Origin of the sequence: Nocardioides sp. Soil774, from assembly GCF_001428125.1 — a bacterium.
GTDB lineage: Bacteria > Actinomycetota > Actinomycetes > Propionibacteriales > Nocardioidaceae > Nocardioides.
Genome location: NZ_LMSM01000005.1, coordinates 340294 through 397964, shown reverse-complemented (window position 1 = coordinate 397964; position 57671 = coordinate 340294). Strand labels below are relative to the sequence as shown.

Genomic DNA, 57671 nt, shown 5'->3' with positions numbered 1-57671 from the left:
GCGGCGCGGGACGCGGGCTGCGAGGCCGTCGCCGTCGAGCTCGACCTCGAGATGGCTGCGCTCGCGGGCGAGCGCCTCGGGACGGAGGTGACGGTGGCCAGCCTGCCCGACCTGCCGTTCGCCGACGACGGCTTCGACACCGTCGTCGCCAGCTTCGTCCTCAACCACGTCGAGGACCCTCGGGCCGGCGCCCGCGAGCTCGTCCGGCTCGCCGCGCCGGGCGGGTCGGTCCGGGCGACGATCTGGACGTCGGCTCCCACCGTGCAGGGGGCGCTGTTCCGCGAGGTGATGGAGGCCAGCGAGGCTGTCGAGCCGGTCTACCCCCGCCTCGACGAGTCTCTCGACTTCGAGCGCAGCCTCGACGGCCTCGGGCAGCTGTTCGCTGCAGCAGGGGCCTCGGTGACCGACTCCCGCATGGTCGACTGGGTGTGGCGGGTCTCACCGGAGGACTTCTGGGCCGGCGTCACCGGCGGGGTCGGTGGCGTGGGCGTCGCCTGGGCCGCGCAGACGCCTGACGTGCAGGACCGGATGCGGGTGGAGCTGGACCGCCTCGCCGAGCCGCTGATGGACCACGGCGAGATGGTCTTCCCAGCCACGGCGGCGTACGTCGAGGCGCGGGTGCCCAGGTCCTAGGTTCGTCGTAGAGTCGCCTCGTGCGCGCCTACCTCGACCTGCTCCAGCGGATCCTCGACGAGGGAGTGGAGAAGACCGACCGCACCGGCACCGGGACGCTCAGCGTCTTCGGCCACCAGATGCGCTTCGACCTGTCCGAGGGCTTCCCGCTCGTGACCACCAAGAAGGTGCACACGCGCTCGGTCTTCGGCGAGCTGCTGTGGTTCCTGCGCGGTGACACCAACGTGAAGTGGCTGCAGGACCGCGGGATCTCGATCTGGGACGAGTGGGCCGACGCCGACGGCGACCTCGGCCCGGTCTACGGCTACCAGTGGCGCTCGTGGCCCACCCCCGACGGTCGCCACGTCGACCAGATCAGCCGGCTGGTCGAGGGGATCCGCACCAACCCCGACTCGCGTCGCCACATCGTCTCGGCGTGGAACGTCGCCGACGTGGACGACATGGCGCTGCCGCCGTGCCACACGCTGTTCCAGTTCTACGTCGCCGATGGCCGGCTGAGCTGCCAGCTCTACCAGCGCTCGGCCGACACCTTCCTCGGCGTGCCCTTCAACATCGCGTCCTACGCGTTGCTGACCCACATGGTCGCCCAGGTGACCGGCCTCGAGGTCGGCCACTTCGTGCACACGCTCGGTGACGCGCACCTCTACCTCAACCACGTCGAGCAGGCGCGGCTGCAGCTCTCCCGCGAGCCGCGCGCGCTGCCGCGGCTCGTGCTCAACCCCGAGGTGAGCGAGATCGACGGCTTCGACCTCGAGGACATCGCGGTCGAGGGCTACGACCCCCACCCGGGCATCAAGGCGCCCATCGCCGTCTGAGCCGCCGCCTAACGGCGTTCGAGGGCCTGGTTGACCGCCTTGGCCACGTCGGCCACCAGCCGGGTGTGCCACTTCTCGTGCGCGGCGAGGTCGCCCACGCGCGCGTGGCAGTCGGGGCACGTCATGTCGTCGGTGGTGCTCATCGCAGCCTCCAGAGGTCGGTCCTGACGCCCACCGTGGCACCTGACCGGCACCGGCGGCAGGGCCGAAGGCCCGGTCATCAGTAGGGTCGGTCCCGTGACCCGTCCCGACCAGCGTGTCGTCCTCGTCGCCGCCCATGCCCGCAACCGGGTGATCGGCAACGGGCCTGACATCCCATGGACGCTCCCGGGGGAGCAGGCGCAGTTCAAGGAGCTGACCTGGGGCCACACGCTGCTCATGGGACGCACGACCTTCGAGTCGATCGGCCGCCCCCTGCCCGGGCGTACGACGATCGTGCTGACGCGTCACCTCGGCTGGTCCCACGAGGGCGTCCTGGTCGCGCACACGGTGGAGCAGGCGCTCGAGCTCGCCACCGAGCAGCCCGGTGACCTGATGGTGGCAGGGGGCGGCGAGGTCTACGCCGCCCTGCTGCCCCACGCGACGCACCAGGTGCTCACCGAGGTCGACCTCGAGCCCGAGGGCGACGTGCACTACCCGCAGTTCCCCGCGACCGAGTGGGTCGAGACCGCCCGTGAGCGCTTCGACGGCTACGAGCGGGTGTGGCTCGAGCGGATGGACCCCGCGGCGTGAACATCACCGTCGACGCCGCCTCCGGCGTGCCTCCCTTCGAGCAGGTGCGCGAGTCGATCCGCTCGCAGGTCGAGTCCGGCGTGCTCGACCCGGGCTTCCGGCTGCCGCCGGTGCGCTCGCTCGCTGCGGACCTCGACCTCGCCCCCAACACCGTCGCCCGCGCCTACAAGGAGCTGGAGGCGCTCGGCGTCGTGGAGACGCGGGGCAGGGCCGGCACCTTCGTCGCAGGCACCGGGGTGGAGTCGTCGCTGCGCGCTGCCGCGTCGAGCTACGTCGCGACCGCGCGCTCGCTGGGGCGCTCCGACGCCGAGGCGCTCGACGCCGTACGCCGCGCGCTCGGGCGCTGACGCGCGTCCGCGGAGTCGCGGCCGGGCGTGAGGCAGGACACGGAATGCTCGCGCCACCGGCCTCGTTGGACCGGACAGTTGGCTCCGCATCATGCCCCCGGGCCTCACCCCTTGCCGCTGCGAGCGGCCTTTCGCCGAGAGGCGGCTGACGGACCAGCGAGCAGCACCACGCAGCCACCCGCCGGGTAAGCCCCGGTCAGGGTGGCTGCGTGCTGTCCGGGCACCCGTGGCAGGCTCCGGGCATGGACCCGGTCGCCGGCAAGCACATCGTCGTCGCGGCGGTCGCCCTGGTGCGCGACGGCCACGTGCTCACCGTGCGCAAGCGCGGCACCGAGCGCTTCATGCTGGTCGGCGGCAAGCTCGAGCCGGGGGAGTCGGCGCGCGACGCCGCGCTGCGCGAGACCTTCGAGGAGGTCGGGCTGCGGATCGAGTCGGCCACGCTGCTGGGGGAGTTCCACTCCGAGGCTGCCAACGAGCCCGGGCACTCGCTGCACTCCACGGTCTTCTGGGTGGAGTCAGACGCCGAGCCCGTCGCCTCCGCCGAGATTGCTGAGGTCCGTTGGACCCCGCTGCGCGAGCACCCCGACGACCTCGCGCCGATGCTCGAGCACCACGTGCTCCCCGTGATCCGGGAACGGGTCGGCGCCGGCTGAGCGACGCTCAGCCGAAGACGGCGAGCTCGTCGCCCCAGCCGGCGATCATGTCGCTCGTGCGGGTGTGCCCGCGCTCCTCGTCGTACGCCGCACACGCTGCCCGCACGCGGGGGAAGGTCTCGCGCACCGCGCCGGGGTCTCCGTCGAGCGAGCGCTGCACGAGGTCGAGCAGCTCCTCGGCCGGCCACCCCGCGACCGGGTGCGTGCGCAGCTCCCAGGGGAGGTACTTGTTGTAGGGGCGCACCCGTCCGGCGAGGGCGAAGACCACGTCGAGCAGCCACGGCACGGACTCGCCCGCGTCGAGGCGGGCTTCGAGGTCGCGGCCGTCACGGTCGTTCTTGAGCGCGCGGTAGCCGAAGTTGACCCAGCCGTCGAGGCGGTCGTGGTCGAGGAGCACGGCGTCGGCCTCCTCGGGGTCGAGCGAGGCCTGGCGCTCCACGGCCCGGGCGAGCTCGCCACCGGTGCGGTCGAGCAGCACGGGTGCCCACGCGTAGGACCAGCGGTACCACCAGTGCTCGCTGCCGAAGGGCGGCAGCGTCGTCAGCTCGGACCAGGAGTCGACGATCTCGTCGACCTCGGGCGACTTCGCGGTGGTGCGGGAGGCGGCGGCCTCGTCGGTGAGGACGACGATGACGTCGAGGTCGGAGTGCTCAGTGGCGTACGCCCGTCCGGCCGACCCGCTCAGCACCATCCCGAGCAGCCCGTCCCCGTGGGCGGCATCGTTGCGCTCGGCCAGCGCGTGGATCGTCTGCCGCTGGGCGGGCGTGAGCCAGCCGGGGGCATCGAGGTGCGGCATCGGGGTCCTGACTCTGCTGGTCGGTTGCCCGGGCGGGCTGCTCGGCCTACTTCGGCGGCAGCGTCCGGACGTGGGCCACGCCGCGCCCGACCCACAGGTCGAGCTGCTCGTCGTCGGCCACCGCCTCGGGCGCCACCAGCAGCCACCCTGCCATCGAGCGGCCGCGCATCTCCATCGGATTGACCGTCTCACCGTCGACCCAGCGGGCCCCGTCCGCCGGGTCGACGTGCACCATGAGCGCCCCGGAGCTCGCGGCGGCCACCGCCATGTGCCCGTCGACCATGAAGCCGAGCCCGCCGAACATGGCGCGCGACGTCACCCCGGCCTCGGCGTCGAGCTGGTCGTGGATCCGTCGCGCCAGCGCCTCGTCGTAGCCCATGGCACGGAGTATGCGGCTCGCCGCCGACACCCGGAAGGAGCAGGAGCGATAACCTTCACCGCATGAGCGACAACGTCCCGTTCGGCCGACTGCTGACCGCGATGGCCACCGCGTTCCACGAGGACGGCAGCGTCGACCTCGACGGGACGGCCCGGATCGCCGCGCACCTCGTCGACCACGGCAGCGACGGCGTCGTCGTCAGCGGCACGACGGGGGAGAGCCCGACCACCTCGGTCGCCGAGGACGGCGAGATCCTCCGCGCCGTCCAGGACGCCGTGGGGGGCCGCGCCACGGTCGTCGCCGGCGTCGGCACCAACTCCACCGCCCACTCGGTCGAGCTCGCCGAGCAGGCCGCGAAGGTCGGGGTCGACGGCGTGCTGCTGGTCAGCCCCTACTACAACAAGCCGGGCCAGGTCGGCCTGCGCCACCACTTCACCTCGGTCGCGCAGGCCACCGACCTCCCGGTCATGCTCTACGACGTGCCGGGCCGCACGGCCACGCTCATCGAGCTCGACACCTACGAGGCGATGCGCTCCTACGACCACGTCGTGTCGGTCAAGGAGGCATCGGGCCTGCTGGCCCGCACCGCGCAGCTCGTCGACATGGGCTACTCGGTCTACTCCGGCGACGACGCCAACACCCTGGGCTACCTCGCCTACGGCGGCGTCGGCCTGGTCTCGGTGGTCGCCCACGCGGCCGGCGACCAGCTGGCGTCGATGATCGACGCCTGGGTGCGCGGCGACCACGCCGAGGCGCTGCGGATCCACACCTCGCTGGTCCCGGCGTTCGACGCCGTCATGGGCGTCCCCAACTACGGAGCCACCACCGCCAAGGCAGCCCTCGAGCTGTTCGGCGTGCTCGACAACCGCCGCGTCCGCGGCCCGCTGGTCGCCCTGGACGACGACGAGGTCGCGGCGCTGCGCGCCGGGCTCGTCGCCGCCGGCCTCCTGTGAGACACACCCTCTCCACGAACGAAGGAAACCCTTGAGCCACCCGCATCCCGACCTGAGCGCGCCCGCCCCCCTCCCGGCCGGAGGCCTCCGGGTCATCCCGCTCGGCGGGCTCGGCGAGGTGGGCCGCAACATGACCGCGTTCGAGTACGACGGACGCCTGCTGCTCGTCGACTGCGGCGTGCTGTTCCCCGAGGACCACCACCCGGGCGTCGACCTGATCCTGCCCGACTTCGAGCCCATCCGTGACCGGCTCGACGCCGTCGAGGCGCTGGTGCTGACCCACGGCCACGAGGACCACATCGGCGCCACGCCGTACCTCCTGCGCGAGCGCGGCGACATCCCGCTCGTGGGCTCCAAGCTCACCCTCGCGCTCCTCGGCTCCAAGCTGCGTGAGCACCGGCTCAAGGAGACGGTGCACTACGAGGTCGCCGAGGGCCAGACGATCACCTTCGGTCCCTTCGTGCTCGAGTTCGTCGCGGTCAACCACTCGATCCCCGACGCGCTGGCGGTCGTGATCCGCACGGGTGCCGGCGTCGTGCTGCACACGGGTGACTTCAAGATGGACCAGCTCCCGCTCGACGGGCGCATCACCGACCTCAACGAGTTCGCCCGCCTCGGCGACGAGGGCGTCGACCTCTTCCTCACCGACTCCACCAACGCCGAGGTCCCGGGCTTCACCACGTCGGAGAAGGAGATCGGCCCCGTCCTCGACCGGGTCTTCGCCAAGAGCGAGCAGCGCATCATCGTGGCCTGCTTCGCCTCCCACATGCACCGCGTCCAGCAGGTGCTCGACGCCGCGGTCGCCCACGGCCGCAAGGTCGCCTACGTCGGGCGCTCGATGGTGCGCAACATGGCCGTCGCCCAGGACCTGGGCTACCTCACCGTGCCGCCCGGCGTGATGGTGGAGGCCAAGGAGCTCGCGGACCTCCCGCCCCACAAGCAGGTGCTGATCTCCACCGGCTCGCAGGGTGAGCCGATGTCGGCGCTCAGTCGCATCGCGCAGCGCAGCCACCACTTCGTGCACCTCGAGGAGGGTGACACCGTCGTCCTCGCGAGCTCGCTCATCCCCGGCAACGAGAACGCCGTCTACCGCGTGATCAACGGGCTCTCGCGCCTGGGCGCCAACGTGGTCCACAAGGGCAACGCGCTGGTGCACGTCTCCGGCCACGCCAGCGCCGGCGAGCTGCTCTACTGCTACAACATCGTCAAGCCGCGCAACGTGATGCCGGTCCACGGCGAGATCCGCCACATGCGCGCCAACGCCGACCTGGCCCGCGCCACCGGCGTCGAGAACGTCGTGCTGGCCGAGGACGGCGTCGTCGTCGACCTGGTCGACGGCGTGGCCAAGGTCGTGGGCAAGGTCGATGTCGGCTACGTCTTCGTCGACGGCACCACCATCGGCGACATCTCCGAGTCCTCGATGAAGGACCGTCGCATCCTCGGCGAGGAGGGCTTCCTGTCGGTGATCGTGGTGGTCGACTCGGTGACCGGCAAGGTCGTGTCGGGTCCGGAGATCCACGCGCGCGGCTTCGCCGAGGACGAGACGACCTTCGACGAGATCCGTCAGCCCCTCATCGACGCCATCAACGCCGCCGTCGCCGACGGGGCCAACGACTCCTACCAGCTGCAGCAGACGGTGCGCCGCGTCGTCGGTCGCTGGGTCAACCGGGCCCACCGCCGCCGTCCGATGATCATTCCTGTGGTGATCGAGGCCTGACGGCCCTAGAGTCCTGTCCGGGGCTGGAGGGCTGCAGCCGGTGGACCTCGTGGGGAGGTGGGCATGCCGCGCAACCAGGGGGCGTTGAGTCGTCTCGCTGAGCTGATGCGACGCGTCAACTCCTCGACCGACACCGAGGTCATCCTGGAGGAGATCGCGCACGGGGTGGTCGACGTCCTCGGCTACGGCGTGGCCGCCATCGCCCGGCTCGAGGGCGACGTCCTGGTGATGACCAACGTCGCCGGCCCGCCCGAGGTGGTCGCGCAGATCCTGCACCGGCGCACCCCGGCCGAGCAGATCCTCGACGAGTTCCGCGAGGCCGACCGGTGGGGCATCCTGCGCTTCGTACCGGCCGGCCGGATGTCGGAGGAGCGGCTGCGCGCGGCCTGGATCCCCGAGGTCGAGCCCAGCGACGACCCGGGTGCCTGGCACCCCCAGCACGCCCTCTACGCCCCGCTCTACTCCGCGGGCGGCGAGCTGCTCGGCAACATGGCCGTCGACCTCCCGGCCGACGGCCGGGTGCCCGCCGAGGCCGACCGCGAGCTCCTCGAGATGTTCGCGGTGCAGGCCGGTGTCGCACTGTCCAACGCCCGCGAGCGCGAGCGGCTCACCGACCGGGCCCGGCTCGACCGGATGCTCACCTCGGTCGCCGCTGCCGGCGCCGGGGTCCAGGGCGGCCTCACCCCGGCGCTGACCACCGCCCTCGGCGCGGTGGCGGAGTCGCTCGGCACCACCCAGGCGGTGGTGCGCACGTTCCCCAGCGACGTCCAGGGCAGCCAGATCGGGGTCGGCACGCCGCACACGTTCACTCCCGACTACGACGTCCCTGAGATCCGTCAGGACCTGGCGGCGCTCGACGAACTCCCGGTGCTCGTCGAGCTCGGGGTGGGAGACCTCGGGTCGGCGCAGCTGCCACGCAGCGCCGAGCGCATGCAGGAGCTCATGCGGGCGATGCGCGTCGAGCGGGCGCTCGTCTGCCCGCTGGTGTCGCAGGACGACCTCGTCGGCTACCTCGTGCTCGGCTTCGCGCGAAACGCCCGGCCGCTGACCGCCTCCGAGGCCGACGCCGTGCTCGAGGTGGGCCGCCTGCTCGCCCAGACCGTACGCGCCTCACGCGTGCTGGAGACCGAGCAGCGCCTGGTGCAGGAGCTGCGCGAGCTCGCGCGCTACCGCAGCGAGCTGATCGCGACGATCTCCCACGAGCTGAAGACGCCGCTGACCGCGATCCTCGGCCACGCCGAGCTCATCTCCGACCGGCACCCCGACCTCACCTCGCTCGACGCGATCATCCGCAACGCCCAGCGGCTCAACAACCTGGTCGCCAACCTGCTGCACTACTCCCGCATCCAGGGCCGGCGCGAGACCGTGCGCCGGGCGGTCGACCTCGCCGAGCTGTGCGAGGCCAGCGTCGACCTGCTGAGCATCCGCGCCAAGCAGGCCGGGGTGGGGCTGCGCTTCCTCCGCACGGGGCCCGGCCCGGTCGTGGTCTTCGGTGACCCCGAGGAGCTGGCCCGGGTGATCGACAACATGGTCGACAACGCCGTGAAGTACACCCCCGAGGACGGCTCGGTCGAGGTGTCGATGGAGGTCGACGACGACGAGGTGAGCATCGAGGTCAGTGACACCGGCATCGGCATCTCGCAGACCGACCAGGCACACGTCTTCTCCGCGTTCCACCGCTCGACCAACCCCAACGCGCTGTCGGTGCCGGGCACCGGCCTCGGGCTGCCCATCGCCCAGCGCATCGCGGAGTCGCACGGCGGCACCCTGACGGTGACGTCGGAGCTGGGTCAGGGCAGCACGTTCCGCTTCACCCTGCCGCTGCGCTCACCGCGAGACCCGGGCTGAGCTCCAGGCCCTCGGGCGCGTCGAGCCGGAGCACCCGGTCCATCGCGTCGAGCCCGACGGTGCCGTGGGTGATCCACACGATCGAGCGGCCCGCCTGCGCGGCGGAGCCGAGCATCTCCGCGGTGACCTCGCGCGCGGTCGCCGTGTCGAGGTGAGCAGTCGGCTCGTCGAGCACCAGCACCGGCGGGTCGGCCAGCAGCGACCGGGCCAGGGCGAGCCGGGCCCGCTCGCCGCCCGACACCTCGCGCGACCCCGCACCGACGTGGGTGTCGATGCCGTGGGGGAGGCCGGAGATCCACGACCCGAGCCGCGCCCGCTCGAGCGCCGCGCTGACCTCGTCGTCCGTCGCGCCGGGCCGGGCGAGGCGGACGTTCTCGGCGAGGCTCGAGGCGAACACGTGGGGGTCGTCGTCGACGAGCCCCACGGTGCGGCGTACGTCGCCCAGCGCGAGGTGGCGCAGGTCGGTGCCGCCGAGCAGGACCTCGCCGGCGAGCGGGTCGATGAAGCGCACCAGGGTCGCGGCGAGCGTGGACTTGCCCGACCCCGACGGCCCGGTGACGCCGAGGTGCTCGCCCGCCCGGATGTCGAGGTGCTCCAGGGTCAGCGCCAGCCGCTCGTCCCAGCCGAGCGTCGCCCGCCGCAGGGCGACGTCGTGGGTGCTGGGCAGGGGCTCGGGTGTCCGGGGGTCGGTGACGGCGGGCGCCGTCGTGGCCAGCCGGTCGAGGCGGCCGCGGGCCGCGCGGGCGCGCACCGCCAGCGCACCGGCGTCGGCCAGCGCGCCGGTGGCGTCGCCCAGGGCGAGGGGCACGAGCAGGAGGAGCGCGAGCACCGCCGGACTCACCAAGCCCGGTGCGACGAGGCCCGCGACGGCCACGACGCCCAGCCCGGCGGCTGTGCTGGCGAGTGCGGTGGCGGCCGCGACGGCGCCCGCGGAGCGGCGTACGGCCCGGGTGAGGGCAGCGCCGTCCGCACGCAGTGACGCCAGCGCGCGGTCGGTGGCGCCCCACTGCTCGAGCTCGCGCAGGCCGGCAGCGACCTCCTCCACGTGGGTCGCGAGGGCGGCGCGGCGCGCCACCACCATCGGCTCGGCCGCCGCGACGCCACGTCGCGCCAGCACGAACGCGGCCGCACCGGTGGCCACGACCATGAGCACCACGGCGCCGGCGACGGGGGAGACCAGCCCGGTCAGGAGGACGGCGCCCGCGCCGACGAGCCCCGCCGTCGCGACGGGCTGCCGCACGCGCAGCCGCTCGTCGAGCAGTGCGTCGACGTCGTCCACCACCTGGGTCAGCAGGTCGCCGCGACGGGGGCCCAGACGACCCGGCACGAGCGGGACGAGGTCGGCGAAGACCTGCGCGCGGCGTTCGGCCAGCTCGCGCAGGACCACGTCGTGGCTCAGGACGCGCTCGGCGTGCCGCAGCACCGGCCGCGCCAGGCCGAAGAGCCGCACACCGACGATCGCGACCATGAGGTGCAGCACCGGCGGCTGCTCGCTCGCGCGGGTGATGAGCCAGCCTGCGGTCGCGGTCAGTGCGACGCCGGATGCGGTGGACAGGGCGCCGAGCAGGGTGGCGGTGCCTAAGCCCCAGCGCGGGCGTACGTCGTCCTGCACGTCCGTCGCCGCCGGCGCGTCGCGGCGGGACATCGCAGGCTCGCCCGCCAGGTGCGGGCGATCTGCCGCCACCTCCGGACGACGAGTGGGGTCGGGCTCGAGCGCGACGATCCAGTCGGCCGCGTCGAGGACGGCCGGACGGTGGGCCACGACGACGACCAGGCTGGTGCGGGCCAGCCTCGTGACGGTCTCGAGGAGGATCCGCTCGGTCTCCGCGTCGAGGTGCGCGCTGGGCTCGTCGAGCAGCACGACCGGGCGCGCGGCGAGCACGACCCGGGCCAGGGCGACGCGGGCCCGCTGGCCGGCCGAGAGCCCGGCGCCGTCCTCGCCGAGCACGGTGTCGCAGCCGTCGGGCAGGGCGCGCAACGCGTCGTCGAGGCCGACGCTCCGCAGTGCCGCCCACACCTCGTCGTCCTCCGCGCCGGGGCGCCCGACCCTGACGTTGGCGGCGATGGTGTCGGCGAGCAGCCAGGGGCGCTGCGGCGCCCACGCGACCTGGTCGCGCCACCAGCGCGGGTCCACCCACGCCAGGGGAGCATCGTCGACGAGCACCTCGCCGCCGTGCGCCTCGAGCTCGCCGCGCAGGGTCGCGAGCAGGGTGGACTTCCCGCAGCCGGACCGCCCGGAGACAGCGACGAGACCACGCGCGGGCAGGTCGACGTCGAGGGGCGCGGTCAGCGCGACGTCGTGACCGACGACGAGGCGGCGGAGCGCGAGCCCGGTGCCGGACGGGCGCAGGTCGCCGGTCTCCCTCGTCGCCGCCCGGGTGATGAGGGCGTCGGCGTCGGCCAGCGCCGCCGTCCCCTCAGCCGCGGCGTGGAACTCCGCGCCGACCCGTCGCAGCGGCCAGTAGGCCTCGGGCGCCAGCAGCAGCACGGTGAGCGCCACCCGGAAGTCGACCGAGCCCGAGGCCAGCCTGAGGCCGACCGTCACCGCGACCAGCGCGACCGAGAGCGTCGCGACCAGCTCGAGGACCGAGGAGGAGGCGAAGGCGAGCTTGAGGGTGTCGACGGTGGCGCGGCGGTAGCGCTGCGTGACGGACCGGATCGTGCCCACCTGTGCCTCGGCCCGACCGTGCGCGACGAGCGTCGGCAGGCCGCGCACCACGTCGAGGAAGTGCCCCGAGAGGGCCTCGAGCGCGCGCCACTGGGTGCGCGCCCGGTCGCGGGTGGTCATGCCGACCAGCACCGCGAAGACCGGCACGAGCGGCAGGGTCAGGGCCACGGCCAGTCCCGACAGCGGGTCCAGCCAGGTGATCGCCGCCAGCGTGACGAGCGGCAGAACGGCGGCGGGGACCAGGGCGGGGAGGTAGCGCGTGATGTAGGGCTCGACCCCGGCCACGCCGCGCGTCGCCAGCACGGCGAGCCGGGCAGGAGGCACGTCGTCGGTGCGGCGGGCGGCGTCGACCAGCCGCTCGCGCAGCGCGCCCGACACCTCGCCCGCGGCACGCGCCGCCGCCAGCTGGGCAACGTACGCCGCAGCGGTCCGCAGCAGGACGAGGGCGGCGAACGCCCAGGCGTACGCCTGCCAGCCACCGGGAGCGCGGGTCACGGCGGCGACCACGAGCGCCCCGAGGGCGAAGGCCTGGGCGACGGTCGCGAGGCCGCCGACCACACCTCCGGCGACGACCACCGACAGCGAGCCGCGCGCGGGCCGGAGGTGGGTCAGGACCGCCGGGTCGAGGGGCTTCACCGGGCGTCGGCGAGCTCGGGCGTCGGGATGTGGTGCACGGCGATCCGCTTGCGGAACACCCAGTAGGTCCAGGCCTGGTAGCCCAGCACGATCGGGGTGAACACGACCGCGACCCACGTCATCACCTTCAGCGTGTACGCCGTCGCGGCGGCGTTGGTGGTCGTGAGCGAGAACGCCGTGTCGGTCGTCGAGGGCATCACGTCGGGGAACAGCGCGAGGAACAGCCCGACGACGGCCAGCGCGATGGTGACGAAGGTGCCGATGAACGCCCAGCCCTCGCGGCCCGCGCGTGCCGAGACGAGGCCCGCGACCAGGGCCGCGGCTGCCGCGGCGAAGACGACCGCGGTGAGGGCCGTGCCCGTCCTGAGCTGCGTCCAGAGCAGGAACACCACGGCCAGGACCGCGGCGACGACGCCGATCCGCACCGCCAGGTCGCGGGCGCGGTGCCGGATCTCGCCGTCGGTCTTGAGCGCCACGAACATCGCACCGTGCGTGGCGAACAGCGACAGGGTGACGAGACCGCCGAGGAGACCGAAGGGGTTGAGCAGGGTGAGGAGCGAGCCGGTGAACTCCTTGTCGGCGCCGATCGGCACGCCCGCGACGATGTTGGCGAACGCGACGCCCCACAGCAGCGAGGGCACCACGGAACCGATGATGAGGGCGAGGTCCCAGCGGCCCTGCCAGGTCGCGTCGGGGCGCTTGTGGCGGTACTCGAAGGCCAGGCCGCGCACGATCAGCGCGACGAGGATCAGCAGCAGCGGGAGGTAGAACCCGCTGAACAGGGTGGCGTACCACTCGGGGAAGGCGGCGAAGGTGGCGCCACCGGCGACCAGCACCCACACCTCGTTGCCGTCCCAGACGGGGCCGACCGTGTTGATCATGACGCGGCGCTCGGTGTCGTCGCGGGCCAGGACGGGGAGCAGCATGCCGACGCCGAAGTCGAAGCCCTCCAGGCAGAAGTAGCCGACCCAGAGCACGGCGATCAGCGCGAACCAGACGGTGGTCAGTTCCATGGGGTGTCTTTCTCCAGTCCGGGGGAGGTCAGGGGAGGTCAGCGGCGGTCAGTAGGCGAAGGTGAGCGGGCGGTCGTCGTCGGAGCCGCCGACCTTGACGAGCGGGGGCTCCTCAAAGGGTTCGGCGCCCTTCTTGACGTAGGTCACGAGGAGCTTCACCTCGATCACCGCCAGCACGGCGTAGAGCAGGGTCAGCACGATCAGCGACGTCGCGGCCTCGAAGGTCGAGACGCCGGGGGAGACCCCGGACTCGGTGGTCATCAGCCCGAACACCACCCATGGCTGACGGCCCATCTCGGTGAAGATCCAGCCCCACGAGCTGGCGAGGGTGATGGCGATGGGCAGCGACAGCCCCAGGGTGCCGAGCCAGCGCACGCCGGGCGTGCGGCCCCTGCGGGTCAGCCACAGGATGAGCGCGGCACCGCCGGCACCGAAGAAGCCGAGGCCCATCATGAAGCGGAACGACCAGTAGGTGACCGGGATGACTGGGGTGTAGTCGCCGTCGGTGAAGGCCTTGGTGGTGGGGTCGTCGCCGTACTGGGCGACGTACTGCTCGCGCAGCGGGTTGATGCCCTGCACCTCCCCGTCGACCGAGCCGGTGCCGAGGAAGGACAGCAGGCACGGGACGGTGACGGCGAACTTCTCCTCCTTGCCGTCGGGCGTGCCGACGGTGAAGACCGAGAACGGCGCACAGCTCGAGCTGGTCTCGTAGAGGCCCTCCGCGGCCGCCATCTTCATCGGCTGCACCTCGGTCATCACCTTGCCCTGGAGGTCGCCGGTGATGGCGACGCCGAGGCCGGCCAGGAGGGTGACCGCGGCGCCGATGCGGATCGCGCGGTGGTAGAGCGGACGGTCGGCCTCGTGCTTCTTCTTCATGTACAGGTAGGCGCTCACGCCGAGCAGGAACGCGCCCGCGGTCATGTACGCCGCCATGACCACGTGGGGGAAGGTGACCAGCTGGACCCTGTTGAACATCACCGCCCAGAAGTCCGTGAGCTCCGCGCGGCCGGTGTCGGGGTTGTAGCGGTAGCCCACCGGGTGCTGCATCCAGGAGTTGGCGGCCAGGATGAACCAGGACGAGGCCAGGGTGCCGAGGTGCACCAGCCACATCGTCGCTGCGTGCAGGCCGCGGGGGAGCTTGTCCCAGCCGAAGATCCACAGGCCGAGGAAGGTGCTCTCGAGGAAGAAGGCCAGCAGGCCCTCGACCGCGAGCGGTGCGCCGAAGATGTCGCCGACGAAGCGCGAGTAGTCCGACCAGTTCATCCCGAACTGGAACTCCTGCACGATCCCGGTCACCACGCCGATGGCGAAGTTGATGAGGAACAGCTTGCCGAAGAACTTCGTCAGCCGGAGGTAGTCCTCCTTGCCCGTGCGCACCCACGCCGTCTCCAGCCCGGCGATGACGGCCGTGAGCCCGATCGTCAGCGGCACGAACAGGAAGTGGTAGACGGTGATGATCCCGAACTGCCACCGCGCGATGTCGAGCACGTCCATGGGCACACCCCTTGCAGGTCAGGCGCCGAGGCGCGCAGCATTACGACAGATTGTAGTAGATACTACGGCGTGTCGTAGTTCTGCGCACAGGGACCCTAGACTCCTGTTCCATGAGTCCAAGGTCCCGCATGGGCGAGCTGGAGCAGGCCGTCCTGGAGTGCCTCTGGGACCTCGACGCGACCGGTGGCGCGGAGTCGCGGGGCGCCAGCGGCCGCGAGGTCCACGCCCGCCTGGTCGGTCGCGACCTGGCCTACACGACCGTGATGACCGTGCTCGACCGCCTGGTGGCCAAGGACGTGGTGGTGCGCGAGCGCGAGGGGCGTGCCTTCCGCTACGCCCCACGCCTGGGCCGGGCGGCGATGACGGCCGAGCTCATGCGCGAGGCGCTCGACGCCACCGGCGCGGAGAGGGGCCAGGCGCTGGTGTCGTTCGTGGGGGAGGCCAGCGCGGAGGACCTCGCGGCCCTGCGCCGCGCGCTCGCCGAGCTCGCCTGAGGCGGCTCGGCTCGTGCTGACCCCGGTGGTGCTGGGGGTGCTGGCCGTCGTGCTCGCGGGCCCCCTCCCGGCGCTGCTGGCGCGCTGGACGCGCCTGAGGCGTACGCCGGCCGCGGCCATGCTGCTGTGGCAGAGCACCGCGCTCGCAGCCGTCCTCGCCGCGCTGGGTGCCGGCGTGGCGCTGGCGACCGACCGTCTGTGGCAGCCACCCGTGGCGCCGGTCGACATCGCTGTCGCGGCGCTGGCGGGCTGGGTGACCCTCGTCGTCGCCGCCCGGCTGCTGCTGAGCGGTCACCTGACCGGCACGACCCTGCGGCGCACCCGGCGCGCGCACCGCGAGCGGGTGGACCTGCTCGCCCGCACCGACGGGGGAGTCTCGGTGCTGGAGCACGAGCTGCCGGTCGCCTACTGCGTGCCCGGCATGAGCGGCTCGCGCATCGTGGTGTCCAGCCCGACGCTGGTCGCCCTCACGTCGCTGGAGCTGGCAGCGGTGGTCGAGCACGAGCGCTCGCACCTCCGTGCACGCCACGACCTGGTGCTGGAGGCCTTCACCGTGCTGCACCGCGCCTTCCCTCGCTTCGTCGCCAGCGCGGCCGCGCGGGACGAGGTCGAGGTGCTGGTGGAGGTGCTGGCCGACCGCGCCGCCGTACGTCGTGCCGACCGCCGCGCGCTCCTCTCGGCGCTGCTCGCCCTTGCCGGTGCGCCGGCGCCCGCGGGCTCCCTCGGCGCCGCGGCATCTGCGCTGGCCGCGCGGATCGAGGTGCTGCGCGACACCGGGTCCCACCGGCTGCAGGCCGCGATGGTGGCGGCACTGGCCGCGGCGATCCTGGCGCTGCCCACGGCGCTCGTCGTCGTGCCGTGGCTCGCGGGACTCGAGCCACGCTGACCGACCGTCACCCAGGACGCGGGAAGGGCCCCGGCGGATCACTCCGCCGGGGCCCTCCCGTGTGGTGCGTCAGCTCCAGGTCAGCGAGTGATCCTGAAGGTGAACTTGTCCTTGCTCCTCGCCACCGTGTCGGTGCCGCGGTAGATGACGGTGAGCGTGTGCTTGCCGACACCGTAGTTCTTCCGCACGGTCATCACCGCGCGGCCCTCCCGGATCTTCCGCGAGCCGATGCGCTTGCCGTCGATCTTGAAGACGACCCTGCTGCGCAGGGCCACGCCCTCGGCCTTGACCTTGCCGATCACGGTGAAGTCGTTGCCGAAGGTCGGGTGCTTCGGCGAGACCTTGCCCGTGGTCGTCGACTCCAGCTTCGGCGCCGGGGTGGGCGTCGGGGTCGGGGTCGGCGAGGTGGTCGGCGGCGTGGTGGGCGTGGTGCCCGGCGCGCAGACCTGGACCTTGACGTTGTCGACGTACCAGCCGTCGACACCGCCACAACCGTCACGACCCATGTCGAAGCGGAACTGCACGGTGTCGCCGGCCTTGGCCACCTTGGCCAGGTCGACGATCGAGGTGCCCCACGAGCCGCCCAGCTGGCCACCGTCGGTGCCGGTGAACGCAGCCTCGTTCTTCATCGGCAGGGTGCCGGCGTCGATCGTGCCGCCCGGTGCGTTGAAGAGGTAGGCGTCGGTCGGGACGAGCGCGAACGGCGCACCGTTGACGCTCACCTTGACGTTGCCACCGTCGTACTTGGACTCGGAGGCCATGTAGTGGTCCCACTGCATGCGCGGCGTGGTGCCGGCCGGCACCGTGATCGCCGGGCTGATGAGGCCGTTGCGGCTGGTGATGTCGCCGGCGCCGCCGGAGCAGTTGCCGCCCAGCGGGTCGGGGCCGTAGGCCACGCCACCGGTGTGCTCGGGCGCCGAGGTCGACGCCTCCCACGCGTAACCGTTGCCACCCGGGAAGGCGACCTTCTCGTCCTGCGTCCACCCGGCGAGGCCGTCCTCGAAGTCCTCCGAGAAGGTCGTCGAGGTGGTGGTGCCGGTGCCGCAGCTCAGCGCCGGGGCGCCGGGCTTGAGCAGGGGCTGCCAGTTGCACTCCGCGCTGGGGTCCAGGCGCAGCTCGGTCTCGGCGATGGCCGCGGCGAGTGCGTCGCAGTCGTCCTCGGTCATGCCGCCGGTGATGACCTCCGGGTTGGCGACGCCACCGTCGGAGCCGTCAGCCTCGGTCGGGTTGCCCAGGGTCGCCTTCTCCAGGGCCACGCCCTGCAGGTCCTGGCACGACGCCTCGAGGCCGTCGGCGAGGTCGGGGAAGTACGACGTGGGGGTGAGGTAGTTGGTCTGGGTGTGCCAGAACAACCACGCCGCCTTGTCGAGACCGATCGCGGCGACCGGAGCACCGGCGCCGTCGTCGTAGCCGTCCACCAGGATCGCGAAGGTGCGGTTGACCACGCCGGAGTTGGTGTGGACACCACCCGAGTCCTCGGAGCCGCAGACGTACTCCTCGTCCGAGACCTTGCCCGGGTCGCCGTAGCAGTTCGGGTTCCACATGTCGCGGATCGCGCCACCGAAGGCCGGGTCCGACTCGCCGGAGAGCCAACGGTGGGTCGCGTCGGCGTCGGAGTCGACGGCCTTGACGGTGATGTTGGTCGTGCCGGCGGCCTTGAACTTCGCACCGTCGGTGTTGGACACCATCAGGCCGTAGATGTCGGCGTCACCGGCGATCGAGCCCAGGGCGCCGGTCGGCGTGTTGCCGACGACGATGCCCGTGGCACCAGCGGCGACCGCGTTGTCGATCTTCGTGGCGAAGCTGCAGGTGCCGCGGTCGACGTAGGCGAACTTGCCGGCGATGTCGCCCGCGTTGGTGAATGCGGTGCAGCCGTCGTTGACGGTCGGGCCGGCCGGGTTGGCCGCGTCGAGCGCGACCACGACGTCGGTGGTGACCGGCGTCTCGGTGAAGACCGGGCCGAATGACGCGGGGACGCCGACGCACGGACCTGCCTGGGCCGCCGGGGCGTTGATCGTGACGGTGATGTCGGAGCGCGTGTACTGCGAGCAGTTGCCCGGGGTGCGCTCGACCAGGCCGCCGGCCGAGTTGGGCTCGCCCACCTCGTTCATGCGGCTGTTGAGCATGTCGACGGTCTCGCCCCAGATGTCGGAGTAGGCCTCGTTCATCGCGCCGGCCTGCCACTGGTAGATCAGGCCGGACGTCGACTCGGTGTAGGCGTGACCCCACTCGTGGGCGACGGTGTCGTCACCGGTGACGCCCGAGCAGTAGTTGGTGGTGACGCCGTTCCAGTTGGCGTTGGGGCAGTCGATGGTCGGGTCGTTGTTGACCGTGATCATCTTGCCGCCCTCGCCGTCCCAGGCGTTGTAGCCGAACGTGTTGCGGAACAGCCAGTAGGCCTCACCGGTGCCGAGGACCTCGTTCTGCTGGTCCTGGTCGAGCGTGCCGGGGAATGCCTGGCCCTCCTGGTAGACCTTGTCGGCGTCGACGTAGTCGTCGTCCGGGTTGGTCGGGGTGCCGTTGTCGTTGACGAAGGCCTCGTAGAGCTCGCGGTCGAGGGCGTCGGCCATCATCGACCAGCGGTTGAGGGGCTTGCCGGTGGAGGCGTCGAGGATCAGCGTCTCGCGGACCGTGGACTTGTTCCACACCTCGACGGCCCAGGCCAGCGTGGCGGTGCCGTCGATGCCGCGCGGGGTGCCGGTGCGGTAGACGACCAGCTCGGCCTTGCGGACCTGGAGGTTCTTGGCGAAGCCCGACGGGCCTCCGTCCTCGTAGCCGGCGGGCTTGGTCTTGACTGCCTGGAGCGCGCGGGCCGAGGCCTCCTCCTTGCTCAGGCCGGGGGTCGTGTCGAGCGCGATGCTCGGCGCGACGAAGCCGTTGACCGAGGTGAGGTCACCCTCGCGGTCGACGTGCGCCTTGAGCTCGCCCCCGAAGACAGGGACGCCCTTGTAGGACTGGGCGAAGGTCACCGACCAGCCGCCCTTGCCGGCGTAGACCTCGGTCTGCTTCAGCTCCGCGGCGCGGGCGCCGAAGGCCGGGGCGAACTCGTCGAGGTAGGCCGAGGCCTTGTCGATCGCGCCCTGACGTCCCTCGGCGGCGACGCCGGGGAACAGGTCGGGGTCGTTGCCCTCGGCGCGGGCGAAACCGACGCGTCCGGTGGCGGGGTTGGCCCGCAGGTCCACCGACCCGGAGGCGGCGTCCTTGAGCCGGCTGACGACGGACTGGTCAGCCTGGTTGGCCGGTGCGGCCTGCGCACTGACCATCGGCTGGGCGGCGAGCCCAGCGGCGATGAGTGCAAGGCCGAGGGACATTCCCTGGCCTCGATTGAGCTGCTTCAAAGGTGTGACCTCTCGCTCGCACTCGGGATCCCTTTCCCGAGTGATCTGGGCCACCCTAAGTACACAAGTGTGTTTCGGGAAGGGATTCGCCGACGCTTTCGCCGTCGGATCGCGGCCCGCACAGGAAAAGTCGTCGTCGGGTGCACGCAGGAGGCCCCGGCGGATCTCTCCGCCGGGGCCTCCCGGTGTGGTGCTAGGCGATGCTCATCCGGTCGTCAGGCGCGACGGACCCGGAACTTGAGCGTGTCCTTGCTCCGCTTGACCATCGCCGAGCCCTTGTAGATGACGACGAGCTTGTGCATGCCGGCCCCGTAGTTCCTGCGGACCGTCATCACCGCCCGCCCGTCGTCGAGCTTGCGGGTGCCCACCTTCTTGCCGTCGATGCGGAAGACGACCCGGCTCCTCGGGACGAGGTCGCCCCTGGTCCGGACCTTCCCGATGACGGTGAAGTCGTGGTTGAACCGCGGAAGCTTCGGCGACACCTTGGCGATGGTGCGCGAGGCGAGCACCTTGCCCACCGTGGCGGTGAAGGTCGTGCTGACCGGCGCCAGGGTGTCCGTGCCGAGGTAGGCGGCGGTGAGGGTGTTCACACCCGCCGGCAGGGTCGCCGGGAGGGTGATCGTCGCACTGCCGGCGGTCACGGTGCCCCGACCGAGCTCGGTGCCGTCGGCCTTCTTGATGACGACGGTGCCGGTCGGCGCCGCGCCGGTGGACCCGTCACGGGTGACGGTGACCTTGGCCGAGGAGGGCTTGCCCGCCTTGGACGGCTCAGGGACGTGCACCGCAGTGATGGCCGTGGCGACCTTGCAGATGGTGACCTTCATGTTGTCGACCCACCAGCCGGTGACGCCACCGCACCCGTCACGACCGATGTCGAGACGCAGCTGCAGCTTGTCGCCGCTCTTGACGTTGAGGCGGCCCAGGTCGATGACCGAGGTGCCCCACTTGGTCGTGAGCTTGCCGCCGTCGGTGCCGGTGAAGGCCGGCTCGCCCGCCATCGGGTTGGTGTTGCCCGCCGAGGCGGGGAGCAGCGTGCGCGGTGCGTTGAAGGCGTACGCCGCTGCCGGCACCACCTCGAACCCGCCGCCGTTGATGCTCATCTTGACGTTGCCGCCGTCCACGTCGAGCTCGGTCGCGACCGAGTGCTCGAACGAGAGCCGCTCGCCGGTCAGTGCGCCGGCAGGCATCGTGATGGTCGGGCTGATGATCGAGTCACGGCTCGAGAAGTCGCCGGGCCCGTTGACGCACTGGCCGATGCGGCCGTCGGCGTTGCCGAACGCCACCTGGCTGGTGTGTCCGGTCGGGTTGGTCACCGTGGTCCACGGCCGGTTGAGGCCACCGGGGTAGACGACCTGCGAGTCGGTGCCCCAGCCGGCGAGGCCGTCCTCGAAGTCCTCGCTCCAGATGACCGACTCGGCGAAGCCGGTGCCGCAGGACACCTTGCCCTCGTTGAACAGGGGCTGGAAGTTGCACTGCGTGGGCTCCCTGCGGAGCTCGACCGCCGCGGCCATGTTGTCGACCTGCGTGCAGTCGGCAGCGGTGATCGGCGTGGCAGCCACCGGGGTGGCGTTGGGCGCGACGGTCAGCTTGTTGATCGCCTTGCCCGTCAGGTCACGGCACGAGGCCGCGAGGGCGTCCGCGTGGTCGGTGAAGTCCGACGTCGGCGTCTGGTAGGCGGTCATCGCGCGGTAGTAGATCGCCGCGGCCTTGTCGAGGCCGATGCCGGTGATGGTCACTCCGTTGGACGTGCCGCCGTCGACCAGCAGCGCGTAGCCGTGGTTGGGCACACCGGAGTTGGTGTGCACGCCACCGGCGTCGCTGGTGTCGCACTGGTACTCCGCGTCCGAGACCTTGCCGGGGTCACCGGCGCAGGTCGGCATCCACATGTCGCGGATCGCGCCACCGAAGGCCGTGGACTTCTCACCCATCAGCCAGCGGTAGGAGTTGTCGGTCTGGGCGGTGCCGGACAGACGGATCGTGGTGTTGACCGCACCCTTGGTGAGGCCGGCGACGATGCGCTGGCCGTCGGCCTGCGAGATGCCCACCACGGGGATGTCCAGCGGCGGGTTGATGCCGCCACCGGGGGCGAAGGGGCCGCCACCGTTGTTGTTGTAGAGGATGACGCCGATCGCACCGGCGGCCTTGAGGTTCTGCGCCTTCACGGTGAACGCGCAGGTGCCGCGCTGGACCATGCCGATCTTGCCGTTGACCGCAGCCGCGTTGGTGAGGGGCGAGCAGCCGTCGTTGGTGGCCGGACCGGCAGCGTCGGCCGGGTCGAGGCCCAGCACGACGTCGCTGGTGACGCCCGTGGTGCTCGGCTGGGCGGCCCAGCTCGCGCTGCCCGCGACGCAGACCTTGGCGATGCTGGCGGGAGAGTTGATCAGGACCTGGACCGCGCGCGGGCCGGCGGTGGCGCAGAGGCCGTCCGTGCGCTTCTGGGTGAGGTCGCCCTCACCCTCGTCGAGCTTGCCGTTGATCAGGTCGATCGTCTCGCCCCAGATGTCGGAGTACGACTCGTTGAGGGCGCCGGCCTGCCACTGGTAGATCAGGCCGTGGGTGTACTCGGTGTAGGCGTGGCCCCACTCGTGCGCGACCACGTCGTCGGAGGTGACTCCGTTGCAGTAGTTGGTGGTGGTGCCGTTCCAGTTCGCGTTGGGGCAGCTGATGCGGCCGTCGTTGTTGACGGTCGTCATCGAGTGGCCCGCGGCGTCGTAGGAGTCGCGGTTGAAGACGTCCTTGAAGAACCAGTAGGCGTCGCCGGTGAAGTTGACCTCGTTCTGCTGGTCCGGGTTGAGGGTGCCCGGGAAGGGGTCCCCCTCCTGCCAGACCTGGGTGAACGTGGCCGGGTTGCTGGATCCCGCGGCCTCGATCAGGCGACGGCTGAGGGCGTTGTCCACGAGCGAGTAGCGGTTGACCGGCTTGCCGGTGCTCGCGTCGAGGAGCACGACGTCACGCACGGTGTCGCCGTTGCCGACCTCGGTGTACCAGGCCAGGACCGACTCGCCGGCCTCACCCTTGGTGGAGCCCTTGCGGTAGATCGTCAGGCGAGGCGCGCTGGCCTCGAGCCCGGCGGTGTGGCTCGCGCCGTCCTGGCTCTCCGGCGGCTGCGCCTTGACCAGGCCGACGGCGTTCTTCGCCGCGGTGGCGGCCGAGACGCGCGGGTCGACCGACATCGAGAGGTCGGGCGCTGCGAAGCCGTTGACCGAGGTCAGGTCTCCCTGCTCGTCGACCTGGGCGCGCAGCATGGAGCCGAAGACGTCGACGCCCTTGTACTTCTGCGTGTAGGTCACCGTCCAGCCCTGGGCGCTGTGGTCCACGCCGGTGCTGCTCAGCTCGCCGGCGCGCGCGCCGAAGCTGGCGGCGTAGCGCTCGAGGTAGGCGTCGGCCTTGGCCCGGGCCGCGGCGTCCGAGTCGCCCTCGACGCCGGGAAGCAGGTCCCCGTCCCCCTTGACGCGGATGAACCCGACCTTCTGGGTCGCGCCCTCGCGCGTGACGGCGACCTTGCCGCTGGCCTGGTCGACCATGGCTGCGACGCCGTTCGTGTCGGCCGGTGCGGCCGATGCTTGCATCCCGCTCACGGGGATCGCGGCAAGGCCGGCCCCCACGACTGCGAGCGCAAGTCCCCTGTTGAGGAGCTTCACTCTTTTCCTCCGATTCGAGACGCACCCGGAGCTGTGGACGCCCGGGTGATCTTGGTCACCATAAGAACTCGGTGGGCCCCCTGGGAAGGTGGGACGTCCAATCACCTGTCGATCTCAGCCCCAGGGGTGGACCGCGCCACGGTGCCGGGCGGGGACGGCGACACGCACCCGTGTGGTCCCTGTGACTGGTGTGACGTGGCCGTAGGGTCGGGGCATGGCGACCCGTACGTCTTCCCCGCCGGGGTCGCGGAGCTCGAGCACGTCTTCGTCCAAGCGCACCACCAAGGGTTCGAGCACCCGATCACGGAGTACCACCACCAAGCGACCCACCCCTCGCTCGTCTGCAGCGAAGGGCCGGGGACGCTCGAGCGCGTCCTCGCGACCTGCGCCGCGCGCCGTGCGCAGCGGCCCGGGGCCGGTCTCCCTGGCCTTCGGGGCCGTCGGGCGCGGGGTGGCCGCAGTCTGGCTGGGCCTGGCGCACGGCATCGGTGCCGTCGCCCGCTCGATCGGGCAGTCGGCGCGCGACCTCGACCCCGAGCACCGTCGTGACGGGGTCGGGCTGTTCCTCTTCGGCCTCGCGACCATCGCCGCGGCCGCCGTGTGGTGGCAGCTGCCCGGCGGCGTCATGGACTTCGCGCGGTCGGTGACCGCCGGCGCCGTGGGCAAGGTGGGCTGGTTCGTACCGCTGTTCCTGGTGTGGGCGGGCTGGCGCACGCTGCGCGACCCCGAGCGCAACGGTCCCGCGGGCCGTCAGGTCATCGGCTGGACCGCCTTCGCCCTGGGCCTGCTCGGCATCGTCCACATCGCCAACGGCAACCCGCAGCCCGTGCTGGGCGACGCCTCCAACCTGCAGGAGGCCGGGGGCGCGGTCGGCTACGTGACCTCGAGCCTGCTGCTCGACCTGATGCAGACGCCGTACGTCGTGGTGCCGCTGCTGGCGCTGCTGGCGACCTTCGGCATCCTCATCATCACCGCCACCCCGGTCTACCAGGTGCCGGCCCGGCTGGCCGCGCTGCGCGACCAGGCCCTGGGCCGCTCGCACGCCGAGCCGGAGCAGCCTGCTGTCGACGACACCACCAAGCCGGCGCGCACTCGTCGCCGCTCGATGCTCGACGACGAGGTCGACCCCGAGATGGGCGACCCGGCCTACGACAGCCCGGTGCTGGCGGACCGCGAGCTGAGGAAGCGGCGCAAGAAGAAGGCCGACGCGGAGCCGGCCGAGGACTACGGCATCGACCTGTTCGCCGACGCCCCGACCGAGGTCACGCCCGCGGTGCCCGCCCCGGCCGCCTCGGCCGAGGCCGTCGAGCCGCCGCCGCACACGCCGTTGCCCGCACGCGTCGAGCAGCTCGCCCTCTCCGGCGACATCACCTACTCCCTGCCCGGCAACGACGTGCTCAAGCCGGGATCGGTCCACAAGGCCAGGTCCAAGGCGAGCGACGCGGTCGTCGAGCGGCTCATGCAGGTCATGGACGAGTTCGGCATCGACGCCACCGTCACCGGCTACACCCGAGGCCCGACGGTCACCCGCTACGAGGTCGAGCTCGGCCCTGCGGTGAAGGTGGAGAAGGTCACCGCGCTGTCGAAGAACATCGCCTACGCCGTCGCGTCGGCCGACGTGCGGATCCTCTCGCCCATCCCCGGCAAGTCGGCTATCGGCATCGAGATCCCCAACGTCGACAAGGAGATCGTGTCCCTGGGCGACGTGCTGCGCTCCAACACCGCGCGCGCCGATCACCACCCGATGGTCGCCGGGCTCGGCAAGGACGTCGAGGGCGGCTTCGTGGTCGCCAACATGGCGAAGATGCCGCACCTCCTCGTCGCCGGCGCCACCGGCTCGGGCAAGTCGTCGTTCATCAACTCGCTCATCACCTCGATCCTGATGCGCTCCACGCCCGACGAGGTGCGGATGATCATGGTCGACCCCAAGCGGGTGGAGCTCAACGCCTACGAGGGCGTGCCGCACCTGATCACCCCGATCATCACCAACCCCAAGAAGGCCGCCGAGGCGCTGGCGTGGGTCGTGCGCGAGATGGACATGCGCTACGACGACCTGGCCAACTTCGGCTTCCGTCACATCGACGACTTCAACAAGGCGGTGCGGGCCGGCAAGGTCGAGGTGCCCGCGGGCAGCGAGCGCACGCTGGCGCCGTACCCCTACCTGCTCGTCATCGTCGACGAGCTCGCCGACCTGATGATGGTCTCGCCGCGCGACGTCGAGGACTCGGTCGTGCGCATCACCCAGCTGGCGCGCGCCGCCGGCATCCACCTGGTGCTCGCCACGCAGCGTCCGTCGGTGGACGTCGTCACCGGCCTGATCAAGGCCAACGTGCCCTCGCGGCTGGCGTTCGCCACCAGCTCGCTCGGTGACAGCCGCGTCATCCTCGACCAGCCGGGCGCCGAGAAGCTGGTCGGCCAGGGTGACGGGCTCTTCCTGCCGATGGGTGCCTCGAAGCCCGTGCGCGTGCAGGGAGCCTGGGTCACCGAGGCCGAGATCCACCAGGTCGTCAAGCACTGCAAGGACCAGCTCGAGCCGACCTACATCGAGGACGTCACCGCGCCGAAGGAGTCCAAGCGCGAGCTCGACGACGACATCGGCGACGACATGGAGCTGGTCGTGCAGGCCATCGAGCTCGTGGTGTCGACCCAGTTCGGCTCGACGTCGATGCTCCAGCGCAAGCTGCGCGTCGGCTTCGCCAAGGCGGGTCGCCTGATGGACATCATGGAGAGCCGCGGCGTGGTCGGCCCCAGCGAGGGATCGAAGGCCCGCGACGTGCTGGTCAAGCCGGACGAGATCGACGCAGTGATCGCCACCTTGGAGGGGGGAGCCTGATGGGCGCCGCAGCAGTGCAGGAGTCGCAGTTCCACGGAGACGGGGACGGAGACCGGGACGGGGACGAGCAGGGATCGGGCAGGGGAGAGACCCTCAGCGTGACCCCCGACGTGGTGGAGGTACGCCGTCACGCCGGGGTCGCCGCCGCCGTGGGCATCACCGCCTCGGCGGTCGCCATTGCCTACCTCGCCCGCGCGACCAGCTCGGGCTCGGCGCTCGACTGGGCGTTCGTCGTCGCGATGGGGCTGCTGGGCGTCTACTGGCTGGTCGGACTGGTCGACTCGCGCACCCCGTTGCTCGTGGCCGACGCCCAGGGCATCCGGATCAGGCTCGGCCGCACCTGGCGCGGGCTGCCGTGGACCGCGGTGCACCACGTCGAGCACACCCCGCGGCGCGGCCTGCTGCACGACGGCCGGCTGGTCGTCGTGCCGCACAACATCGAGCTCATCGAGGCCGAGCTCACCGGCGCGGGCAAGCGCCACACCAGCCTGTCCCGTCTGCTCCACGGCGCCCCCTTCGCCGTCCCGCTGGGACTGTCGACCCGCGTCGTCGGGGCCGGGGGAGACCTCTCCGAGGCCTTGGCCCGGGTCGCGCGCGACGCCGACCAGATCGTGGTGATCGAGCCCGCAGCCGATGACGACGCGACTGAGTCTGCGGTCGACGACGTCGCGGACGCCGAGGTGGCGGTCGAGGAGCCCGTCGTCTCGGCCGTCGTCGCCAGCCCGACCCCGGCCGCGCTGCGCGAGGCCGGAGCGGCGCGACGCTCGGAGGTGCACCGCGAGGTCGTGGACGCCGACGACGACGAGCCGGAGGGCCGCGAGCTGCGTCGCCCGGGCCGGGTCAGCCTGGTCGAGGAGACCCAGTCGTGGGGCGACCGCGTGCGTGCGATCGCGCGCCCCGGCGAGCCGGTGGAGCCGCTGGTGCTCGACGACTTCGAGGTCGAGCCCGCCGAGGACCCGGTCATCGGGCCCGAGCTCGCCGCCGCCCGCACCCGCCTGGGCCTGAGCGTCGACCAGCTCGCCGACCGCACCCGCATCCGTCCCCACGTCATCGAGGCCGTCGAGGTCGACGACTTCGAGCCGTGCGGCGGCGACTTCTACGCCCGCGGTCACCTGCGCACGCTGGCACGGGTGCTCGGCGTCGACGTGGCGCCCCTGCTCGCGTCGTACGACGAGCGCTACGCGCACGCCCCGATCAACCCGCGCCGCGTCTTCGAGGCGGAGCTGGCCACCGGCGCCCACGGGTCCATCCGCGGCACCCGGGGCGGCCCGAACTGGTCGGTGCTCGTGGCGGTCGTGATGGCGCTCGTGCTGGCCTGGTCGATCGCGCGCCTGGTCATGGACACCCCGCCCGAGCTGCGGGGCACCGCACCGGTGCTCAACGGCTCCGGCGGCCCGCAGGGGGCCGGCAGCGCCCCGCTCGCCGAGCCGGTGACCGTCGTGCTCAACGCCCCGACGGGCGGCGCCCGCGTGGTCGTGCGCGACGGCGCCGGCGAGGAGGTCTTCGAGGGTGCCCTGGCCGCGGGCCAGACCCGCGAGCTCAAGGCGTCGCCGCCGGTGCGCGTGATGTCGACCGACGGGGCCGTCACGGCCGCGCTCGGGGGCGGCGAGCCGCGAGCGGTGGGCGAGTCGGGCGTGGCCGGTCAGGGCACGTTCGTCGTCGACTGAGGTCGGTGAGAGCGGCCTCACCGCCTCGGCAGTGCGGGTCCGTGCCCTCTGAACCGGCATACTCACGGGTGCGATGACCACCACCGAACCTGAGACCCCCACCGCCCAGGCCGTCACGCCTCTGCAGGTCGCCGTCGTGACCCTGGGGTGTGCGCGCAACGAGGTCGACTCCGAGGAGCTCGCCGGCCGGCTCGAGGCCGGCGGCTTCGTGCTCGTCGACGATCCCGAGGACGCCGACACCGTCGTGGTCAACACGTGCGGCTTCGTCGAGGCGGCCAAGAAGGACTCCGTCGACACGCTGCTCGAGGCCTCCGACCTGAAGGCGTCGGCCGGCAACGGCGGCCGGGCCCAGGCCGTGGTCGCGGTCGGCTGCCTGGCCGAGCGGTACGGCAAGGACCTGGCCGACTCGCTGCCCGAGGCCGACGCGGTGCTGGGCTTCGACGACTACCCCGACATCGCCGCCAAGCTGCGCGCGATCGTCGGCGGGGAGACCCACCACCCGCACACTCCGTCCGACCGTCGTCGCCTGCTGCCGATCTCGCCGGTGGACCGTGACGCCTCGACCATCTCGGTGCCCGGGCACGACGTCCGGGCCGACACCGCCGACATCGGCGCCGGCGCTCCCGCGACGGGACCCCGGGCCGTACGCCGTCGCCTCGACGCCGGCCCGATGGCGCCGCTCAAGCTGGCGAGCGGCTGCGACCGGCGTTGCTCCTTCTGCGCCATCCCGAGCTTCCGCGGCTCCTTCGTCAGCCGCCGGCCGAGCGACGTGCTCCAGGAGGCGCAGTGGCTGGCGACCCAGGGCGTCAAGGAGCTCTTCCTCGTCAGCGAGAACTCCACGTCCTACGGCAAGGACCTCGGCGACCTGCGGCTGCTCGAGACCCTGCTGCCCGAGCTGTCCGGCATCGACGGCGTCGAGCGCGTGCGCGTCTCCTACCTCCAGCCTGCGGAGACCCGCCCCGGCCTGATCGAGGCCATCGCCTCGACCCCGGGCGTGGTGCCCTACTTCGACCTCTCCTTCCAGCACGCCAGCGCCTCGGTGCTGCGCCGGATGCGTCGCTTCGGCGACCCGGAGAGCTTCCTCGGCCTGCTCGACCAGGTCCGGGCGCTGGCCCCGCAGGCCGGCGTACGGGCCAACGTGATCGTCGGCTTCCCCGGTGAGACCGAGGACGACCTGCAGACCCTGTGCGACTTCCTGGTCGCGGCCCGCATGGACGTCACCGGCGTCTTCGGCTACTCCGACGAGGACGGCACGGAGGCTGCGGGCTTCGCCGACGACCTCAAGCTCGACGACGACGAGATCCGCGCCCGCACCGAGCACGTCACCGCGCTCGTCGAGGAGCTCAACGCCCAGCGCGCCGAGGAGCGCATCGGCGAGGAGGTCGTGGTGCTCGTCGAGGGCATCGACGAGGAGGACGGCACCGTCGAGGGCCGCGCCGCGCACCAGGGGCCGGAGGTCGACGGCACGACGCTGCTCACCGACGCCGACGACGCCCGGGTCGGTGACCTGCTGACGGCGACCGTGGTCGCCACCGACGGCGTCGACCTGATCGCCCGAGTGGACGGAGCCACCCGATGACCGAGCCCGCGAGCACCGAGGCCCCGCAGGTCTCCAACCTCAACATCGCCAACGTGCTGACGGTCCTGCGGATCGTGCTGGTGCCGTTCTTCGCCTGGGCGCTCCTGCAGGACGGTGGCGACTCCGCGACCTGGCGGTGGGTGGCGTTCGCGATCTTCGCGGTCGCCATGGTCACCGACAAGATCGACGGCGACCTGGCGCGCAAGCACAACCTGGTCACCGACTTCGGCAAGATCGCCGACCCCATCGCCGACAAGGCGATCACCGGGATGGCCTTCATCGGTCTCTCGCTCGTCGGGGACATCTGGTGGTGGGTGACGGTCGTCGTGCTGCTCCGCGAGTGGAGCGTGACGCTGCTGCGCCTGTCGGTGCTCAAGCAGGTGGTCATCCCGGCCGCGTGGAGCGGGAAGGTCAAGACCGTCCTCCAGGCCTTCGCCCTGGCCGGCCTGACCTGGCCGCTCCCGCACGGCTGGACCGACGAGCAGGCGCACGGCGGCGCCTTCGACTTCTGGCCCGGACCGCTGGGCGAGGTGCTCTTCTACGCCAGCCAGGTCATGCTCGCCGGTGCGGTCGTGATGACCATGTGGTCGGGGTGGGAGTTCGTGCGTGAGGTGCGCAAGCAGCGCCACCCGCGCCCTGCGTGAGACGCAGGTCACACCTCGACAAATCCAGCAGTGAACTTTTGGCAACACTCGCAGGAAATGGTTCGCCACAAGGGAACGTTTTCCGGGACTTCGTGGGTGAGGATGCGGTGCACCATCACTCGCATCATCACGAATCCCGGAGAAAATATGCGCACACCCGCGCTCCCATCGCCGCGTCGTATCGCGGCTGGAGCAGGTCTGGCCCTCTTGGCGGCCGGACTGACCCCCCTCGCAGCCGCACCCGCGAATGCCGACGTAACGACCAAGATCGCTGCCTTCCCCTACACGCAGGCGTGGTCCAACGCCGCTGCCATCACCGCCAACGACAGCTGGTCGGGCGTGACGGGTGTGCAGGGTTACCTCGGTCAGGACATCACCACCCTGAGCACGGGGGTCGACCCGCAGACCTTGCTCACCGAGAGCGCCGTTGCGAACGACACCGACGTCATCGCCAACCAGGCGACACCCAACACCAACACGGGCGGCGGCGTCGCCGAGTTCGATGGCATCGCTGACCCGTCGATCGCGCTCCAGGGAAGCGGCACCGCCGACGCCCCCTACGTTGCGTTCAACCTGGACCTGACGGGACAGTCGAACGTCACCTTCGCCTTCAACGCCCGCGATCTCGACGGCTCCGCGGACAACGCGGCGCAGCAGATCGCAGTCCAGTACAGGGTGGGTGCGTCGGGCTCGTACACCAACCTCCCCGACGGCTACATCGCCGACGCCACCACCGCCAACGCAGCAACGCAGGTCACTGCCCGCAGCGTCGCCCTCCCGGCCGCGGTCAACAACCAGTCCAGCGTGTTCGTGCGAGTCATCACCTCCAACGCCAGTGGCTCGGATGAGTGGGTCGGCATCGACGACGTCTCCGTGACTGCCGCTGGCGGCACGTCGGCCCTCGCGCTGACCAACCCGGGTCCCCAGACGAGCACGGTGGGTACGCCGATCGCGCCGCTCACGCTGACCGCGGGTGGCGGCACCTCGCCCTACACCTTCAGCGCCACCGGCCTCCCGGCCGGGCTCACGCTGGCTGCGGGTTCGAACGAGATCACCGGCACCCCGACCACCGCTGAGGCCCCGTCGGTCACCGTCTCGGTGACCGACAACGGCGGCGCCACGGACTCCAAGTCCTTCGTGTGGACGGTCAACCCCGCCGCCGCGGTCATCCCGATCGCCCAGATCCAGGGCACTGGCGCCACGAGCCCGGTCGCGGGACAGAACGTCAAGACGCAGGGCGTCGTCACGGCGTCGTACCCGACGGGTGGCCTCAACGGCTTCTACATCCAGACCCCGGGTGCCGACACGCCTGACGCCTCCGACGCGATCTTCGTCTACGGCGGCACGAGCGGCTTCACCACCTACCCCGCCATCGGCGACTCGGTCCAGGTGAGCGGCCAGGCCAACGAGTTCTCGGGTGCCACGCAGATCACCGCGACCGACGCCGGTGTCACCCCGGTCTCGCCCTCGCTCGGCACCGTGACCCCCAAGACGGTCATCCCCGGCACCGACTGCGAGCTGCCGGGCACCGCGTGCCCGACCCAGGCCGAGTACGACGTGGCCCGCGAGGTCGCCGAGGGTGAGCTGTTCCAGCCCACCGCTCCTTGGACCGCCAGCGACGTCTACGACGGCGGCCCGGCCTACAACGACGGCACCAACTCGGGGTCGTTCCGCGGCGAGATCGGCGTGGTGGCCAACAGCACCAAGCCGCTGGTCGCCCCGACCGAGGTCATCGACGCCCAGGCCACCGCTCTGGTCAACGAGCGCAAGAAGTACAACGCGGCCAAGCGGATCATCCTCGACGACGGCTCCAGCTGGACGTACTCCACCACCCAGCACCAGAACGACCCGTTCCCGTGGTTCACCAAGACCCGCAACCCGCGCGTCGGCTCGGCCATCACGTTCCCCAAGCCGGTGATCTTCACCTTCGGCTTCAACGCGTGGCGGATCCTCCCGCAGACCCAGGTCGTCGGTGACTCGACCGGCGCGATCGACTTCACCCAGACCCGCCCCGCAGCCCCGCAGAACGTGGGCGGCGACGTGAAGCTGGCGACGTTCAACGTGCTGAACTTCTTCCCCACCACGGGCGAGGAGTTCGTGACGTCCGGTCTCGGCACCTGCACCTACTTCCGTGACCGCGACGGCAACAACATCACCAACAACTCGTGCAACCCCAACGGTCCCCGGGGCGCGGCCAACGACGCCAACCTCCAGCGCCAGCGCGACAAGATCGTCGCGGCGATCAACACCGCCGACGCCGACATCGTCTCCCTCGAGGAGCTCGAGAACTCGGTGAAGTTCGGCAAGAACCGCGACTTCGCGATCACCAAGCTGGTCGAGGCGCTCAACGCCGACGCCGGTGCGGGCACGTGGGCCTTCGCCCCGTCGCCCTCCGCCGCGAACCTGCCGGCCCTCGCCGACCAGGACGTGATCCGCAGCGGCTTCATCTACCAGCCCGCCAACGTGGCGCTGGTGGGCGAGTCGGTCGTGCTCAGCACGCAGTCGTCGACGGGTGGTGACTTCGAGGACGCCCGCGAGCCGCTCGCCCAGGCCTTCAAGAAGGTCGGCACCCCCGACAACCGCGCGTTCGCGGTCATCGTGAACCACTTCAAGTCCAAGGGCTCCGGCACCCCGGACCCCGACGGTCAGGGCAACGCCAACGACCGCCGCGTCCTGCAGGCCCAGCGCCTGGTGACGTTCGCCAACGACTTCAAGACCCAGCGGGGCATCTCGCGCGTCTTCCTCGCCGGCGACTTCAACGCCTACTCGCAGGAGGACCCGATCCAGGTCCTCGAGGCGGCGGGCTACACCAGCCTGGACTCGAGCAGCAACCCCGACGAGGAGACCTACAACTTCGACGGGCAGATCGGCTCGCTGGACCACGTGCTGGCCAACGACGCGGCCCTGGCCGACGTCAACGCGGTCGACGTGTGGGACATCAACGGCTACGAGTCGGTCTACTACGAGTACTCGCGCTTCAACTCCAACGCGACCGACCTCTACACCGCAAACCCGTTCCGGTCCTCCGACCACAGCCCGGAGATCGTCGGCATCAACACCGGCGCGCCGTCGGCCCCCGGAGCGGTCGACACGACCGTCACCGGTACTGTCGGGACGATCACTTACGGAACCGCGGGCGCGGTGTCGGTGAAGGTCGTCCCGGCCTCGGCCACTGGCACCGTGACGGTCTCGAGGGGCGTCGACGTCCTGGGCTCCGTCGTGCTGGCCTCGGGCCAGGGCACGGTGACCCTCCCGGCGAAATCGCTGCCTGTCGGCTCGCACGTGCTGACGCTCACTTACCCCGGTGACAGCGCCCACAAGCCGTCTACCGGGGCGGTGACCGCGGTGGTCGTCAAGGCCATGGCGACGATCAAGGCCACGGTGAAGCCGAAGCGGGTCGTGGCCGGGAAGACCCGTGCCCGGGTCGTCGTCACCGTCGCCGCGGAGGGCTTCACCCCGACCGGCAAGGTCAAGATCCGGGTTGGTGGCCACGTCTACCAGGCACGTCTGGTGGACGGCAGGGCCGTGGTGAGGTTGAAGAAGTTCATCAAGCCGCGTGTCTATCGGGCAAAGGTCGCCTACCTTGGCGATGCCACCACCCAGGTTGCGCGGACAACGGTCCGCATCAAGGTCAAGCGCCGCTGATCGAGCGACGCTGACCCTCGGCGCACGTGCGGCCCGGACATCCCCGATCGGGGTTCCGGACTGCACGTCGCTGAGGTCCTCCTCGACTCGCCCCGCCCGGTCCTCGTACCGGGTTAGGGTGAGTTGACTCACACACATCCACCTTTCGAAAGAGGCACCTCGTGTCAGCATCACGACCCGGTCGCAGACTCGCTCTCGCGACCACGCTGACAGGACTCGTCGCAGCCCCCCTCGCCGTGCTCAGCACGACGGCGCCGGCTCACGCAGCCCCTGTCACCATCCAGATCCTCGGGACCAACGACTTCCACGGGCGTCTGCTGGCCAACGGCGACGAGGCCGGCGCGGCCCAGTTCGCCGGAGCTGTCGCGCAGCTGGAGTCCACGAACCCCAACACCGTCTTCGCGGCGGCCGGCGACCTCATCGGCGCCTCGACCTTCGAGTCGTTCATCCAGCACGACAAGCCCACCCTCGACGCCCTCAACCGAGCGGGCCTCGACGTGTCGGCGGCCGGCAACCACGAGTTCGACGCCGGATACGGCGACCTGGTCAACCGGGTCATGAAGCCGGAGTCCGCGGCCAACCCCGAGGGCGGCGCGAAGTGGCAGTACATCGCCGCCAACGTCCGCAAGAAGTCCGACGACAGCCCCGCGCTCCCCGACATCACCGCCACCACGCCCGACCCCACCGACGTCTCCAACGGCGCCACCTGGATGACGACCACCGCTGGCGGGGTCAAGGTGGGCTTCGTGGGCGCGGTCACCGAGGACCTCCCGTCGCTGGTGAGCCCGAGCGGCATCGCCGACCTCAGCATCCAGCCCATCGTTCGCGAGGTCAACGAGGGCGCAGACCAGCTCAAGGCCGACGGCGCCGACGTCGTCATCATGCTGGTGCACGAGGGCGCGGCCACGACCAGCGCCTCGTCGCTGAGCGACGGGTCGGCCTTCGCCCAGATCGTCGCTGGGGTCAGCCCGAAGGTCAGCGCGATCATCTCCGGCCACACGCACCTGGCCTACAACCACACCGACCCCAACGCCGACACCCTGGGTCGCCCGGTGGTCTCGGCCGGTCAGTACGGCACGAACCTCAACCAGCTGGTCCTCAGCGTCGACCCCGTCACCGACGCGGTGACGGTGCTCGACCAGAAGATCGTCAAGGCGAAGGACGTCGTCCTGACCGCCCCCGCGGCGACCTCGGCGTTCAACGACGTCAAGGCCATCGTGGACGCGGCTGTGACGAAGTCCGACGTGCTCGGTTCGGTCGAGCTCGGCAAGCTGGGTGGCGGCTTCCGTCGCGCCTACCTCGCCAACGGCACCACCGAGAACCGCGGTGGCGAGTCCACCCTGGGCAACCTCGTGGCCGAGGTGCAGCGCTGGGCGACCAGCACGCCCGAGGCCGGTGCGGCCCAGATCGCCTTCATGAACCCCGGCGGTCTGCGCCAGGACATGGTCGGCAACAACACGGCCGGCTACCCCGCCACACTGACCTACAAGCAGGCAGCCGTCGTGCAGCCCTTCGCCAACACCCTGGTCAACATGAAGATGACCGGCGCGCAGATCAAGACGGTCCTCGAGCAGCAGTGGCAGCGCGACGACAAGGGCGGCGTCCCGTCCCGGCCGTTCCTGCGCCTGGGCACCTCCCAGGGGTTCTTCGCCACGTACGACGCGAGCCGCCCCGAGGGCAACCGGGTCACCAGCATGTGGCTCAACGGCAAGGCGATCGAGCCGGCGACGTCGTACTCGGTGACGGTGAACTCCTTCCTCGCCACCGGCGGCGACAACTTCCGCGGGTTCAACGCCGGGACGGCCAAGCGCGACACCGGCAAGGTCGACCTGCAGGCGATGGTCGACTACATGGCTGCCAAGGCCAAGACCACGCCGCTCCCGGTCGACGCGAAGCAGCACTTCGTGGGGGCCACCTGGCCCGCCACGGCGCCGCGCTTCTACCGCCTCGGCCAGGACGTCAAGCTGTCGCTGTCGTCGCTCGCGATGACCGCCCCGGGTGACGCGAAGGACGCGCTGCTCAACGTCAAGGTCGGCGAGAAGTCCCTCGCGCCGACGCCGGTCGACAACACGATCGGCACGGCGCCGTTCGACGACTACGGCACCAGCGCGGTCTCGGTGAAGCTCAAGGGCAAGACCCGCACGGGCAAGCAGCTGATGTCGTTCACGGGGCCGACGACCGGCACGACGTTCTCGCTGCCGATCGACGTGCGCAAGGCGCTGGGCATCCTCAAGGTGCGCACCAAGCCCGAGCGCATCGTCGCGGGCGAGACCCGCACCCGTGTGAAGATCAAGGCCTCGGCCCTCGGCATCGCCAAGGTCACGGGCAAGGTCATCGTCAAGGCCGGCGGCAAGAAGTACACCGTCAAGCTGAAGGAGGGTCGCGCGTTCGTGCGTCTCGACAGCTTCGCCAAGACGGGCAAGAAGCGCGTCGTGGTGAAGTACGTCGGCAGCCGCAAGGTCCGCAACGTGCGTGAGGTCCTCACCCTCAAGGTGCACCGCAGCTGATCCACGGCACCCAGCAGCTCCGGGAGGCCCGGTCATCGTCCGCGATGGCCGGGCCTCCTGCCGTCCAGGTGTCAGGTGTCAGGTCACCGCAACGAGAGCGCGGCCTGCACCAGCGCGAGGTGGCTGAAGGCCTGGGGGAAGTTGCCGGCCATCCGCGCGTGCGCGGCGTCGTACTCCTCCGAGAGCAGGCCGACGTCGTTGGCCAGTGCGCACAGCCCGTCCATCAGCCGTGCGGCCTCCTCACGCCGTCCGGCGGCCGCGAGCGCGGAGACCAGCCAGAACGAGCACGCGAGGAACGGGTGCTCGTCACCGCTCAGGCCGTCGACCCCGGTCACGGTGCGGTAGCGCAGGAGCAGGCCGTCGCGCAGCAGGTCGGTCATCACGGCGTCGATCGTGCCGAGGACCCGCGGGTCGTCGGGCGGCAGGAAGCCGACCAGCCCGATCATGAGCAGCGAGGCGTCCACCTCGCGGGTGTCGTAGTGCTGGGTGAAGGTCCCACGCTCGGCGTCGAAGCCCTTGTCGAGCACCTCCTCGCGCACCCGGTCGCGCAGGGCTCGCCAGTGCTCCACCGGGCCCGGGAGGCCGTGCTCCTCGACGGCGCGCACGGCGCGGTCGAAGGCGACCCACACCATGACCCGCGAGTGCGTGAAGTGCCGCTGGGGGCCACGGATCTCCCACAGGCCGTTGTCGGGCTCGTCCCAGTGCTCGGCCAGCTCGTCGACCAGCGCACGCTGGAGCGCCCACGAGTTGGCGTTCTCGCTCAGGCCCGCCTGCCGGGCGAGCTCGAGGGCGCTCATCACCTCGCCCAGCACGTCGTTCTGCCGCTGGCAGGCCGCGCCGTTGCCGATGCGCACGGGCGTGCTCCCGGCATAGCCGGGCAGGTGCGGCAGCTCGACCTCGGGCAGCCGGCGCCCGCCGTCGACGGTGTACATGATCTGGAGGTCGGCCGGGTCGCCCGCGACCGCACGCAACAGCCAGCTGCGCCAGCGCAGCGCCTCGGTCTCGTACCCGGCGCCGAGCAGCGACTCGAGGGTCAGCGCTGCGTCGCGCAGCCAGCAGAACCGGTAGTCCCAGTTGCGCTCCCCGCCGAAGTCCTCGGGGAGCGACGTGGTGGGGGCTGCGACGATTCCGCCGGTCTCGGCGTGGGTCATCAGCATCAGGGTCAGCAGGCTGCGCTGCACGAGGTCGGCGTGCGGCACGTCGCGCGGGGAGCGCTGCGACCACCGCCGCTGGTGGTCGGTCGTGGCCCGGATCCGCTCGCCGATCCCCAACGGCGCAGGCACCTCGCTCCACGATGGCGACCAGCTGGTGGAGAACGTCATCGTCTCGCCCGCCTCGAGCTCGAACTCGTCGCGGTGGTGCCCCTCGTGCCCGCGGGGCAGGCGCGGCCCGCGCAGCACGAACATGTCCGGGCCCGCGACCGCGACGATGACGTCCTCGTCGTGCGCCTGCTCGTGGCGCACCCACGGACGGATCCGCCCGTAGTCGGTGCGCACCACCCAGTCGTGCCGGATCCGCACCGACCCGCGGGTGCAGGTGAGGCGTCGTACGACGTCGGCGCGCCCGTCGCCGGTCGGCATCACGTCGAGCAGGACGACCTCGCCGTCGGCGGTGGTGAAGGTGGTCTCCAGCAGCGCGGTCCCGTCGACGTAGCGACGACGGGTGCTCACCACCTCCTCGGCCGGGGCGAGCAGCCAGCGGCCGTGCTCCTCGGTGCCGAGGAGGGCGGCGAAGCAGGCGGGGGAGTCGAAGCGCGGCAGGCAGAGCCAGTCGATCGACCCGTCCTTGCCGACCAGGGCCGCCGTGCCACGGTCGCCGATGAGGGCGTAGTCCTCGATGGGGAGTGCCATGCGGCTAGTGTCGCCGACGTGTGGGAGCAGGAGGTCGCGGCGCGCGTGCTCGAGGCGCTCGCCGCGCGTGGCGAGACGCTCGCGACGGCAGAGTCGCTCACGGGCGGCCTGCTCGCCGCACGGCTGACCGACGTGCCCGGCGCATCACGGAGCTTCGTCGGCGGGGTCGTGTCCTACGCCACGCGGGTCAAGGTCTCGGCCCTCGACGTGCCCGCCGACCTCGTCGCCGAGCACGGCGTGGTCTCGCAGCAGTGTGCGCTTGCGATGGCACGTGGTGTCGGCGCCCGGCTCGCGGCGACCTGGGGGCTCGCCACCACAGGGGTCGCAGGTCCCGACGAGCAGGAGGGGCGGGCGGTCGGGACGGTCTGGATCGCCGTCGCCGGGCCCGCCGGGGCGCACGCGCGGCTGCTGGCACTGGCCGGCGACCGGGTCGCGATCCGGGAGGCGACGTGCGAGGCGGTGCTGGCGCTCCTGGAGGACCTCCTGCGGGAAGAAGGGGCCCTCCGGTAGCGTTGGGGCAGACGACATCCCCTCGACCGGACGAAGGACTCGCGCATGGTGCTCTTCCGACGACTGCTCGGCGACGTGCTGCGCGGTGCCCGGATGCAGCGCGGGATGACCCTGCGGGAGCTCTCCGCGGAGGCCCGGGTCAGCCTGGGCTACATCTCCGAGATCGAGCGCGGGCAGAAGGAGGCGTCGTCGGAGCTGCTGTCGTCGCTGTGCCAGGCCATGGACCTGCCGCTGTCCGACGTGCTGCGCGACGTGGCCGACGCGGTCGCCGTCGAGGAGGCTGCGCTCGAGGTCGTGGTGAGCACGCCCATCGCGTCCGTGCGCCGCTCCGGCGACGTCGTCGCCTCCGCCGCCTGAGCCGTCGGGGGACCTGCTCCGTCAGGACGCTGCCGGCTGGCAGCTCGGACACCAGTACGTCGCCCGCTCGCGGCCCGGTTCGCCCAGCATGTCGACCCGGATCGTGGTGCCGCAGCGGCGGCACGGCGAGGTGTCGCGTCGGTAGACCCACATGCGCTCGCGCGGTCGCAGGTCGCCCGTCGTGGTCTGGATCGCCCGCTCCTTGTTGACCTCGAGCATCTGCTTGGCCCGGCGCACCAGGCGGGGCAGGTCGCGCACCTCGGCGAGCGGGGTGGCGGGGTGGACGCCGCTGGTGAAGCAGAGCTCGGCCATGTACATGTTGCCGACCCCGGCGAGGTTGCGCTGGTCGAGCAGCGCCTGGTTGATCGGCCTCGCCGGCTCGCTGCGCAGGTTGACCAGCGCGCGCTCCTCGTCCCAGTCCGGGCCGAGCAGGTCCGGCCCGAGGTGCGCCACGAGCGCGGCCTCGTCGTGGCGGGGCACGATCTCCACGATGCCGAGCGAGAACCCCACCGCCTTGCGGGCCTCGATGCCGAGCACGACCCGGACCTGGTCGGCGGGCCGCCGCCACTTCTCGCCCTCGGGGTAGACGTGCCACGAGCCCTCCATCTTGAGGTGGGTGTGGAGCGTCCAGGCCCGGTCGGCGTCGATGCGGGTGAGCAGGTGCTTGCCCCGCGCCAGGGTGCGGATGACCGTGCCGCCGGTGAGGTCCCAGGTGGCGTAGCCCGGCACGCGGAAGTCGGTGAGCGTCAACCGGTGCCCCGTGAGGGCGCGGTCGAGCTTGGCCGCGGCGCGGTAGACGGTGTCGCCCTCAGGCACGCAGCCTCAGTCCCTTCGGGGTCGCGACGAAGCCGGCCGCGGAGAGTGCGAGCCGCACGGGGGTCTCGCCGCCACTGCCGATGAGCGCCTGCCCGTCGGCCTTCTCGACGGTGAGCCGCCCGAGCGCGCCGCGTCGGGCGGCGTCGGCCAGCGCGGACATCGCGGGCGTCAGCACGTCCACGTCGTCGTCCCAGGTGAGCAGCGTGCGACCCCCGCGCTCGACGTAGACCGTCAGTGCGCCGTCGACCGTGACGACCAGCGCGCCGGCCTTGCGACCCGGACGGTGCCCGGCCCGGTCGGCATCGACGGGGTCGGGCCACGGCAGCGCCGCGCCGAAGGCGTTGGCGGGGTCGGTCGCGGCCAGCGCGACCACCACCGGCTTCGCGCCCGAGGTGGCGCTGTCGGGCTCGGCGAAGGTGCGCAGGCGGTCGATCGCGCCCGCGCTGCCGAACTGCGCGGCGCCCAGGCCCTCGATGAAGTAGCCGCGCCGGCACCGCCCGGAGTCCTCGAACGCGCTCAGCACCTTGTAGACGCCGGCGAAGCCGCCGGCCACCCGCTCGCTCATGACCGCGCCGCGGGTGACGACGCCGTGGCGCTCGAGCAGGTGCTCGGCACGGGCGTGCGCGCGCCGGGTGGGGTCACCGTCGCGCTGGGGGAGCAGCGCCCAGCGGCCGGCGGTCTCGGGGGGACCGGTGCGCGCCGGCATGCGGCCACCGGTCGTGCGGCCCATGCGCGGCGGCGTACGCCGGGTGCGGTGCGAGGGCGTGCCGCTGCGGACCAGCGCGCGCAGCGGGGTGAGGGTGTCGTTGGTGACCAGGCCGCGCCACACCAGCTCCCACAGGGCTGCCGACAGCTCGGGGTCGCTGGTCGAGCCCACCCGGTCCGCCAGCTGGCGGAAGAACCAGGCACCGCCGCCGTCGAGCAGGTCGAGGACGGCGCGCTGCAGACCGGTGGGCTCGTCGCCCTCGACCTCGGGCAGCGTGAGGTGGGACTGGTCGGCGAGGTGGAGGCTGACCCAGCCGTCGCTGCCGGGCAGCGGGGCGTGGCCGGTCCAGATGACCTCGCCCGAGGCGGTGAGCTCGTCGAGCATGGACGGCTCGTAGTCGCGCACGCGAGCGGCGAGCACCAGCGGCTCGAGAGCGCTCGCGGGCACCGGGCAGCCGGCGAGCTGGTCGATCGCGGCGACCACCCCGTCGATGCCGCGCAGGCCGCCGCCCACGCGCTGCCAGGCAGGGAGGAACCGAGCCACGGCGTCGTGGCTGACCGGCTCGATCTCCTGGCGCAGCCGGGCGAGCGAGCGCCGGCGCAGCTTGCGCAGCACCTCGGCGTCGCACCACTCGGTGCCGGAGCCGGAGGGGCGGAACTCGCCGTCGAGCACGCGCCCGCGGTGGGCCAGGCGCTGGAGGGTCTGGCGGGCGACGGCCTCGCCGAGCCCCAGGCGGCTGGCGACCTCTGCGGTCGTGAAGGGGCCGTGACTGCGGGCGTAGCGCGACACCAGGTCACCGAGCGGGTCCTCGGGCAGCTCGAGGAAGGCGTCGGGCGTGCCGACCGGCACTGGCACGCCCAGCCCGTCGCGCAGGCGGCCGATGTCCTCGATCGCGGTCCAGCGGTCCTCGCCGGCCATCCGCACCTGCACCACGCGGCGCGCGTCGGCCAGCAGGCTCAGCCAGGCCTCGACGTCGGACCCGTCGACCGCCCGCGCGCGGATCTCGTCGGTGGACAGCGGGCCCACCAGCCGCAGGAGGTCGGCCACGGACTCGGCGCTGCGGGCACGCCGCTCGTCGGCGAGCCACTGGAGCTCGGCCTCGACCTCGGCGAGCACCTCCGGGTCGAGGAGCTCGCGCAGCTCGGCGCGGCCGAGGAGCTCCGCGAGCAGGCCCTGGTCGAGCGACAGCGCGGCGGCGCGGCGCTCGGCGATGGGGGAGTCGCCCTCGTAGACGAACTGGGCGACGTAGCCGAAGAGCAGGCTGCGGGCGAAGGGGCTGGGCGAGGTGGTGGCCACGTCGACGACCGTCACCTCGCGGCGCTGCACGCGACCCAGCAGGGTGACGAGCGCCGGCAGGTCGTAGACGTCCTGGAGACACTCGCGCACGGCTTCGAGCACGATCGGGAAGGCAGGGTACTTCGAGGCGACCTCGAGCAGCTGCGCGCTGCGCTGGCGCTGCTGCCACAGCGGGCTGCGGCGCCCGGGGTCGCGCCGGGGGAGGAGCAGGGCGCGGGCCGCGCACTCGCGGAACCGGCTGGCGAACAGCGCCGAGCCGCCGACCTCCTGGGTGACGAGCTGCTCGATCTCCTCGGGCTCGAAGACGATGATCTCGCCGGTGGGCGGCTCGGCGTCGGTGTCGGGGATGCGGATCACGATGCCGTCGTCGGAGGCCACCGCCTGGCCGTCGACGTCGAAGCGCTCGCGCAGCCGGGCGTTGATGGCCAGCGCCCACGGCGCGTGGACCGGCGTGCCGTAGGGGGAGTGGACGACCAGGCGCCAGTCGCCGAGCTCGTCGCGGAAGCGCTCGACGAGCACCTGGGTGTCGTGGGGCACCACCTGCGTGGCCTCGCGCTGCTCGCCGAGGTAGGTGACGAGGTTGGTGGCGGCGTTGGTGTCGAGCCCGCGCTCGCGCACGGTGGCGATGGCCTGGGCCGGCGGCAGTGCGGCGAGCTCGCGGGTGAACGCACCCACAGCGGCACCGAGCTCGGCAGGTCGCCCGAGGGCGTCGCCCTTCCAGAACGGCAGCCTCCCGGGGATCCCCGGCGCCGGGGTGACGAGCACCCGGTCGTGGGTGATGTCCTCGATGCGCCAGCTGGTGGCGCCGAGGGCGAACACGTCGCCGACGCGTGACTCGTAGACCATCTCCTCGTCGAGCTCGCCGACGCGGCTGGCCTTCTCACCGACCAGGAACACGCCGAACAGGCCGCGGTCGGGGATCGTGCCGCCGCTGGTGACCGCCAGCCGCTGCGCGCCCGGACGCCCGCTGAGGGTGCCGGTGACGCGGTCCCACACGATGCGGGGGCGCAGCTCGGCGAACTCGTCGCTGGGGTAGCGGCCGCTGAGCAGGTCGAGCGTGGCGTCGAAGGCGGTGCGCGGGAGCTGGGAGTAGGAGGCGGCGCGCGACATCAGGGCGTACATCTCGTCGACGTCCCACTCGTCCATCGCGAGCATCGCCACCACCTGCTGGGCGAGTACGTCGAGCGGGTTGGCCGGCACCGAGAGCTTCTCGATGGCGCCGCTGCGCATGCGCTCCACCGACACGGCCGTCTGCGCCAGGTCGCCGCGGTGCTTGGGGAACAGGACGCCGCGGCTGACCTCGCCGACCTGGTGGCCGGCCCGGCCCACGCGCTGCAGCGCGCTGGCGACGCTGGGCGGCGACTCGATCTGGACGACGAGGTCGACCGAGCCCATGTCGATGCCGAGCTCGAGGCTGCTGGTCGCCACCACCGCGGGCAGGCGACCGCGCTTGAGGTCGTCCTCGATGACCGCGCGCTGCTCCTTCGACACCGAGCCGTGGTGGGCCTTGGCGATGATCGTGCCCGCGCCGCTGCTCTGCCCCGACTGCGCCATGACCTGTGCCGGCGGTCGCGTCGCCTCGTCCCGGACCTCGCCGCCCTCCCCGCCCGCGCGCGCCTCGGCTCGCTCGGTGGCGATCTCGTTGAGCCGGGCGGTGAGGCGCTCGGCGAGGCGGCGGGAGTTGGCGAAGACGATGGTCGAGCGGTGCTGCTCGACCAGGTCGACGACGTGCTCCTCGACGTGGGGCCAGATGCTCGTGGCGCGACCCGGGTCCCCGGAGTCCTCGTCGTAGTCGCCCGGCATCGTCATGTCCTCGACGGGCACGACGACGCGCAGGTCCCACTCCTTGGTGCTGGGCGGGGAGACGATCTCGACCGGCTGGGTGCCGCCGAGGAAGCGGGCCACCTCGTCCAGCGGGCGGACCGTCGCGCTCAGGCCGATGCGCTGGGCGGGGCGCTCGAGCATCGCGTCGAGGCGCTCGAGGCTGATCGCGAGGTGGGCGCCGCGCTTGGTGCCGGCGACCGCGTGGACCTCGTCGATGATGATCGTGTCGACGCCGCGGAGCGTCTCGCGCGCCTGGCTGGTGAGCATCAGGAAGAGCGACTCGGGCGTGGTGATGAGGATGTCGGGCGGCGTGGTGCCGAGCTTGCGCCGGTCAGCGGGACTGGTGTCGCCCGAGCGGAGCCCGACCGTCACCTCGGGCACCACGGTCTCGAGCCGCTCGGCGGTGTTGCGGATGCCGGTGAGGGGAGCGCGCAGGTTGCGCTCGACGTCGACGCCGAGCGCCTTGAGCGGGGAGATGTAGAGCACGCGGGTGCGTCTCGACTTGTCGTCGGGACGCTCGGAGCTCAGTAGGCGGTCGATGGCGTGGAGGAACGCACTCAGCGTCTTGCCGCTGCCGGTGGGCGCGACCACGAGGGCGTGCCTGCCCTCGGCGATGCTCGACCAGGCACCCTCCTGCGCGGGGGTCGGCCCTGCGAACGACGCCTCGAACCACGCACGCGTGGGCGCGCTGAAGCGGTCGAGGGCGGTCATGGGTTGCAGTCTGTCACCGGCGTACGACAACCGCCCCGCCCCGAGGGCTGGACGCCTCGCGCACCGGTCGGGCGCACCGGATGTCCGGGCTCGGTGCCAGGACCGCAGGGCTGGGTCACATCCGTCGTCCTCCGGCTTCGCGGCGCTCGGCTGGGGGAAGCCCGACGGACGAAGCCGCCCAGGGTGCGTGACCATGAGCGGCTCAGACCGGAAGCCGCGCCCCCAATACCCGAGGTACCGTCGCTTCCGCCTGCAGTCTGGGCCCCGGGACGAGCGAAAGCGCTGCGGTTCGGTGCAATCTCACGCCTTGGTACTGCGCCTTGGTGCTGCGCTGATGCGAACGGCGGCCCGGATCCGGGATCCGGGCCGCCGTTCGTGGGGCGGACGAGCTACTCGCAGAGGCTGCCGGCGAGCGTGTTCTTCGCCTGGCCGCCACCGAGGGCCTGGACGAGCTGGCCGACGTTGTCGAACCCGGGCACGCCGCCGCTGTTGACGGTCCTGTGCACCTGACCGAAGCAGGCGGCGTCGGCGGGGGCGGCGGAGGCGGTGCCAGCGAGGCCAACGGTGGAGAGGGCGGCGACGGCGACTGCGACGAGAATGCGCTTCATGTGACGGATCCTTCTCTCGGTGGGTGGTGGTCCACCCGTTACCACCCTCTCCGCGTGAGGTCCGTCACTGGATGCACCCCGGCCGGAAATTCCGCAGAGCGGCCCGCGCCCTCGCTCGGGCCCGCACCCACCTGCTAGGACCGCGGGTCGTCGAGGACCTCGCGCCACGAGTGCTGCGGGTCGAATCCGACCAGCTCGCGCGCCTTGTCGATGGCGTAGAACGTCTCGTCGCGACCCATCTCGCGGCGCACCTCCACGCCGTCGTAAAAGCACTCCACGACCTCCGAGGTGGTGGCGGCGACCGACATGTCAGCGTTCGCCACGTTGAAGACCTCGTAGCCGAGCCCGTCGGTCTCGAGGCACCGCTGCACCATCTGGCCCAGGTCGCGCACGTCGATGTAGGCAAAGATGTTGCGGCGCCGCAGCGACGGGTCGTCGAGGAAGGCCGGGAACATCTCGGCGTACTCGTGCGGCTCGATGACGTTGTTGATGCGCAGTCCGTAGACGTCGGTGCCGGAGCGCGCCTGGAACGACCGGGCGGTCACCTCGTTGGCAACCTTGGACATCGCGTAGGAGTCCTCCGGCACGGTGGGGTGCTCCTCGTCGACCGGGACGTAGAGCGGCTTGCGCTCGCCCTGGGCGAAGCAGACGCCGTAGGTCGTCTCCGAGGAGGCGAAGACGACCTTGCCGATGCCGAGGCGGGTCGCTGCCTCCAGCACGTGGTAGGTGCTGAGCACGTTGGTGGCGTACGTCGCCGAGTCGGCCGTGCGCAGGATCGCGGGCACCGCGGCGAAGTGCACGACCGCGTCGTAGGAGGGCTTCTCGGGCAGGTCGAGCTCGTCGAAGGTGGCGAGCCCGGCGAGCGCGGAGTAGACCTGACCGGCATCGGTCAGGTCGACCTGGAGGTCGGCGACGTCGGGGTGGCCCAGCGGGACGAGGTCGGCGTTGGTGACCTGGTGGCCCTGCGCAGCGAGGTAGGGGGCGACGTGCCGCCCCGCCTTGCCGCTGCCACCGGTGAAGAAGATGCGCATGCTCCCTTCCTACCGTGACTGGGCAAGGTGCGCGCCACCACGTCCGCTCAGGACCCGGTCTCCCAGACCCTGACCCAGTCGACGTACATGTGCTGCGGGAGCTGGCGCTCGCGGATCTTCGGGATCTCGTAGTCGGCGGCGATGAGGCTCAGCACCGGGAACTGGCGCACGTCGGAGACCCCGCGGGCCACGCGGGCGGTCTCCTTGCCGTCGATGCGGTAGACGAGCTGGCGGGGCGTCCACTCCACGGAGAAGACGTGGTAGTTCCGCGACCAGCCGTCGTGCCTGCTCCGGAGGAAGGAGGCCGAGCGGGGGATCCAGCCGCCTGTCGAGACGCGGCGCATCCCGACGTAGCGGTGGACGAACGTGGCCAGCCCGCCGCGGGGATGGTGGTCGCCGAAGTACTCCGCGACGTCGATCTCGCTGCCGGCGGCGCCCGGGTGCATGCCGTCGGCCGGCTGCATCCAGAAGGCCCCGTGCTGGCCGCGTCGACGCTGGAACTTCACCCGCGCGGCAGCGACGCCGTACTTGAAGGAGAACGATCCCTGGGTGCCGATGTGGCCGCTGAGGCGGTAGGCGTAGCGGCCGGGCGCGGCGTCGCGCCCGCGGATGCGGCACCGCGTGGTGGCGTCCGGGTCGGTGATGACGCTGAGCCGCACCGCGCCGCCCTCGACGCGGACCGCGCGCGGGTCGCCCTTGGAACAGGTGCGGCGGCTGACGCTCAGGTGCTCCAGCCCCCGGTGGTTCCACTCCGGGCCGAGGTGCGTGCCGCTGAACTCGTCGGTCCAGGTGGGGGCCAGCCACCGCTCCGTGCTCACCGGACGGCTCTTGAAGGCGCGCAGGCCGCCGGCCGCCATCGCCTTGACGCGGTAGGTGAGTGCCTGGCCGTCCTCGGAGACAGGCGCCGCGAGCTGCGCGCGGCCGCGGCCGTCCTGGCGGGTCAGCGCGACGGCCTCCCACCACGAGTCCCGCCGGACCTGGACCTGCACCTTGCGGCCCGCCCGCACAGGTCGTACGACGGCGACCACCGCTGCTCGTGCGGCGTCGGGGCTGGCGACGCGGCCGCCCTGCTGGACGATCGCGGGCAGGACCTCCAGCCTGATGCGCTGGATGCCCTTCGTGGTCGACGACACGTTGGTCGGCACGTCCACCCCGGCGGCGGTGGCCGCGGGAGCCGACACAGCAAGGAGGGAACAGGGGAGGGCCAGCGCGAGGGCGCCGGCGGCGATGAGGCGGTGTGGGGAGCGAGGGGACATGAGGGCCTTGCGGTCGGGTCGGGCCAGAGGGCGCCGAGCGGGCGTGCCGTTGCCCCGGTGGGACGCCGCCGACCGCTCGTTGGTTGTGGGTCGCGACTACGACCGCGCGCGGTTGTCCCCGGCACGTCGGAGCAGGACCGTGCGCTCGCCCTCGTTGCGGGTGCTCGCGGCGGCCTCGTCGAACGACGCGGCCGCCTCCGCGTGCCGGCCCGCGCGCTCCAGCAGGTCACCGCGCACGCTCGGGAGGAGCGGCGAGGAGCCCAGCGCGTGCACGTCGACGGCCCCGAGGACGGCGAGGCCCGCCGCGGCACCATGTGCGCGGCCGTGGGCGACAGCCCGGTTGACCTCGACGACGGGCCCCGGTGCCGCCTCGGCCAGGACGTCGTAGAGAGCGGCGATGCGCCGCCAGTCGGTGTCGTCGGCGCGCTGGGCACGGGCGTGCTGGGCGGCGATCGAGGCCTGGATGACGTAGGTCCCGACGGGCGTGCCGCGCGCGGCGAGCGCCTCCGCGCGCTGCAGCGCAGCCAGCCCGCGACGGATCATCAGCCGGTCCCACCGGGTGCGGTCCTGCGCCTCCAGGAGCACCGGTGAGCCGTCGGCGTCCAGGCGCGCGGCGGTCCGCGACCCCTGGATCTCCAGGAGCGCCTGCAGGCCGTGGACCTCCGGCTCGTCGGGAGCCAGCGCGGCCAGCATCCGTGCCAGCCGCACCGCCTCGGCGGCCATGTCGGGCCGCATCCAGTCGGTGCCGGACGTCGCGGTGTAGCCCTCGTTGAAGATCAGGTAGATCACGGCCATCACGTCGTCGAGGCGGGCCGTGCGCTCGGCGCCTGTCGGCAGCTCGAGGTCGAGGGGACCGCTCGAGAGCGTGCGCTTGGCCCGCGAGATGCGCTGGCCCATCGCGGTCTCGCTCGCGAGGAACCCGCGTGCGACCTCCGCCGTGGTGAGCCCGCCGACCAGGCGCAGCGTGAGGGCGGCCCGCGACTCCGGTGAGAGGGACGGGTGGCAGGAGAGGAAGACCAGGCGCAGGACGTCGTCGTCGATGGGGTCGAGCTGGTCGTCGAGGTCGGGCACGTCCGCCTCCTCCCGGCGCTGCGCGCCCTCCAGCTCGGCGACCTTGCGCCGCAGCGTGTCGCTGCGGCGGAAGTGGTCGACGGCGCGGCGCCTGGCGGTGGTCATCAGCCACGCGGCCGGGTTGTCCGGCACCCCCGACGCCGGCCACTGCTCGAGCGCGGCGACGAGCGCGTCCTGGGCGAGGTCGGCGGCGAGCTCGACGTCGCGGGTGATCCGGGTGAGGGCGCCGACGAGGCGGGCCGAGTCGGCCCGCCACGCGGCACGCACCGCCTCGGCGACGTCGTCCCCCTCGCGCTGGCCCGGCACCGGGCCAGCGTAGTGAGTCGCGGTCAGTCGTCCGCGGCTTCCGGGCCCTCGGAGACCTGGCGCAGGGTCGCCACGACCGTGACCTCGGGCCAGTGCTTCGCGTGCAGCTCGGCGAACGCCTGCTGGTCGGCGACGGCGTCCTCGAGGCTGGCGTACTCCAGCAGCGACCAGCCCCCGACGACCTCCTTGGCCTCGGCGTACGGCCCGTCCACGCGGCTGACCTCGCCCTTGCGGACGACGAAGTTGACCGCGTCCTCGGTGCCGTAGAGGCCGCCGCCGTCGATGAACGTGCCGTTGGCGGCACGCTCGCCGATGTAGACGTCCATCGCGTCGAAGAGGGACTGCGGCGGCATGCCGATGCCCTCCTCCATCCTGACGAATCCCATGAAACGAGGCATTGCGATCACTCCTGGTGGTGGGTCGATGAGGTGGTTCTCGCACACACGTCGAACGGGCGCCAGCGTCTTCGACATCTGACGCAGAATTCTTTTCGCCTCTACCGCTCGCGGGTGTCGGCGGCCGCCGCGGCGACGCTGTCGTCGGCGGGCATCAGGACCCACAGCGCGGGATAGACGAGGAGCTGGCTCCCGGGCAGGACCATCAGCACCACCACGAAGAGCAGGCGAGCGATCCACGGCGTGAGGCCCAGTCGACGCCCGAGGCCGGCGCAGACGCCGCCGAGGACGCCGGCGCTGCTCGACCTGACGAGGCCCTGGCGGGCGAAGGCGGCGCGGATGTCGTCCATGGTGGTTCCTCCGGTTGATCGACGTTTCACCCCAGCGTGCTCCCTCCCGGGCGCCGGCGCCATCGGGGCCACCCCCGGTGCGTCCCTGGGCTCAGGGCGTACGGCCCCGGCGGGCGTCCCCGGGCAGGCCGAACTCGGTGAAGACGCCGGGGCTGAATGCCACGTGGTCGGGCGGTCGTGACGCCAGGTCGGGCAGGCCGACCGAGGCCATCAGCCCGTCCTCCAGCGCGACGACCTCGGCGTCGTGGACGGGCCACGGCTCGTGCTGGTTGGGCACGTAGAGGGTGCGTCCCCACCAGCGCACGTGCAGTCCCCACCGCGCGCTCAGGAAGTCGTCGAGCCCGGTGCTCCGCCGTGGTGCACCCACCCGGACCGCGACGTGGCTCGACGCCCGGGTGCCCGGGTGGCGCAGCCGGGCGTCGTAGGTGTGCACGTCGCCGCTGCGCGAGTAACGCATCCGCGCCCACCGGTAGGGCAGGCCGAACGCGGCGCGGGCGCCGAGCACCACCGCCGAGCGGTCGGCGTCGAGGCTGAGGAAGACGATGCCGCGGCGACCCGTCTCGTCGACGGAGTAGAGGCGGACGTTGGTCTCGAGGAACGTGCCGAGCCACGGGACGCCCGGGCCCCGGCCGACGCCCGCGTCGACCATCCGGAACGGGATGAGCCCGACGTACGTCGCTCCGTCGAGCGTGTCGGGGCGCACCCCGGGGGGCATGTGGTGGGCGACGCGCGCGGGGTCGACCGCCCAGTGGAGGAAGGTCAGGTCGCGCCACGACTGGTTCATCATCACGGTGCCGCGCAGGGGCGGAGGGCACGCCGACACGGGCTCGACGACAGGGTCGCTCACGTCGCCAGCCTAGGCAGCCGGGGGAAGGCGCGCGGGCTCGTCGTCCACAACGGCGTGACGGCTGGTTTCGGCGTCCGCGCCGCCGGGCACCTGCACCCCAGTGCGTCGGACCGCACGTGGCCGAGGAGGTCCAGATGTATGGAGACACCGGTGTCATCCGCCGGCTCGCGCAGCAGATGAGCGAGCAGGGCAGCGAGGTCCGCCGCGACGCGGACCAGCTGGTCGCCGCGTCCGAGACGGTCGTGTGGGAGGGCCGCGCGGCGCAGGCGATGCGCGAGCGGATGGCCGAGCGGGCCGTGGCGCTGCGCAGGACGGCCGACGAGCACGACGACGCCGCCCAGGCGCTGCGCCGCCACGCCGACGAGGTCGACCGCCTCAAGGACCTGATCCGGGAGATCGCCCACCGTGTCCGCGGGCTCATCGAGGGCGCCAGGTCGCGGTTGGCCTCGCTCGCGGATGCGGCGATCGACCTGGTCAAGAAGGTGGTTCCCGACCCGGTCGACGAGATGCTGTCCAGCTTCCGACCGCCGCCCGAGGGGCACAAGGACTGGCTCGACGTGCCCGACCAGCTGCCGGGAGGCGGACGATGAGCACGATCCTGCTCGACGCCCAGGGCCAGGAGGTCGAGCAGCTCGCGGTCGTCCCGCGCCGCGTACGCCTCTCGCGCGCTGCGCTGGACCGCTTCGCCGACGTGGCCGGCGTGGACTCGCCGGCCCCGCAGGTGCTCGCCTCGAGCGGGTCGCTCGACAACCTCGGTGACCGGCTCGGCTCCCTCGACCGCGAGCCCGGCGCACCCGTCACTGACGACCCGGTCGCGCCGGAGGTGGGGGAGAGCGACCTCGACGAGGTGCTTGCCGCCTCGGGCCTCGTCGCCGACGGCGTGCCCACGGAGGAGGGCCGCGCGGTCCTCACCGTGTGGCACGCGCCGGTCCTCGCGGTCGAGCTCGAGATGCTCGTCTCGCTGCGCCGCGGCAAGGTCCGCGTGCGCAGCTGGCACCGCAACCTCGACGACTGGGTGGTCTGCCTCTCCACCGCCGACGGCCACGCCTTCGAGCTGTCGTGGCTCTCCGCCGACGACTGGTGGCTCGAGCTCGGTCGCGCCGCCTACGTCGACACCCGCACGCTCAGCGCCGCGACTCTCGACGAGCCGCTCCCCGACGTCGTCGAGACGCCGTGGGACCTCCTGCTCGCCACCGGCGAGGCCGTGGAGCGCCGCCGCCTCGAGCTCCTCGACCAGATGGTGTCCGACTACTCCGGGATGACGCTGGCGGGCGACTCGACCCAGGTGCTCGAGACCGCCGACGACCCGGACGTACGCCGCTGGCACGAGCAGCTCGAGAGCGCGTCGCGCGGCCGGCTCCACGCCGCTGTCATGGGCCGCAGCGCACGAGGTCGACCCGGCGCCGGCATCGTCGAGTGGGTGCTGTTCCACGACGGCTGGCGGGCCCTCACCCCCTTCGCCCGCGACGGCTGGAACATGGTCCGCATCGAGCGGACGAGCGTGGTCGACCTGCCGCGGGAGCTGGCCGTCCGGGCAGCGGAGGTGACGTCGTGAGCGGCCGCGGCCTCCCCCCGATCGAGTCGGTCTCTGGCGGGTCGCACGGGGTCCACGCGGGCTACGAGCAGATGCTGGCGCTGGCCGAGCGCTACGAGCGCCAGGCCGGCGACTTCGTCGAGATGGCCGGCCTCGGCGCGAAGATCATGGCCAACGGCGACCTGCTCGAGTCGGCGATCCTGTCGCCGGTCTCGTTCGGCGACGCCGAGGTGCAGGTGCTCGACGCCACCACGGGGGTCAACGGCCTGACGGTGCGAGCCCTCGGGATCGAGGCCGACGCGCTCGCCGTACGCGCGGTGGTGGCGGCCTTCCAGGCGAGCGACTCACTCTCGAAGCACGCGGTCGAGATGCTCGACAACGCGCTGGGGCAGCTGCTGCTGCCGGCGGCGCTGGCCTCACTGCCCGCGCTCGTGCTCGCCGGCGGTGCCGGCTACGCCTACTTCTCCACGCTCTCCCCGCAGGAGCAGGCGGCGCTCGAGGCGCGGATCGCGGAGGACCTCGGACAGTTCCTCCACGACCACCCCGAGATGGCCCAGCACCTCATCAACGGTGGCGGCGGGCTGCTCGGGTCGCTCGTGCCGGGCCTCGGCCTGCTCGACCCCGGCGACGGCCCGATCGACCGGGCGACGACCAACGACGCCGCCCGGCTCCTCGCGCTGCTGCTCGGCAACAGCACCGACTACGACGTCACCCACCTCGACGGCATCGACCCGACCTTCAACCAGAGCCACGCTCCGCACTCGCTCGAGGACCTGATGCTGTCGCTCAACGACGCCAACCTGGTCGACCAGAAGGATCCGGACGCCCACGGCGCGATCCAGATCCAGAAGATCATGGAGAACGGCCACGAGCGCTACATCGTCTACATCCCCGGCACCGACGACATGAGCCCGATCCCGCAGGACGGCGAGCACGCCCGCGACATGGAGACCAACTACCAGCTCATCGGCGGCCTGGACACCGCCTACGGCCGGGGCATCCAGCAGGCCATGCTCGCTGCCGGGCTGGAGGGCAAGGACGTCATGCTCGTCGGCCACTCCCAGGGCGGCATGGTGTCCACGTCGCTGGCCGCGGACCCCGACTTCACCCGGCACTTCAACGTGCAGCACGTCGTCACCGCCGGGTCGCCGACCGCGCAGGTGCCCGACCTGCCGAGCAGCACCAGCGCCATCCACTTCGAGAACCGCGGCGATGCCGTGCCGCTGCTCGACGGCGAGGACAACCCCGACCAGCCCAACCGCACCACGGTGAAGTTCGACGAGGGCTCGAGCGACGTGGGCGACAACCACGCCATCCGGCACTACGCCAACGGTGCCGCGGCCGCCGACGCGTCGACCAACGGCTCCATCCAGGACCAGGTCCGGCAGATGCAGCAGGATGGCTACCTCGGTCACGGAACGGTCGAGGGCGTCTCGACCTACCAGATCACCCGAGGATGAGGTCCATGCTGCGCATCACCACCCTGGTCGCCGTGCTGTCAGCCCTCCTGGCGCTGACGGCCTGCACGTCCTCCGACGGCGGGGCCGACCCCTCGACGACCGATCCGAGCGCGCGGGGGTGCGGCGAGTGCACCGAGGAGCTGGCGGCCGTGCGGGCCGACGTCGAGGCGCTGCCCGACGTCAGGGAGCTGGCCACCCTGGAGACCTACAGCGACTCCCCGACCAACGGAGCCGGAGTCCAGGTCGAGCTCCGGACGCGGTCGACCGGCGACGCCTCGGTGATGGACCAGGTCGCCGAGATCATCTGGAAGAGCCGCCTCGCGCCGGTCGACGAGGTGTTCGTGACGGTCGAGGACGCCTCGGGCGAGCTGGTCCGCGGCGGCGGGTCCCCCTACGACTTCACCGAGCACAGCCGTCAGCACGACACCTACGTCGAGCAGTGGGGGCCCCGGCCGGTCACGGAGTAACGGTTACCGCGCTGTCGTCGGCCTGATCTAGGGTCGCGACCGTGACGGAAGCGATGATCTCGGCCCGTGGCCTGCGCAAGTCGTTCGGTGACTTCGAGGCAGTGAAGGGCATCGACGTCGAGGTCCTCAGGGGCGAGGCCTTCGGCTTCCTCGGGCCCAACGGCGCCGGCAAGTCCAGCACCATGCGGATGATCGCCTCGGTGAGCCCGGTGACCTCGGGGGAGCTGCGGATCCTGGGCATGGACCCGGCCACCGACGGCCCGGCGATCCGTGGTCGGCTCGGCGTCTGCCCGCAGGAGGACACGCTCGACAACGAGCTCAACGTCTTCGACAACCTCTACATCTACGGCCGCTACTTCGGCATCGACCGCGCCACCTGTCGCGAGCGGGCGCGTGAGCTGCTCGAGTTCGCGCAGATCACCGACAAGGCCAAGGCCAAGGTCGAGGACCTGTCGGGCGGCATGAAGCGCCGCCTGACGATCGCGCGCAGCCTGATCAACAACCCCGACGTGCTGCTGCTCGACGAGCCCACCACCGGCCTCGACCCGCAGGCGCGCCACGTGCTGTGGGACCAGCTCTTCCGGCTCAAGCAGGCCGGCGTCACGCTCGTGATCACCACGCACTACATGGACGAGGCCGAGCAGCTGTGCGACCGCCTCGTCGTGATGGACAAGGGGCTGATCGCCGCGGAGGGTTCGCCGCGCGAGCTGATCGATGCCCACTCCACCCGCGAGGTGGCCGAGCTGCGCTTCGGCGTCGGCGAGCACGAGGCGCTGGCAGCGAAGGTCGAGGACCTCGGTGACCGCGTCGAGGTGCTGCCCGACCGGCTGCTGGTCTACAGCGACCGCGGGGAGGAGGTCGTCACCGCGGTGCTCGAGCGCGGGCTGCAGCCGATCGCGACGCTGGTGCGCCGCTCCACCCTCGAGGACGTCTTCCTGCGCCTCACCGGCCGGAGCCTGGCCGACTGATGGCCGCCACCGACGCGCGTCCCGCGCCCCGTCCCGCGGCCCGCCTCTCGGCGCGCGAGGGAGTCGCGCGCCAGTACGACTACTGGCTCACCGTCTACAAGCGCACCTGGCGCGGGGGAGTGGCGAACTCGTTCGCCACCCCGCTCTTCTACGTCCTCGCCATGGGCGTGCTGCTCGGCGGGTTCATCGACGCCGACCCCGACCGGCTGGAGGGCGCCACGTCCTACCTCGCGTTCATCGTGCCGGGCCTGGTGGCGGCGCACGCGATGACGATCGCGGTCAGCGAGTCGACGTACCCCGTCATGGGCGCCATCAAGTGGCACAAGACCTTCTTCGCCCAGCTCGCGACGCCCCTGGCGGTGCGCGACCTGGTCAACGCGTTCCTGCTCTTCGTCGTGTTCCGGGTGGCCTCGGCCTGCGCGGTCTTCATGCTGGTGCTGGCGCCCTTCGGCGTCTTCGAGAGCTGGTGGGGGCCGGTCCTGGCGTGGGTCGTGCAGGTGCTGGTCGGCACCGCCTTCGCGACGCTCGCGTTCGGCTACTCCGCGCGGCTGCGGTCCGAGGAGGGCTTCGGGCTGCTGTTCCGCCTCGGCGTGCTGCCGCTGACGCTCTTCTCCGGCGCCTTCTTCCCGATCTCCAACCTGGGCCCGGTGCTCGAGTGGGTCGCGCGGCTGACGCCGCTGTGGCACGGCGTCTCGCTGTCGCGGATGCTCTGCCTCGACACCGTCGACTGGCCGCTCGCCGCGCTCAACGCGGGCGTGCTCGTCGCGCTCTGCGCGATCGGCTGGCGCTGGGCCGTGACCGGGCTCGACAAGCGGCTGGAGGTCTGAGGTGGCACTCGTGACCGGGATACCCGCACCCCTCACGCCGGTGGGCGCAGCCCGCCTGCTGGTGCTGCGCAACTTCATCGTCTACAAGTCGGCCTGGAAGCTCTTCCTCACCGGCTTCCTGGAGCCCGTGCTCTACCTGTTCTCCATCGGCGTCGGCGTCGGCCAGCTCATCGACAGCTTCGAGTTCCACGGCGAGCAGGTGCCCTACGCCGCCTTCGTGGCCCCGGCGATGCTCGCCACCTCCGCCTTCAACGGCGCCCTGCTCGACTCGACGTTCAACGTCTTCTTCAAGCTGAAGTACGAGAAGCTCTACGACCAGGTGCTCGCCACCCCGCTCTCGACCGGCGACATCGCCCGCGGCGAGATCACGTGGGGCCTGCTGCGCGGCTCGGTCTACTCCGCGGCCTTCCTGCTGGTGATGCTCGCGATGGGCCTGGTCGACTCGTGGTGGGCCGTGCTGGCGCTGCCGGCGACGGTGCTGATCGCGTTCGCCTTCTCGGCCGTCTGCATGGCGCTGACGACCTGGATGAAGTCCTGGCAGGACTTCGACAAGATCACGCTGGCGCAGATGCCGCTGTTCCTCTTCTCCGCGACGTTCTTCCCCGTCGAGGCCTTCGGTGACGGCGTGCTGCGCTGGGTCGTGGAGGCGAGTCCTCTCTACCGCGGGGTCGTGCTGTGCCGTGAGCTCACCACTGGCGTCGTCACGTGGGGGTCGGGCGTCTCGGTCGTCTACCTCGTCGTGATGGGCGTCGTCGGCCTGCTCGTCGTACGCCGTCGGCTGGACGCGTTGCTGCTGACCTGAGGGCGGTCGCGGGGCTAGGTTCGGGGGCATGACACTCGAGGTGGAGTCCTACGCGAAGGGTGAGAGCACCCCGGCGCTGCTGGAGGAGACGATCGGCGACAACCTCGCGCGGACGGTCGCGGCGTACGCCGACCGCGAGGCGCTCGTCGAGTGCGCCAGCGGACGGCGGTGGACCTGGGCCGAGCTCGACCGCGACGTCGACGCCGTCGCCCGTGGGCTGATGGGCGTCGGGATCGAGCAGGGCGACCGCGTGGGCATCTGGGGCCCCAACAGCGCCGAGTGGACCTTGGTGCAGCTGGCCACCGCGAAGGTCGGCGCGATCCTGGTCAACGTCAACCCGTCCTACCGCACCCACGAGTTCTCCTACGCGGTCAACCAGAGCGGGATGCGGCTCCTGGTCAGCGCCACGTCGTTCCGCACCAGCGACTACCGCGCGATGGTCGAGGAGACCGCGGCGCACCACGACGCGCTCGAGCGGGTGGTCTACCTCGACGACGCGGAGAGCTGGGCGGGCCTGGTCGCCGAGGGCGAGGGGGTCACCGCGTACGAGCTCGCCCAGCGGCAGACGGGCCTGCACCCCGACGACCCGATCAACATCCAGTACACCTCCGGCACGACCGGCTACCCCAAGGGCGCCACCCTCAGCCACCGCAACATCCTGAACAACGGCTACCTCGTCGGGGAGGTGTGCGGCTACACCGAGGAGGACCGCGTCTGCATCCCGGTGCCGTTCTACCACTGCTTCGGGATGGTGATGGGCAACCTCGCCTGCACCACCCACGGCGCGACCATGGTCATCCCGGCCCCGGGCTTCGACCCCGCCCTCACCCTGCGCGCGGTCTCCGACGAGCGGTGCACCTCGCTCTACGGCGTGCCGACGATGTTCATCGCCGAGTGGGCGCTGCCCGACCTCGCGTCCTACGACCTCACGAGCGTGCGCACCGGCATCATGGCCGGCTCCCCGTGCCCGGAGGAGATGATGAAGAACCTCATCAGCGCCGGCATCGACGAGATGACCATCGCCTACGGCATGACCGAGACCTCGCCGGTCTCCACCCAGACCCGCCGCGACGACAGCCTCGAGCGCAAGGTCGGCACCGTCGGCCGGGTGTGCTCGCACCTCGAGATCAAGATCGTCGACCCGGTCACCGGCGACACGGTGCCGCGTGGCGAGGCGGGCGAGTTCTGCACGCGCGGCTACTCGGTGATGCTCGGCTACTGGCAGGACGAGGAGAAGACACGCGAGGCCGTCGTCGACGGGTGGATGCACACCGGCGACCTCGGTGTGATGGACGACGAGGGCTACGTCCGCATCACCGGGCGCATCAAGGACATGGTGATCCGGGGCGGGGAGAACATCTACCCGCGCGAGATCGAGGAGTTCCTCTACACCCACCCCGACATCGAGGACGTGCAGGTGGTCGGGGTGCCCGACGCGAAGTACGGCGAGGAGCTCTGCGCGTGGCTGCGCATGCGCCCGGGCACCGAGCCCCTCGACGCCGCGGGCGTGCGCGAGTTCGCGAGCGGCAGGCTGGCGCACTACAAGATCCCGCGCTACGTCATGGTGGTCGAGGAGTTCCCGATGACGGTGACCGGCAAGGTGCGCAAGGTCGAGATGCGTGAGGTGTCGACCCGCGAGCTCGGTCTCGCCTGACTAAGGTTCGGGCTCAGGCTCAGGCTCAGGCTCAGGCGAGCAGCTTCTGCAGCCAGGCGACGTCGATCCAGCGGTCCGTCTTGCGTCCCACCTCGCGCATCGTCCCG

The 57671-nt window shown here is 71.8% G+C and carries 45 protein-coding genes (2 of these 45 only partly in view); 26 read left to right on the top strand and 19 right to left on the bottom strand.

Features of this window, described 5'->3' with window-relative positions; all coding sequences use genetic code 11:
* Both ASG76_RS04760 and ASG76_RS04755 read left to right on the top strand, forming a co-directional pair.
* Positions 1-633, top strand: the 3' portion of a protein-coding gene (locus tag ASG76_RS04760; RefSeq protein ID WP_082587251.1) for a class I SAM-dependent methyltransferase. 150 nt of this gene lie to the left of the window's left edge; only the last 633 of its 783 coding nucleotides appear in the window; its start codon lies off the left edge, out of view; it ends in the stop codon at positions 631-633.
* Positions 634-653: 20 nt separating this feature from the next.
* Positions 654-1448, top strand: coding sequence for a thymidylate synthase (locus ASG76_RS04755; protein WP_056600701.1), 795 nt, complete (start codon positions 654-656; stop codon positions 1446-1448).
* An 8-nt stretch (positions 1449-1456) separates the two neighbouring features.
* Here ASG76_RS04755 and ASG76_RS19720 read toward each other — a convergent pair whose 3' ends face one another.
* A complete protein-coding gene (locus ASG76_RS19720) occupies positions 1457-1591 on the bottom strand; it encodes a hypothetical protein (RefSeq protein ID WP_268788339.1) in 135 nt (44 codons plus the stop codon).
* A 94-nt stretch (positions 1592-1685) separates the two neighbouring features.
* Between ASG76_RS19720 and ASG76_RS04750 the strand changes: the two genes are divergently transcribed.
* The 3 genes from ASG76_RS04750 (at position 1686) to ASG76_RS04740 (ending at position 3180) form a co-directional block, all read left to right on the top strand.
* Positions 1686-2180 (top strand): dihydrofolate reductase, encoded by a 495-nt coding sequence (locus ASG76_RS04750; protein ID WP_056600698.1) that lies wholly within the window; start codon positions 1686-1688, stop codon positions 2178-2180.
* Positions 2177-2527 (top strand): GntR family transcriptional regulator, encoded by a 351-nt coding sequence (locus ASG76_RS04745; RefSeq protein WP_056600695.1) that lies wholly within the window; start codon positions 2177-2179, stop codon positions 2525-2527. The genes ASG76_RS04750 and ASG76_RS04745 overlap by 4 nt, the downstream gene beginning before the upstream one ends.
* 242 nt (positions 2528-2769) lie before the next feature.
* Positions 2770-3180, top strand: a complete 411-nt coding sequence (locus tag ASG76_RS04740) for an NUDIX hydrolase (protein WP_056601020.1) — start codon at positions 2770-2772, stop codon at positions 3178-3180.
* A gap of 7 nt (positions 3181-3187) precedes the next feature.
* Here the strand turns inward: ASG76_RS04740 and ASG76_RS04735 are convergent, their stop codons facing one another.
* Together ASG76_RS04735 and ASG76_RS04730 are read right to left on the bottom strand one after the other, a co-directional pair.
* The gene (locus ASG76_RS04735; RefSeq protein ID WP_056600693.1) at positions 3188-3976 is read right to left on the bottom strand and encodes a hypothetical protein; all 789 of its coding nucleotides are present in this window, start codon (positions 3974-3976) and stop codon (positions 3188-3190) included.
* A 46-nt stretch (positions 3977-4022) separates the two neighbouring features.
* Positions 4023-4355, bottom strand: a complete 333-nt coding sequence (locus ASG76_RS04730) for a TfoX/Sxy family protein (protein WP_056600691.1) — start codon at positions 4353-4355, stop codon at positions 4023-4025.
* Between the two features lie 62 nt (positions 4356-4417).
* Here ASG76_RS04730 and dapA point away from each other — a divergent pair, with 62 nt between their 5' ends.
* From dapA to ASG76_RS04715, 3 genes are all read left to right on the top strand, one after another.
* Entirely contained in the window at positions 4418-5308 is an 891-nt protein-coding gene (gene dapA, locus ASG76_RS04725; protein ID WP_056600689.1) for a 4-hydroxy-tetrahydrodipicolinate synthase, read from the top strand.
* Positions 5309-5339: 31 nt separating this feature from the next.
* Positions 5340-7025, top strand: coding sequence for a ribonuclease J (locus tag ASG76_RS04720; RefSeq protein ID WP_056600686.1), 1686 nt, complete (start codon positions 5340-5342; stop codon positions 7023-7025).
* Positions 7026-7088: 63 nt separating this feature from the next.
* Complete coding sequence (locus tag ASG76_RS04715) at positions 7089-8873, top strand: ATP-binding protein (protein ID WP_082587250.1); 1785 nt, start codon at positions 7089-7091, stop codon at positions 8871-8873.
* Here ASG76_RS04715 and cydD read toward each other — a convergent pair.
* The 3 genes from cydD to ASG76_RS04700 are packed head-to-tail and all read right to left on the bottom strand — an operon-like array spanning position 8836 to position 14684.
* Positions 8836-12177 carry a thiol reductant ABC exporter subunit CydD gene (cydD, locus tag ASG76_RS04710; protein ID WP_056600682.1) on the bottom strand — a complete coding sequence of 1114 codons (3342 nt, stop codon included), beginning with the start codon at positions 12175-12177 and terminating at the stop codon, positions 8836-8838. The two genes, ASG76_RS04715 and cydD, sit on opposite strands and share 38 nt — an antisense overlap.
* Positions 12174-13190, bottom strand: a complete 1017-nt coding sequence (gene cydB, locus ASG76_RS04705) for a cytochrome d ubiquinol oxidase subunit II (protein WP_056600680.1) — start codon at positions 13188-13190, stop codon at positions 12174-12176. Before cydB ends, cydD begins: the two co-directional genes overlap by 4 nt.
* Before the next feature lie 48 nt (positions 13191-13238).
* A complete protein-coding gene (locus ASG76_RS04700) occupies positions 13239-14684 on the bottom strand; it encodes a cytochrome ubiquinol oxidase subunit I (RefSeq protein WP_056600677.1) in 1446 nt (481 codons plus the stop codon).
* Between the two features lie 110 nt (positions 14685-14794).
* Between ASG76_RS04700 and ASG76_RS04695 the strand changes: the two genes are divergently transcribed.
* A complete protein-coding gene (locus ASG76_RS04695; RefSeq protein WP_056600674.1) occupies positions 14795-15178 on the top strand; it encodes a BlaI/MecI/CopY family transcriptional regulator in 384 nt (127 codons plus the stop codon).
* Positions 15179-15191: 13 nt separating this feature from the next.
* Complete coding sequence (locus ASG76_RS04690) at positions 15192-16064, top strand: M48 family metalloprotease (RefSeq protein ID WP_056600672.1); 873 nt, start codon at positions 15192-15194, stop codon at positions 16062-16064.
* 80 nt (positions 16065-16144) lie between these two features.
* On the opposite strand, the gene ASG76_RS04685 is transcribed toward ASG76_RS04690, so the two are convergent.
* Entirely contained in the window at positions 16145-19375 is a 3231-nt protein-coding gene (locus ASG76_RS04685; RefSeq protein WP_056600670.1) for a M4 family metallopeptidase, read from the bottom strand.
* Between the two features lie 242 nt (positions 19376-19617).
* Complete coding sequence (locus tag ASG76_RS04680) at positions 19618-23043, bottom strand: M4 family metallopeptidase (protein ID WP_157558942.1); 3426 nt, start codon at positions 23041-23043, stop codon at positions 19618-19620.
* 214 nt (positions 23044-23257) lie between these two features.
* Between ASG76_RS04680 and ASG76_RS04675 the strand changes: the two genes are divergently transcribed.
* The 6 genes from ASG76_RS04675 (at position 23258) to ASG76_RS04650 (ending at position 35918) form a co-directional block, all read left to right on the top strand.
* The gene (locus ASG76_RS04675) at positions 23258-25876 is read left to right on the top strand and encodes an FtsK/SpoIIIE family DNA translocase (RefSeq protein ID WP_200948060.1); all 2619 of its coding nucleotides are present in this window, start codon (positions 23258-23260) and stop codon (positions 25874-25876) included.
* Complete coding sequence (locus tag ASG76_RS04670) at positions 25876-27543, top strand: helix-turn-helix domain-containing protein (protein ID WP_157558941.1); 1668 nt, start codon at positions 25876-25878, stop codon at positions 27541-27543. The genes ASG76_RS04675 and ASG76_RS04670 overlap by 1 nt, the downstream gene beginning before the upstream one ends.
* A gap of 121 nt (positions 27544-27664) precedes the next feature.
* Positions 27665-29122 carry a 30S ribosomal protein S12 methylthiotransferase RimO gene (gene rimO / locus ASG76_RS04665; protein ID WP_200948076.1) on the top strand — a complete coding sequence of 486 codons (1458 nt, stop codon included), beginning with the start codon at positions 27665-27667 and terminating at the stop codon, positions 29120-29122.
* A complete protein-coding gene (pgsA, locus tag ASG76_RS04660; protein ID WP_056600664.1) occupies positions 29119-29766 on the top strand; it encodes a CDP-diacylglycerol--glycerol-3-phosphate 3-phosphatidyltransferase in 648 nt (215 codons plus the stop codon). The genes rimO and pgsA overlap by 4 nt, the downstream gene beginning before the upstream one ends.
* A 207-nt stretch (positions 29767-29973) precedes the next feature.
* Positions 29974-33411: an ExeM/NucH family extracellular endonuclease gene (locus tag ASG76_RS04655; RefSeq protein ID WP_056600662.1), complete on the top strand. Its 3438-nt coding sequence runs from the start codon at positions 29974-29976 to the stop codon at positions 33409-33411.
* Between the two features lie 236 nt (positions 33412-33647).
* The gene (locus ASG76_RS04650; protein WP_200948059.1) at positions 33648-35918 is read left to right on the top strand and encodes a bifunctional metallophosphatase/5'-nucleotidase; all 2271 of its coding nucleotides are present in this window, start codon (positions 33648-33650) and stop codon (positions 35916-35918) included.
* An 83-nt stretch (positions 35919-36001) separates the two neighbouring features.
* Here the strand turns inward: ASG76_RS04650 and ASG76_RS04645 are convergent, their stop codons facing one another.
* Complete coding sequence (locus tag ASG76_RS04645) at positions 36002-37768, bottom strand: glycoside hydrolase family 15 protein (protein ID WP_056600658.1); 1767 nt, start codon at positions 37766-37768, stop codon at positions 36002-36004.
* A gap of 18 nt (positions 37769-37786) precedes the next feature.
* On the opposite strand from ASG76_RS04645, the gene ASG76_RS04640 reads away from it, so the two are divergent.
* Together ASG76_RS04640 and ASG76_RS04635 are read left to right on the top strand one after the other, a co-directional pair.
* Positions 37787-38278, top strand: coding sequence for a CinA family protein (locus ASG76_RS04640; protein WP_056600656.1), 492 nt, complete (start codon positions 37787-37789; stop codon positions 38276-38278).
* 45 nt (positions 38279-38323) lie between these two features.
* Positions 38324-38635, top strand: coding sequence for a helix-turn-helix domain-containing protein (locus ASG76_RS04635; RefSeq protein WP_056600654.1), 312 nt, complete (start codon positions 38324-38326; stop codon positions 38633-38635).
* Between the two features lie 21 nt (positions 38636-38656).
* Here ASG76_RS04635 and ASG76_RS04630 read toward each other — a convergent pair whose 3' ends face one another.
* From ASG76_RS04630 to ASG76_RS04590, 9 genes are all read right to left on the bottom strand, one after another.
* On the bottom strand, positions 38657-39451 hold the full coding sequence (locus tag ASG76_RS04630; protein WP_056600652.1) for a DNA-formamidopyrimidine glycosylase family protein: 795 nt from the start codon (positions 39449-39451) through the stop codon (positions 38657-38659).
* Positions 39444-43988 (bottom strand): ATP-dependent helicase, encoded by a 4545-nt coding sequence (locus ASG76_RS04625; protein WP_056600650.1) that lies wholly within the window; start codon positions 43986-43988, stop codon positions 39444-39446. Before ASG76_RS04625 ends, ASG76_RS04630 begins: the two co-directional genes overlap by 8 nt.
* 389 nt (positions 43989-44377) lie before the next feature.
* The gene (locus ASG76_RS19000; protein WP_056600646.1) at positions 44378-44596 is read right to left on the bottom strand and encodes a hypothetical protein; all 219 of its coding nucleotides are present in this window, start codon (positions 44594-44596) and stop codon (positions 44378-44380) included.
* 134 nt (positions 44597-44730) lie between these two features.
* The gene (locus tag ASG76_RS04615) at positions 44731-45627 is read right to left on the bottom strand and encodes an NAD-dependent epimerase/dehydratase family protein (protein ID WP_056600644.1); all 897 of its coding nucleotides are present in this window, start codon (positions 45625-45627) and stop codon (positions 44731-44733) included.
* 47 nt (positions 45628-45674) lie between these two features.
* Complete coding sequence (locus ASG76_RS04610) at positions 45675-46808, bottom strand: family 16 glycosylhydrolase (protein WP_056600642.1); 1134 nt, start codon at positions 46806-46808, stop codon at positions 45675-45677.
* A 171-nt stretch (positions 46809-46979) separates the two neighbouring features.
* Positions 46980-48260 (bottom strand): RNA polymerase sigma factor, encoded by a 1281-nt coding sequence (locus tag ASG76_RS04605; RefSeq protein ID WP_056600639.1) that lies wholly within the window; start codon positions 48258-48260, stop codon positions 46980-46982.
* Between the two features lie 23 nt (positions 48261-48283).
* Positions 48284-48646: a YciI family protein gene (locus ASG76_RS04600; protein ID WP_235529406.1), complete on the bottom strand. Its 363-nt coding sequence runs from the start codon at positions 48644-48646 to the stop codon at positions 48284-48286.
* Positions 48647-48756: 110 nt separating this feature from the next.
* Positions 48757-49005, bottom strand: coding sequence for a PspC domain-containing protein (locus ASG76_RS04595; protein WP_056600635.1), 249 nt, complete (start codon positions 49003-49005; stop codon positions 48757-48759).
* Positions 49006-49096: 91 nt separating this feature from the next.
* Entirely contained in the window at positions 49097-49852 is a 756-nt protein-coding gene (locus ASG76_RS04590) for a YqjF family protein (RefSeq protein WP_235529405.1), read from the bottom strand.
* 134 nt (positions 49853-49986) lie between these two features.
* On the opposite strand from ASG76_RS04590, the gene ASG76_RS04585 reads away from it, so the two are divergent.
* The 8 genes from ASG76_RS04585 to ASG76_RS04550 are packed head-to-tail and all read left to right on the top strand — an operon-like array spanning position 49987 to position 57564.
* Positions 49987-50442 (top strand): WXG100 family type VII secretion target, encoded by a 456-nt coding sequence (locus tag ASG76_RS04585; protein ID WP_157558940.1) that lies wholly within the window; start codon positions 49987-49989, stop codon positions 50440-50442.
* Positions 50439-51407, top strand: a complete 969-nt coding sequence (locus tag ASG76_RS04580) for a hypothetical protein (protein ID WP_056600632.1) — start codon at positions 50439-50441, stop codon at positions 51405-51407. Before ASG76_RS04585 ends, ASG76_RS04580 begins: the two co-directional genes overlap by 4 nt.
* Complete coding sequence (locus tag ASG76_RS04575) at positions 51404-52846, top strand: hypothetical protein (protein WP_056600628.1); 1443 nt, start codon at positions 51404-51406, stop codon at positions 52844-52846. Before ASG76_RS04580 ends, ASG76_RS04575 begins: the two co-directional genes overlap by 4 nt.
* Before the next feature lie 5 nt (positions 52847-52851).
* Positions 52852-53313 carry a hypothetical protein gene (locus ASG76_RS04570; protein WP_056600626.1) on the top strand — a complete coding sequence of 154 codons (462 nt, stop codon included), beginning with the start codon at positions 52852-52854 and terminating at the stop codon, positions 53311-53313.
* Positions 53314-53366: 53 nt separating this feature from the next.
* A complete protein-coding gene (locus ASG76_RS04565; RefSeq protein ID WP_056600624.1) occupies positions 53367-54281 on the top strand; it encodes an ABC transporter ATP-binding protein in 915 nt (304 codons plus the stop codon).
* The gene (locus ASG76_RS04560) at positions 54281-55108 is read left to right on the top strand and encodes an ABC transporter permease (RefSeq protein ID WP_082587245.1); all 828 of its coding nucleotides are present in this window, start codon (positions 54281-54283) and stop codon (positions 55106-55108) included. Before ASG76_RS04565 ends, ASG76_RS04560 begins: the two co-directional genes overlap by 1 nt.
* A gap of 10 nt (positions 55109-55118) precedes the next feature.
* Complete coding sequence (locus ASG76_RS04555) at positions 55119-55910, top strand: ABC transporter permease (RefSeq protein ID WP_200948057.1); 792 nt, start codon at positions 55119-55121, stop codon at positions 55908-55910.
* A 28-nt stretch (positions 55911-55938) separates the two neighbouring features.
* Positions 55939-57564, top strand: coding sequence for an AMP-binding protein (locus ASG76_RS04550; protein WP_056600621.1), 1626 nt, complete (start codon positions 55939-55941; stop codon positions 57562-57564).
* A gap of 31 nt (positions 57565-57595) precedes the next feature.
* Here ASG76_RS04550 and ASG76_RS18680 read toward each other — a convergent pair whose 3' ends face one another.
* Positions 57596-57671 carry the final stretch of a GNAT family N-acetyltransferase gene (locus ASG76_RS18680; RefSeq protein WP_235529422.1) on the bottom strand. The gene runs 230 nt beyond the window's last position, so the window shows 76 of its 306 coding nt (coding positions 231-306); the start codon falls outside the window, past its right edge; it ends in the stop codon at positions 57596-57598.

Coding starts and splice junctions, on each gene's coding strand:
- ASG76_RS04740 (WP_056601020.1), top strand. CDS start 2,770: ATGGACCCGGTCGCCGGCAAGCACATCGTCGTCGCGGCGGTCGCCCTG.
- ASG76_RS04595 (WP_056600635.1), bottom strand. CDS start 49,005: ATGGACGACATCCGCGCCGCCTTCGCCCGCCAGGGCCTCGTCAGGTCG.
- ASG76_RS04715 (WP_082587250.1), top strand. CDS start 7,089: ATGCCGCGCAACCAGGGGGCGTTGAGTCGTCTCGCTGAGCTGATGCGA.
- ASG76_RS04585 (WP_157558940.1), top strand. CDS start 49,987: ATGTATGGAGACACCGGTGTCATCCGCCGGCTCGCGCAGCAGATGAGC.
- ASG76_RS04685 (WP_056600670.1), bottom strand. CDS start 19,375: ATGTCCCTCGGCCTTGCACTCATCGCCGCTGGGCTCGCCGCCCAGCCG.
- ASG76_RS04625 (WP_056600650.1), bottom strand. CDS start 43,988: ATGACCGCCCTCGACCGCTTCAGCGCGCCCACGCGTGCGTGGTTCGAG.
- cydB (WP_056600680.1), bottom strand. CDS start 13,190: ATGGAACTGACCACCGTCTGGTTCGCGCTGATCGCCGTGCTCTGGGTC.
- ASG76_RS04735 (WP_056600693.1), bottom strand. CDS start 3,976: ATGCCGCACCTCGATGCCCCCGGCTGGCTCACGCCCGCCCAGCGGCAG.
- ASG76_RS04570 (WP_056600626.1), top strand. CDS start 52,852: ATGCTGCGCATCACCACCCTGGTCGCCGTGCTGTCAGCCCTCCTGGCG.
- dapA (WP_056600689.1), top strand. CDS start 4,418: ATGAGCGACAACGTCCCGTTCGGCCGACTGCTGACCGCGATGGCCACC.
- ASG76_RS04645 (WP_056600658.1), bottom strand. CDS start 37,768: ATGGCACTCCCCATCGAGGACTACGCCCTCATCGGCGACCGTGGCACG.
- ASG76_RS04550 (WP_056600621.1), top strand. CDS start 55,939: ATGACACTCGAGGTGGAGTCCTACGCGAAGGGTGAGAGCACCCCGGCG.
- ASG76_RS04695 (WP_056600674.1), top strand. CDS start 14,795: ATGAGTCCAAGGTCCCGCATGGGCGAGCTGGAGCAGGCCGTCCTGGAG.
- ASG76_RS19000 (WP_056600646.1), bottom strand. CDS start 44,596: ATGAAGCGCATTCTCGTCGCAGTCGCCGTCGCCGCCCTCTCCACCGTT.
- ASG76_RS04670 (WP_157558941.1), top strand. CDS start 25,876: ATGGGCGCCGCAGCAGTGCAGGAGTCGCAGTTCCACGGAGACGGGGAC.
- pgsA (WP_056600664.1), top strand. CDS start 29,119: ATGACCGAGCCCGCGAGCACCGAGGCCCCGCAGGTCTCCAACCTCAAC.
- ASG76_RS04730 (WP_056600691.1), bottom strand. CDS start 4,355: ATGGGCTACGACGAGGCGCTGGCGCGACGGATCCACGACCAGCTCGAC.
- ASG76_RS04635 (WP_056600654.1), top strand. CDS start 38,324: ATGGTGCTCTTCCGACGACTGCTCGGCGACGTGCTGCGCGGTGCCCGG.
- ASG76_RS04675 (WP_200948060.1), top strand. CDS start 23,258: ATGGCGACCCGTACGTCTTCCCCGCCGGGGTCGCGGAGCTCGAGCACG.
- ASG76_RS19720 (WP_268788339.1), bottom strand. CDS start 1,591: ATGAGCACCACCGACGACATGACGTGCCCCGACTGCCACGCGCGCGTG.
- ASG76_RS04600 (WP_235529406.1), bottom strand. CDS start 48,646: ATGGGATTCGTCAGGATGGAGGAGGGCATCGGCATGCCGCCGCAGTCC.
- ASG76_RS04700 (WP_056600677.1), bottom strand. CDS start 14,684: ATGGACGTGCTCGACATCGCGCGGTGGCAGTTCGGGATCATCACCGTC.
- ASG76_RS04580 (WP_056600632.1), top strand. CDS start 50,439: ATGAGCACGATCCTGCTCGACGCCCAGGGCCAGGAGGTCGAGCAGCTC.
- ASG76_RS04615 (WP_056600644.1), bottom strand. CDS start 45,627: ATGCGCATCTTCTTCACCGGTGGCAGCGGCAAGGCGGGGCGGCACGTC.
- ASG76_RS04565 (WP_056600624.1), top strand. CDS start 53,367: ATGATCTCGGCCCGTGGCCTGCGCAAGTCGTTCGGTGACTTCGAGGCA.
- ASG76_RS04560 (WP_082587245.1), top strand. CDS start 54,281: ATGGCCGCCACCGACGCGCGTCCCGCGCCCCGTCCCGCGGCCCGCCTC.